Source organism: Pseudomonas sp. B26(2017) (assembly GCF_002113045.1).
Classification (GTDB): domain Bacteria; phylum Pseudomonadota; class Gammaproteobacteria; order Pseudomonadales; family Pseudomonadaceae; genus Aquipseudomonas.
The window spans coordinates 171,290-225,246 of record NZ_NEJJ01000011.1 but is presented as its reverse complement, the minus strand read 5'-3'; the positions used below and the strand labels follow the sequence as shown (position 1 = coordinate 225,246).

Annotated in this window: 62 protein-coding genes and 3 pseudogenes (2 of these 65 running past the window's edge); 31 read left to right on the top strand and 34 right to left on the bottom strand. The window is 60.5% G+C overall.

The window, feature by feature from the left end; genetic code table 11:
- Both CAF79_RS18250 and CAF79_RS18245 read left to right on the top strand, forming a co-directional pair.
- On the top strand, positions 1–640 hold the 3' portion of the coding sequence (locus tag CAF79_RS18250; protein WP_007952956.1) for a response regulator transcription factor. 44 nt of this gene lie to the left of the window's left edge; the window shows 640 of its 684 coding nt (coding positions 45–684); its start codon lies off the left edge, out of view; its stop codon occupies positions 638–640.
- Positions 618–2,012: a HAMP domain-containing sensor histidine kinase gene (locus tag CAF79_RS18245; protein ID WP_085699238.1), complete on the top strand. Its 1,395-nt coding sequence runs from the start codon at positions 618–620 to the stop codon at positions 2,010–2,012. Before CAF79_RS18250 ends, CAF79_RS18245 begins: the two co-directional genes overlap by 23 nt.
- 127 nt (positions 2,013–2,139) lie before the next feature.
- On the opposite strand, the gene CAF79_RS18240 is transcribed toward CAF79_RS18245, so the two are convergent.
- The 4 genes and pseudogenes from CAF79_RS18240 to CAF79_RS28925 all read right to left on the bottom strand — a co-directional run.
- Complete coding sequence (locus CAF79_RS18240) at positions 2,140–2,550, bottom strand: SRPBCC family protein (RefSeq protein WP_085699236.1); 411 nt, start codon at positions 2,548–2,550, stop codon at positions 2,140–2,142.
- A gap of 25 nt (positions 2,551–2,575) precedes the next feature.
- Positions 2,576–3,373, bottom strand: a complete 798-nt coding sequence (locus CAF79_RS18235; protein WP_085699235.1) for an SDR family NAD(P)-dependent oxidoreductase — start codon at positions 3,371–3,373, stop codon at positions 2,576–2,578.
- A gap of 32 nt (positions 3,374–3,405) precedes the next feature.
- Positions 3,406–3,513: pseudogene (locus tag CAF79_RS29495) on the bottom strand (aldo/keto reductase); the annotation flags it as partial.
- A gap of 132 nt (positions 3,514–3,645) precedes the next feature.
- Positions 3,646–3,744, bottom strand: a pseudogene (locus CAF79_RS28925) (pyridoxal-5'-phosphate-dependent protein subunit beta); the annotation flags it as partial.
- A 132-nt stretch (positions 3,745–3,876) separates the two neighbouring features.
- Between CAF79_RS28925 and CAF79_RS18230 the strand changes: the two are divergent.
- Positions 3,877–4,536: an isoprenylcysteine carboxylmethyltransferase family protein gene (locus tag CAF79_RS18230; RefSeq protein WP_085699234.1), complete on the top strand. Its 660-nt coding sequence runs from the start codon at positions 3,877–3,879 to the stop codon at positions 4,534–4,536.
- Here CAF79_RS18230 and CAF79_RS18225 read toward each other — a convergent pair.
- Complete coding sequence (locus tag CAF79_RS18225; RefSeq protein WP_085699233.1) at positions 4,530–5,198, bottom strand: HAD family hydrolase; 669 nt, start codon at positions 5,196–5,198, stop codon at positions 4,530–4,532. The genes CAF79_RS18230 and CAF79_RS18225 overlap by 7 nt on opposite strands.
- 63 nt (positions 5,199–5,261) lie before the next feature.
- Positions 5,262–5,675: a response regulator gene (locus tag CAF79_RS18220; protein ID WP_085699232.1), complete on the bottom strand. Its 414-nt coding sequence runs from the start codon at positions 5,673–5,675 to the stop codon at positions 5,262–5,264.
- Between the two features lie 188 nt (positions 5,676–5,863).
- Here CAF79_RS18220 and CAF79_RS18215 point away from each other — a divergent pair, with 188 nt between their 5' ends.
- On the top strand, positions 5,864–6,805 hold the full coding sequence (locus CAF79_RS18215; RefSeq protein ID WP_085699231.1) for a class I SAM-dependent methyltransferase: 942 nt from the start codon (positions 5,864–5,866) through the stop codon (positions 6,803–6,805).
- 5 nt (positions 6,806–6,810) lie between these two features.
- On the opposite strand, the gene CAF79_RS18210 is transcribed toward CAF79_RS18215, so the two are convergent.
- Complete coding sequence (locus tag CAF79_RS18210; RefSeq protein WP_085699230.1) at positions 6,811–7,584, bottom strand: helix-turn-helix transcriptional regulator; 774 nt, start codon at positions 7,582–7,584, stop codon at positions 6,811–6,813.
- A 112-nt stretch (positions 7,585–7,696) separates the two neighbouring features.
- On the opposite strand from CAF79_RS18210, the gene CAF79_RS18205 reads away from it, so the two are divergent.
- Complete coding sequence (locus CAF79_RS18205) at positions 7,697–8,800, top strand: polyamine ABC transporter substrate-binding protein (protein WP_085699229.1); 1,104 nt, start codon at positions 7,697–7,699, stop codon at positions 8,798–8,800.
- A gap of 40 nt (positions 8,801–8,840) precedes the next feature.
- Complete coding sequence (locus tag CAF79_RS18200; RefSeq protein ID WP_085699228.1) at positions 8,841–9,959, top strand: P1 family peptidase; 1,119 nt, start codon at positions 8,841–8,843, stop codon at positions 9,957–9,959.
- A gap of 250 nt (positions 9,960–10,209) precedes the next feature.
- On the opposite strand, the gene CAF79_RS18195 is transcribed toward CAF79_RS18200, so the two are convergent.
- Positions 10,210–10,836 carry a TetR/AcrR family transcriptional regulator gene (locus tag CAF79_RS18195; protein ID WP_085699227.1) on the bottom strand — a complete coding sequence of 209 codons (627 nt, stop codon included), beginning with the start codon at positions 10,834–10,836 and terminating at the stop codon, positions 10,210–10,212.
- 155 nt (positions 10,837–10,991) lie between these two features.
- Here CAF79_RS18195 and CAF79_RS18190 point away from each other — a divergent pair, with 155 nt between their 5' ends.
- Entirely contained in the window at positions 10,992–11,432 is a 441-nt protein-coding gene (locus CAF79_RS18190) for a hotdog fold domain-containing protein (protein WP_085699226.1), read from the top strand.
- Between the two features lie 67 nt (positions 11,433–11,499).
- On the opposite strand, the gene CAF79_RS18185 is transcribed toward CAF79_RS18190, so the two are convergent.
- The gene (locus tag CAF79_RS18185) at positions 11,500–12,186 is read right to left on the bottom strand and encodes a GNAT family N-acetyltransferase (protein WP_085699225.1); all 687 of its coding nucleotides are present in this window, start codon (positions 12,184–12,186) and stop codon (positions 11,500–11,502) included.
- A 182-nt stretch (positions 12,187–12,368) separates the two neighbouring features.
- On the opposite strand from CAF79_RS18185, the gene CAF79_RS18180 reads away from it, so the two are divergent.
- Positions 12,369–12,596, top strand: a complete 228-nt coding sequence (locus CAF79_RS18180) for a YXWGXW repeat-containing protein (protein WP_085699224.1) — start codon at positions 12,369–12,371, stop codon at positions 12,594–12,596.
- Positions 12,597–12,602: 6 nt separating this feature from the next.
- On the opposite strand, the gene CAF79_RS18175 is transcribed toward CAF79_RS18180, so the two are convergent.
- From CAF79_RS18175 to CAF79_RS18165, 3 genes are all read right to left on the bottom strand, one after another.
- Positions 12,603–13,160: a YceI family protein gene (locus tag CAF79_RS18175; protein WP_085699223.1), complete on the bottom strand. Its 558-nt coding sequence runs from the start codon at positions 13,158–13,160 to the stop codon at positions 12,603–12,605.
- Between the two features lie 161 nt (positions 13,161–13,321).
- On the bottom strand, positions 13,322–14,320 hold the full coding sequence (locus CAF79_RS18170) for an acyltransferase (protein ID WP_085699221.1): 999 nt from the start codon (positions 14,318–14,320) through the stop codon (positions 13,322–13,324).
- An 83-nt stretch (positions 14,321–14,403) separates the two neighbouring features.
- Complete coding sequence (locus tag CAF79_RS18165; RefSeq protein ID WP_085699219.1) at positions 14,404–15,759, bottom strand: MATE family efflux transporter; 1,356 nt, start codon at positions 15,757–15,759, stop codon at positions 14,404–14,406.
- Between the two features lie 148 nt (positions 15,760–15,907).
- Between CAF79_RS18165 and CAF79_RS18160 the strand changes: the two genes are divergently transcribed.
- Together CAF79_RS18160 and CAF79_RS18155 are read left to right on the top strand one after the other, a co-directional pair.
- Complete coding sequence (locus CAF79_RS18160; protein WP_085699217.1) at positions 15,908–16,474, top strand: chorismate mutase; 567 nt, start codon at positions 15,908–15,910, stop codon at positions 16,472–16,474.
- Positions 16,475–16,600: 126 nt separating this feature from the next.
- Positions 16,601–17,119: a phage infection protein gene (locus CAF79_RS18155; protein WP_085699207.1), complete on the top strand. Its 519-nt coding sequence runs from the start codon at positions 16,601–16,603 to the stop codon at positions 17,117–17,119.
- A gap of 138 nt (positions 17,120–17,257) precedes the next feature.
- Here the strand turns inward: CAF79_RS18155 and CAF79_RS18150 are convergent, their stop codons facing one another.
- Together CAF79_RS18150 and CAF79_RS18145 are read right to left on the bottom strand one after the other, a co-directional pair.
- On the bottom strand, positions 17,258–17,644 hold the full coding sequence (locus tag CAF79_RS18150; protein ID WP_085699205.1) for a cytochrome c family protein: 387 nt from the start codon (positions 17,642–17,644) through the stop codon (positions 17,258–17,260).
- Positions 17,645–17,700: 56 nt separating this feature from the next.
- Positions 17,701–19,032 (bottom strand): PLP-dependent aminotransferase family protein, encoded by a 1,332-nt coding sequence (locus CAF79_RS18145; RefSeq protein ID WP_085699203.1) that lies wholly within the window; start codon positions 19,030–19,032, stop codon positions 17,701–17,703.
- 89 nt (positions 19,033–19,121) lie between these two features.
- Here CAF79_RS18145 and CAF79_RS18140 point away from each other — a divergent pair, with 89 nt between their 5' ends.
- Positions 19,122–20,015, top strand: coding sequence for a DMT family transporter (locus tag CAF79_RS18140; protein WP_085699201.1), 894 nt, complete (start codon positions 19,122–19,124; stop codon positions 20,013–20,015).
- Between the two features lie 3 nt (positions 20,016–20,018).
- On the opposite strand, the gene CAF79_RS18135 is transcribed toward CAF79_RS18140, so the two are convergent.
- Positions 20,019–20,840: an AraC family transcriptional regulator gene (locus CAF79_RS18135; RefSeq protein WP_085699199.1), complete on the bottom strand. Its 822-nt coding sequence runs from the start codon at positions 20,838–20,840 to the stop codon at positions 20,019–20,021.
- Positions 20,841–20,974: 134 nt separating this feature from the next.
- On the opposite strand from CAF79_RS18135, the gene CAF79_RS18130 reads away from it, so the two are divergent.
- Positions 20,975–21,499: a carboxymuconolactone decarboxylase family protein gene (locus tag CAF79_RS18130; protein ID WP_085699197.1), complete on the top strand. Its 525-nt coding sequence runs from the start codon at positions 20,975–20,977 to the stop codon at positions 21,497–21,499.
- Positions 21,500–21,625: 126 nt separating this feature from the next.
- Here CAF79_RS18130 and CAF79_RS18125 read toward each other — a convergent pair whose 3' ends face one another.
- Positions 21,626–23,071 carry a SulP family inorganic anion transporter gene (locus CAF79_RS18125; RefSeq protein ID WP_085699195.1) on the bottom strand — a complete coding sequence of 482 codons (1,446 nt, stop codon included), beginning with the start codon at positions 23,069–23,071 and terminating at the stop codon, positions 21,626–21,628.
- 174 nt (positions 23,072–23,245) lie between these two features.
- Between CAF79_RS18125 and CAF79_RS18120 the strand changes: the two genes are divergently transcribed.
- Together CAF79_RS18120 and CAF79_RS18115 are read left to right on the top strand one after the other, a co-directional pair.
- Positions 23,246–23,542: a hypothetical protein gene (locus CAF79_RS18120; RefSeq protein WP_085699193.1), complete on the top strand. Its 297-nt coding sequence runs from the start codon at positions 23,246–23,248 to the stop codon at positions 23,540–23,542.
- Between the two features lie 75 nt (positions 23,543–23,617).
- On the top strand, positions 23,618–24,163 hold the full coding sequence (locus CAF79_RS18115) for a hypothetical protein (protein ID WP_085699191.1): 546 nt from the start codon (positions 23,618–23,620) through the stop codon (positions 24,161–24,163).
- Between the two features lie 51 nt (positions 24,164–24,214).
- Here CAF79_RS18115 and CAF79_RS18110 read toward each other — a convergent pair whose 3' ends face one another.
- Positions 24,215–24,829, bottom strand: coding sequence for a hypothetical protein (locus CAF79_RS18110; protein WP_085699189.1), 615 nt, complete (start codon positions 24,827–24,829; stop codon positions 24,215–24,217).
- Positions 24,830–24,946: 117 nt separating this feature from the next.
- Positions 24,947–25,405, bottom strand: a complete 459-nt coding sequence (locus CAF79_RS18105; protein ID WP_085699187.1) for a GNAT family N-acetyltransferase — start codon at positions 25,403–25,405, stop codon at positions 24,947–24,949.
- A 124-nt stretch (positions 25,406–25,529) separates the two neighbouring features.
- Between CAF79_RS18105 and CAF79_RS18100 the strand changes: the two genes are divergently transcribed.
- Both CAF79_RS18100 and CAF79_RS18095 read left to right on the top strand, forming a co-directional pair.
- Entirely contained in the window at positions 25,530–26,171 is a 642-nt protein-coding gene (locus CAF79_RS18100; protein ID WP_085699278.1) for a TetR/AcrR family transcriptional regulator, read from the top strand.
- 57 nt (positions 26,172–26,228) lie between these two features.
- Positions 26,229–26,501 (top strand): DUF3630 family protein, encoded by a 273-nt coding sequence (locus CAF79_RS18095; protein WP_085699185.1) that lies wholly within the window; start codon positions 26,229–26,231, stop codon positions 26,499–26,501.
- Positions 26,502–26,622: 121 nt separating this feature from the next.
- On the opposite strand, the gene CAF79_RS18090 is transcribed toward CAF79_RS18095, so the two are convergent.
- Entirely contained in the window at positions 26,623–27,156 is a 534-nt protein-coding gene (locus CAF79_RS18090; protein WP_085699183.1) for a cysteine hydrolase family protein, read from the bottom strand.
- A gap of 65 nt (positions 27,157–27,221) precedes the next feature.
- Entirely contained in the window at positions 27,222–28,949 is a 1,728-nt protein-coding gene (gene ggt, locus CAF79_RS18085; RefSeq protein WP_085699181.1) for a gamma-glutamyltransferase, read from the bottom strand.
- A 136-nt stretch (positions 28,950–29,085) separates the two neighbouring features.
- Here ggt and CAF79_RS18080 point away from each other — a divergent pair, with 136 nt between their 5' ends.
- Positions 29,086–29,601 carry a methylated-DNA--[protein]-cysteine S-methyltransferase gene (locus CAF79_RS18080; RefSeq protein WP_085699179.1) on the top strand — a complete coding sequence of 172 codons (516 nt, stop codon included), beginning with the start codon at positions 29,086–29,088 and terminating at the stop codon, positions 29,599–29,601.
- On the opposite strand, the gene CAF79_RS18075 is transcribed toward CAF79_RS18080, so the two are convergent.
- From CAF79_RS18075 to CAF79_RS18060, 4 genes and pseudogenes are all read right to left on the bottom strand, one after another.
- The gene (locus CAF79_RS18075) at positions 29,598–30,188 is read right to left on the bottom strand and encodes an NUDIX domain-containing protein (protein WP_085699177.1); all 591 of its coding nucleotides are present in this window, start codon (positions 30,186–30,188) and stop codon (positions 29,598–29,600) included. The genes CAF79_RS18080 and CAF79_RS18075 overlap by 4 nt on opposite strands.
- Before the next feature lie 143 nt (positions 30,189–30,331).
- Positions 30,332–31,357 (bottom strand): annotated as a pseudogene (locus tag CAF79_RS18070) (chitinase); the annotation flags it as partial.
- 40 nt (positions 31,358–31,397) lie between these two features.
- Positions 31,398–32,033, bottom strand: a complete 636-nt coding sequence (locus CAF79_RS18065) for a lytic polysaccharide monooxygenase auxiliary activity family 9 protein (RefSeq protein WP_007958235.1) — start codon at positions 32,031–32,033, stop codon at positions 31,398–31,400.
- Positions 32,034–32,258: 225 nt separating this feature from the next.
- Positions 32,259–32,696 (bottom strand): hemerythrin domain-containing protein, encoded by a 438-nt coding sequence (locus CAF79_RS18060; protein WP_085699173.1) that lies wholly within the window; start codon positions 32,694–32,696, stop codon positions 32,259–32,261.
- Between the two features lie 137 nt (positions 32,697–32,833).
- On the opposite strand from CAF79_RS18060, the gene CAF79_RS18055 reads away from it, so the two are divergent.
- Positions 32,834–33,259, top strand: coding sequence for an N-acetyltransferase (locus CAF79_RS18055; protein WP_085699171.1), 426 nt, complete (start codon positions 32,834–32,836; stop codon positions 33,257–33,259).
- A gap of 64 nt (positions 33,260–33,323) precedes the next feature.
- On the opposite strand, the gene CAF79_RS18050 is transcribed toward CAF79_RS18055, so the two are convergent.
- Positions 33,324–33,674, bottom strand: coding sequence for a hypothetical protein (locus CAF79_RS18050; RefSeq protein WP_085699169.1), 351 nt, complete (start codon positions 33,672–33,674; stop codon positions 33,324–33,326).
- A 135-nt stretch (positions 33,675–33,809) separates the two neighbouring features.
- On the opposite strand from CAF79_RS18050, the gene CAF79_RS18045 reads away from it, so the two are divergent.
- From CAF79_RS18045 to CAF79_RS18010, 8 genes are all read left to right on the top strand, one after another.
- On the top strand, positions 33,810–34,139 hold the full coding sequence (locus CAF79_RS18045; RefSeq protein ID WP_085699167.1) for a DUF6388 family protein: 330 nt from the start codon (positions 33,810–33,812) through the stop codon (positions 34,137–34,139).
- Positions 34,140–34,163: 24 nt separating this feature from the next.
- The gene (locus CAF79_RS18040; protein WP_085699165.1) at positions 34,164–34,865 is read left to right on the top strand and encodes a YoaK family protein; all 702 of its coding nucleotides are present in this window, start codon (positions 34,164–34,166) and stop codon (positions 34,863–34,865) included.
- 100 nt (positions 34,866–34,965) lie between these two features.
- Positions 34,966–35,358, top strand: coding sequence for a sulfurtransferase complex subunit TusD (tusD, locus tag CAF79_RS18035; RefSeq protein WP_085699276.1), 393 nt, complete (start codon positions 34,966–34,968; stop codon positions 35,356–35,358).
- Position 35,359: 1 nt separating this feature from the next.
- The gene (gene tusC, locus CAF79_RS18030; protein WP_085699163.1) at positions 35,360–35,716 is read left to right on the top strand and encodes a sulfurtransferase complex subunit TusC; all 357 of its coding nucleotides are present in this window, start codon (positions 35,360–35,362) and stop codon (positions 35,714–35,716) included.
- A complete protein-coding gene (gene tusB / locus CAF79_RS18025) occupies positions 35,716–36,009 on the top strand; it encodes a sulfurtransferase complex subunit TusB (protein ID WP_085699161.1) in 294 nt (97 codons plus the stop codon). The genes tusC and tusB overlap by 1 nt, the downstream gene beginning before the upstream one ends.
- Positions 36,006–36,341 carry a TusE/DsrC/DsvC family sulfur relay protein gene (locus tag CAF79_RS18020; protein WP_085699159.1) on the top strand — a complete coding sequence of 112 codons (336 nt, stop codon included), beginning with the start codon at positions 36,006–36,008 and terminating at the stop codon, positions 36,339–36,341. Before tusB ends, CAF79_RS18020 begins: the two co-directional genes overlap by 4 nt.
- Positions 36,338–37,339 carry a glycosyl transferase family protein gene (locus CAF79_RS18015; protein WP_085699157.1) on the top strand — a complete coding sequence of 334 codons (1,002 nt, stop codon included), beginning with the start codon at positions 36,338–36,340 and terminating at the stop codon, positions 37,337–37,339. The genes CAF79_RS18020 and CAF79_RS18015 overlap by 4 nt, the downstream gene beginning before the upstream one ends.
- A 91-nt stretch (positions 37,340–37,430) precedes the next feature.
- Positions 37,431–38,432, top strand: coding sequence for a glutathione S-transferase family protein (locus tag CAF79_RS18010; protein WP_085699155.1), 1,002 nt, complete (start codon positions 37,431–37,433; stop codon positions 38,430–38,432).
- Between the two features lie 45 nt (positions 38,433–38,477).
- Here the strand turns inward: CAF79_RS18010 and cysG are convergent, their stop codons facing one another.
- The 6 genes from cysG to CAF79_RS17980 form a co-directional block, all read right to left on the bottom strand.
- On the bottom strand, positions 38,478–39,872 hold the full coding sequence (gene cysG, locus CAF79_RS18005) for a siroheme synthase CysG (RefSeq protein ID WP_085699152.1): 1,395 nt from the start codon (positions 39,870–39,872) through the stop codon (positions 38,478–38,480).
- Positions 39,873–41,153 (bottom strand): serine--tRNA ligase, encoded by a 1,281-nt coding sequence (serS, locus tag CAF79_RS18000; protein WP_085699150.1) that lies wholly within the window; start codon positions 41,151–41,153, stop codon positions 39,873–39,875.
- Between the two features lie 15 nt (positions 41,154–41,168).
- Positions 41,169–41,543, bottom strand: a complete 375-nt coding sequence (gene crcB / locus CAF79_RS17995; protein ID WP_085699148.1) for a fluoride efflux transporter CrcB — start codon at positions 41,541–41,543, stop codon at positions 41,169–41,171.
- Complete coding sequence (locus tag CAF79_RS17990; RefSeq protein ID WP_064597723.1) at positions 41,543–42,865, bottom strand: replication-associated recombination protein A; 1,323 nt, start codon at positions 42,863–42,865, stop codon at positions 41,543–41,545. The genes crcB and CAF79_RS17990 overlap by 1 nt, the downstream gene beginning before the upstream one ends.
- Before the next feature lie 24 nt (positions 42,866–42,889).
- On the bottom strand, positions 42,890–43,510 hold the full coding sequence (gene lolA / locus CAF79_RS17985; protein ID WP_011334944.1) for an outer membrane lipoprotein chaperone LolA: 621 nt from the start codon (positions 43,508–43,510) through the stop codon (positions 42,890–42,892).
- A gap of 78 nt (positions 43,511–43,588) precedes the next feature.
- Positions 43,589–45,997, bottom strand: coding sequence for a DNA translocase FtsK (locus tag CAF79_RS17980; protein ID WP_085687381.1), 2,409 nt, complete (start codon positions 45,995–45,997; stop codon positions 43,589–43,591).
- 521 nt (positions 45,998–46,518) lie between these two features.
- On the opposite strand from CAF79_RS17980, the gene aat reads away from it, so the two are divergent.
- From aat to infA, 3 genes are all read left to right on the top strand, one after another.
- Positions 46,519–47,199 carry a leucyl/phenylalanyl-tRNA--protein transferase gene (aat, locus tag CAF79_RS17975; protein WP_085699146.1) on the top strand — a complete coding sequence of 227 codons (681 nt, stop codon included), beginning with the start codon at positions 46,519–46,521 and terminating at the stop codon, positions 47,197–47,199.
- 59 nt (positions 47,200–47,258) lie between these two features.
- The gene (locus CAF79_RS17970; RefSeq protein ID WP_085699144.1) at positions 47,259–47,966 is read left to right on the top strand and encodes an arginyltransferase; all 708 of its coding nucleotides are present in this window, start codon (positions 47,259–47,261) and stop codon (positions 47,964–47,966) included.
- 112 nt (positions 47,967–48,078) lie between these two features.
- The gene (infA, locus tag CAF79_RS17965) at positions 48,079–48,297 is read left to right on the top strand and encodes a translation initiation factor IF-1 (protein ID WP_002553999.1); all 219 of its coding nucleotides are present in this window, start codon (positions 48,079–48,081) and stop codon (positions 48,295–48,297) included.
- 164 nt (positions 48,298–48,461) lie between these two features.
- Here the strand turns inward: infA and clpA are convergent, their stop codons facing one another.
- Positions 48,462–50,732: an ATP-dependent Clp protease ATP-binding subunit ClpA gene (gene clpA, locus CAF79_RS17960; RefSeq protein WP_085699141.1), complete on the bottom strand. Its 2,271-nt coding sequence runs from the start codon at positions 50,730–50,732 to the stop codon at positions 48,462–48,464.
- Between the two features lie 30 nt (positions 50,733–50,762).
- Complete coding sequence (gene clpS, locus CAF79_RS17955) at positions 50,763–51,146, bottom strand: ATP-dependent Clp protease adapter ClpS (protein WP_011334948.1); 384 nt, start codon at positions 51,144–51,146, stop codon at positions 50,763–50,765.
- Positions 51,147–51,370: 224 nt separating this feature from the next.
- On the opposite strand from clpS, the gene CAF79_RS17950 reads away from it, so the two are divergent.
- Positions 51,371–51,652, top strand: a complete 282-nt coding sequence (locus CAF79_RS17950; protein WP_085699139.1) for a cold shock domain-containing protein — start codon at positions 51,371–51,373, stop codon at positions 51,650–51,652.
- 78 nt (positions 51,653–51,730) lie between these two features.
- On the opposite strand, the gene icd is transcribed toward CAF79_RS17950, so the two are convergent.
- The gene (gene icd / locus CAF79_RS17945) at positions 51,731–52,987 is read right to left on the bottom strand and encodes an NADP-dependent isocitrate dehydrogenase (RefSeq protein WP_085699137.1); all 1,257 of its coding nucleotides are present in this window, start codon (positions 52,985–52,987) and stop codon (positions 51,731–51,733) included.
- A 481-nt stretch (positions 52,988–53,468) separates the two neighbouring features.
- On the opposite strand from icd, the gene CAF79_RS17935 reads away from it, so the two are divergent.
- Positions 53,469–53,957, top strand: partial view of an NADP-dependent isocitrate dehydrogenase gene (locus CAF79_RS17935; protein ID WP_085699135.1) — the start only. It continues 1,737 nt past the right edge of the window; the window shows 489 of its 2,226 coding nt (coding positions 1–489); it begins with the start codon at positions 53,469–53,471; the stop codon falls past the right edge of the window.

The window sequence follows — 53,957 nt, the reverse complement described above, 5'->3', positions numbered from 1 at the left end:
GGAAATTGTCGCCGAACTGAGCAGCCACGGCCTCGACGTGGACTGGGTCGACAACGGCCGTGAAGGCCTGGACCGCGCCGTCAGCGGCAACTACGACCTGATCACCCTTGACCGCATGCTGCCGGAACTCGATGGCCTGGCCATCGTCACCACCCTGCGCACCATGGGCGTGGCCACACCGATCCTGATGATCAGCGCCCTCTCCGACGTCGACGAGCGCGTGCGCGGCTTGCGCGCCGGTGGCGATGACTACCTGACCAAACCGTTCGCCACCGATGAAATGGCCGCCCGGGTTGAAGTGTTGCTGCGCCGGCAGAACAGCAACGGCGCCCAACCGACCACCTTGCAGGTGGCGGATCTGCAACTCGACCTGATCAGCCACGAAGCCCGTCGCGCCGAGCAGGTGCTGACGCTGCTGCCGACCGAGTACAAACTGCTGGAGTTTCTGATGCGCAACAGCGGCCAGATCCTGTCGCGGATGATGATTTTCGAGGAAGTCTGGGGCTATCACTTCGATCCCGGCACCAACCTGATCGACGTGCACATCGGCCGCCTGCGCAAGAAGATCGACCCGCCGGGCAATGTCCCGCTGATCCGCACAGTGCGAGGCTCGGGTTATGTCATTGCCGAACCCGTCTGACGGTTGGCGCTCCTCCAGCAGCCGCTTGCTGGCGCTGTACAGTTCGTTGTTCGTGGCGTGGAGTGCGATCCTGATGGGGGTCATGTACTTCGAGGTTTCCGGTTATCTCGACAACCTCGCCAAGCATTCGCTGATGCAACGTCAGCATCTGTTTTCGCACTTTCGCGGCGATCAACTGGAAGACGCGCTCGCCGCCAGCATGACCTTCGACATTCGCGGCATCGACGCCTACGGCCTGTTTGACGCCCAGCACCGCTACCTCGGCGGCGCGTTGCAGAAAATCCCCGAGGGGCTGCCGCTGGACGGCAAGATCCACATGCTCAGCGAATGCGCCGACTCCGACGATCCGACCCTGCCCAATGACAGTTGCGACGCGGTCGCCACCCCGACCCGCGACGGCCGCTGGCTGGTGCTGCTGCGGGACAACGGTTCGCTGTTCGCGGTGACGAAAATCATTCTGCATGCGTTGTTCTGGGGCGTATCGCTGACGATTGTGCCGGGGATCATCGGCTGGCATTTGCTGCGTCGGCGGCCGCTGCGGCGGATTCGGGCGATCCAGGCCAGCGCCCAGTCGATTGTCGCCGGCGACCTGACTCACCGTTTGCCGCTGTCCAATCGCCGCGATGAGCTGGACATGCTCGCCGCCATCGTCAACGCCATGCTCGATCGCATCGAGCGCCTGATGAATGAAGTCAAAGGCGTGTGCGACAACATCGCCCATGACCTGCGCACCCCGCTGACCCGTTTGCGGGCGCAGTTGTATCGCATGCAGCAACAGGCCGGCGAAGGCTCGCCGGAAGCGGCGCAACTGGATCTGGTGCTGGCCGAGGCCGATACGCTGATGGCACGGTTTCGCGGGTTGCTGAGAATTTCGGAACTTGAGGATCGTCAGCGGCGCTCGGGGTTTGTCGAGCTTGATCCGGTGTTGTTGTTGCAGGAACTGCACGAATTCTATCTGCCGCTGGCCGAAGACGACGAGCTGCGTTTCGAACTGAACATGCCAGAAACCCTGCCCATGCTGAACGGTGACCGGGCGTTGCTGTTTGAAGCCCTGGCGAACCTGTTGAGCAACTCGATCAAGTTCACCCCGGCCGGTGGCACGGTGGTGTTGCGCGGGGTCAATGATGCGGGGCATACGCGGATCGAAGTGCATGACTCCGGCCCCGGCATTCCCGAATCCGAGCGGGAAGCGGTGTTCCAGCGTTTCTACCGCGCCGAGGGCGGGCAACTGCAAAATGGTTTTGGCCTGGGGCTGTCGATCGTCGCGGCGATCGTCAACCTGCACGGGTTCAGCCTTGAGGTAGGACGCAGCGATCTGGGCGGGGCGAAGCTGGTGCTGGATTGTCGGCAGAGCCTGATTTCACAGGCTTGACCTTCATAGATCGTTCCGACGCTCTGCGTGGGAATGCAGCCCGGGACGCTCCGCGTCCCTTCCAGAGCTGGAACGCGGAGCGTCCCTTGAGGCATTCCCACGCAGAGCGTGGGAACGATCAACAAACTCAGGTGGGGTAGTTGGCGCGCAGGGCCTCAAGCCCGCCCTGATAGACGCCGCTGAACAACGCCACCACCTCCTCATCGCTCACGCCCTTGGCCGTGAAGCGCCCCGACCACGTCACCCGCGCGCCCTGCCCCTGGGCTTCAACACGAATCGTCGCCAGATAATCGGTGGCCGGAAACGGTGCCTGCAGAATCGAATAGCTGTAGGTTTTGCCCGCGTTATCGAACGTCTCCAGACGCTCGACCACCACCGCGCCGTCAGCAGTTTGCAAAGTGCGCACGCGCCCGCCTTCGCTCAGTTCGCTGTTGGGAATGAACGGCAGCCAGTCCGGCAAGGTGTTGAAGCCGCCAATCAATTGCCAGACCTGATCGGCCGAAGCCGGGATGTCGATCGTTGCCGATGCTGTTGCCATAAATGAAAAGTCTCTCTCAATGAATTCAGATAGTCAGGCTGTCGACCACGCCGCCGTCGACCCGCAACGCGGCGCCGGTGGTGGCCGAGGACAGCGGTGAAGCGATGTAGGTGACCAGGTGCGCGACCTCTTCGACATCCGCCACACGCTGGATGATCGAGCTCGGACGGGCCCGGCGAACAAACGCGTCTGCCTCGTCCCGCAGGCTGCGGCCAGACTCGGCGGCGGCATCCTTGAGCATTTCCTCGACTCCGTCGGTCAAGGTCGGCCCGGGCAGGATCGCGTTGACCGTCACCCCGGTGCCCGCCAGGCGTTTGGCCAGGCCATGGGACACCGCGAGGTTGGCGCTTTTGGTCACGCCGTAGTTGATCATGTCGGCCGGGGTAGCCACGCCGGATTCCGAAGACAGGAAAATCACCCGGCCCCAGCCCTGCTCGACCATCGCCGGTACGTAATGGCGCGACAGGCGCACGCCGGAGATCACGTTGATTTCATAAAAGCGCGTCCACTCATCGTCCGGCGCGTCGAAAAAATCCACGGCGTTGTAAATCCCGAGATTGTTCACCAGGATGTCGGCTTTCGGTTCAGCGGCGAATAGTTTCTGCGCGCCTTCGGCCGTGCCCAGATCCGCCGTCAGACCGCGCAGTTGCGCGCCCGGCACCTTGTCGCGAATGCTTGCCAGCGCCTGCTCGACCTTGGCCGCGTCGCGACCGATCACCACCACCGTAGCGCCTGCCTCGGCCAGCGACTGGCAGATGCCCAAACCGATGCCCGCCGTGCTGCCGCTGACAATCGCCAGTTTTCCGCTCAGATCGATCTTCATGCTTTCACCTCATCAATGGGTAATGGTGCACGTCAGGACACCCGTTTCGCATCACGCATGGCCTGCCAGAAACCGGCCGGACCGGCCAGCGAGAATTGTAGTGCAGTCGCCTTGACATCGACGCCATGGATTGCGGCGATGTGGATTTCCAGTGTGGGGAATTGAAGTGGGTGGCGGAGCTGGACGGAGCCGGCGGTCAACGCGCAATCCCTGAGCGCTCAAATCCCCATCCGCGCCCACTCCCCCAACCGTTGCGCACTGATACTCACCCCCGAGCCGCACGTTTGCTGGTTTTCCAGCTTCAGCCAGATACGCCGGGATGCGGTCAACAGACTTGGATGGACGATCAGCGGCGTGCGGATGTACAGCATGGCGGACTCCCGAAGCGGCGAATCGGATGATCGGAAGGTCTCTGTCTGGAGTTTAGCCCACGGCCCTGCCAGCGGTTAAACGCCGGGGATCGTGCCGGGATCTACACTGAACGGAACAGCCGTGAGGTGCCTATGAAAATGTCAGCGCAAATGACCGTGGTCGCAGTGCTCGCCACCCTCGCCTATCTGGGCCTGGCGATGTGGGGCATCGGTGGCGTGGCGGTGTTTTTTTCTCACGGGGCGCTGGTCGTGGTGGCGCTGGCCACGCTGGCCATGGTGGTGGCGTCGCTGTTCACGGAAGTGAACCTGAGCACCGGCGAACGCGAGGATCGGGCCAATCGCTGGGTGATTCCGGCGTTCGCGGTGATCGGTCTCGTTAGTGCCGTTCTGCCGGCTTACTGCGACCGCATCGGTTTCTGGACCATCGGCCGCGAAGGCACCCGCTGGTTGGGAGCGTTGCTGTTCATTGTCGGTGGCGTGTTGCGCTTGTGGCCGGTGTTTGTGCTTGGCAATCGGTTCAGCGGGCTGGTGGCGATTCAGCCGGGGCATCGGCTGGTGACCGAGGGCATTTATCGGCATCTGCGCAACCCCAGTTATCTGGGGCTGGTGATCAATGCGATCGGCTGGGCGCTGGCGTTTCGCTCGGTGGTCGGCCTGTTGCTGGCAGCGCTGACGCTGATCCCGCTGATCGCCCGCATCCACTCCGAAGAGGCCTTGCTGCGCACGCAGTTCGGCGCCGAATACGACGCCTATTGCGCGCGCAGCTGGCGCTTGGTGCCCGGTGTTTATTGAGGTTGCAGGCGCAACTGGCCGTCGCTGTCGATGTTCAGCGTGAGGTCGCGGTAGCTGGCGATGGTCGCGTGGGCGGTTTCAAGCGGATGCTGGTGAGTCGTGGTGATGATCATCAACAGCGCACCGGCGGCTTCAGCGGCTTGAATACCGACGGTGGCGTCTTCGAAGATCAGGCAGTCCGCCGGTTCCAGGCCCATACGCTCGGCCGCCAGCCGATAACCGGCCGGATCAGGTTTGCCAGCGGTCACGTCCTCGGCGGTGACCATCACCATCGGTTCAGGAATCCCTGCCGCCGCCATCCGCCGCAACGCCAGGTCCCGAGGCGCCGAAGTCACCATGGCCCAGCGATCCGCCGGCAACGACTTGAGAAACGCCGCCGCACCGGGGATTTCGACAATGCCTTCGACGTCTTCGATTTCCGCCTCGGTGATGAACGCCGCTTGCGCCTCGGCGTCCACGCCCGGCAGGTTCAAACGCGTGATGGTGTCGATGGCGCGCGCTCCGTGGATGGTCGGCAGGAACGTGTCGACGTCCACCCCGTGGCGCACGGCCCAGGCGGACCAGATTCGCTCGGCAGCGGCAATGGAGTTGAGGACGGTGCCGTCCATGTCGAACAGGAACGCGCCGAACGCGCGATTGAAAACAGCATCGTGAGCAGACAAAAGATCACTTCCTCGCAAGGGGCCGGGCAACGATGCCCGGCAATGTAGCACTTGCGAGACGCTTCAGTGCAGCCGCGGCGCCTTGGATTTGAACGCACCGTCGACGCAATCGAGCAACTGCCCGATGGCCCAGGGCTTCTTGATGAACGCCACCGGATGCTTCACGCCCGAGGTTTCCGGTGTTTCATAGCCGGACATGACCATCACCGGTTTGTCCGGCCAGCGATCACCGACCAGATTGGCCAGGTCGGCGCCGTTAAGCGTGCCGGGCATAGTGATATCGGTCAGCAACAGCGCGACTTCCGGCGCGTGCTCCTCCAGGTATTGCGACGCCGCATCGGCGCTGGTCTGCGGCTCCACCTTGAAACCTTCCTCCTGAAGAATTTCGCACAGAAACTCCAGAATCAACGGATCGTCTTCCACTACCAGAATCAACCCGTCAGGAAGGTGCGCGCTCGACGACGGAACTGGACACATGAACTGGCACTCCCTGAACAACATGAACATTTTCAGCGGATTGAACCCGCTGCTTATCTGGTATGAGCGACACCTTGTACAGAAATTCATTTTAGATACAGGTCTTTTCGATAACGTCGGTCGGCAAGCCCTCGTCACGGCCTGTTTGTGGTTAAAATGCCCGCCCTTTTTCTGGCCGATTCCGATTGATGAACCCTCAAGCCCTCGCCACTCTTCACACCCATCTGCTCACGGCGCTGACGTCGGCACCGACCGAAACCCGGCGCCTGTTCCATGGGCGCGGACGTTGCTGGCCGGGGCTGGAGCAAGTCACCGTGGACTGGCTGCAGGGCGTGGTGCTGGTGTCGCTGTTCAAGGAGCCCGAGGCTTCGCAGCTGGAAGACCTTAAACGTCTGTTGCTGGAGATCACCGATTCAGAGCAATGGCAGCAATCCGGCGCCCATACTTTGTTGATCCAGCACCGTTACTTGCCGCAAAGCACCGCCGAATGGCTGCTGGGGGACGAGATCGACGAAATGACCATCGCCGAGGGCGGGTTGAAATACCGCGTGGACCTGGGCCGCAAGCAGAACGCCGGGCTGTTCCTCGACATGCGTTATGGCCGCAACTGGGTGCGCGAACAAGCGGCGGGCAAACGGGTGCTGAACCTGTTCGCCTACACCTGCGGCTTCTCGGTGGCGGCCATCGAGGGCGGCGCCAGCCATGTAGTCAACCTCGACATGTCCCGCGCCGCCCTGAGCCGGGGCCGCGACAATCACCGGTTGAACGGGCATGACCTGAGCAAGGTGAGTTTCCTGGGCCATGACCTGTTCAAATCCTGGGGCAAGGTGATCAACAGCGGCCCGTACGATTTGGTGATCATCGACCCGCCGTCGTTCCAGAAAGGCAGTTTTCTGCTGACCAAGGATTACCGGCGTGTGCTGCGTCGTCTGCCGGAACTGCTCACCGCGCAAGGCACGGTGCTGGCGTGCATGAACGATCCTTCGTTCGGTTCGAACTTCCTGATCGACGGCGTGACCCAGGAAGCGCCAAGCCTGCGCTTCGAGCAAAGGTTGGAGAATCCGCCGGAGTTTCCCGATGTCGATCCTGAAAGCGGCCTGAAGGCGCTGCTGTTCAAGCAGATCGGCTGACCCCGTCAGCGCGGGCGCAATACCAGCGCAAACAACTCGCCATGCCCGGTGACGTTGAGCTTGTGATAGAGATTGCGCCGGTGCACCTTCACGGTCTCCGGCGAAATGCTCATGTACTGGGCGATGGCCTTGCTGGAAAAGCCCTGGAGAATCAGGCGCGCCGTGTCGATTTCGCGCACAGTCAGGCGGGCGTCGAAGCGGTCGAGCAGCGCCGCAATATCACCGACCGGCGCCTCGACCGCTGCGCCTTGCGGCGGCATCAACTGCACATGCCGGCGCATCGCTGACAGCACCCAGTCCCGCACGCAGAGCAGGCGCCCCTGCTCCTGCAAACTGAACGCCGTCGAGCGGCCCATCGACAAGCCCAGCACGCCGTCATCGAGATTGACCAGAAATTGCAGCTCATCCGCGCCGACCACCGAACGGAAGTAGCTCTGGTAGTACTCGCTGTGCAGAAACTGGTCCGGCGCCACGGCCGCGAGGCTGTGCAGACCGTCGGCGATCCCGGCGACGGCGGCCTGATAGAACGGATCAAGCAGGTACATGCCGGCACAGTAACCGGCCAGTTCTTCCTGCTCGTCGGCGCGCCCCTGGCTGTCGAAGTCGATCAGCAATTGCGGCGGCCGCCCCGCCTGCATCACCGCCACCAGCGCATTGTCCAGCGGCACCAGCAACCGCAGCGTATCCACCAGCGCCCGCCAGAAACCGTCCTGACCGACCGTTGCGAACACCCGCGACAGGCTCTGATGCACCGGCAATTCCTGCAGCAACGCGTCCACGCACTACCCCTTTTGAGTAACCCATGATGGGAATGGGTGCGGTGCGGCCCGCCCGATAGGCTGACCACTCCTGTTCATCACCGGCCTGCCAACAGGCCAGGAGTGCCGCATCATGCGTGGTCATCGTGGGTATATCAACCTGGGGCTGATGGGCGTTTTGTCCGCAGCGCTGAGTGCGCAGGCGGCCGATGCGCCGAGCGTGCATGTCTACAACTGGTACGACTACATCGGCCCGAACACCCTGCATGACTTCAAGCGTGACAGCGGTATCGAACCGGTCTACGACACCTTCGACAGCGCCGAGGTGCTGGAAGGCAAACTGATGACCAGCCGCAGCGGCTACGACGTGGTGGTGGCGAGCAACTTCAGCCTGCCGACCCTGATCAAGGCCGGCGCCCTCGCCCCGTTGCCCCGCGAACAACTGCCGGGCTGGAAGAACCTTGACAACGATCTGCTCGGCAAACTGGCCAACAACGACCCCGGCAACCAGTACGCCGTGCCGTATCTGTGGGGCACCAACGGCATCGGCTACAACGTCGACAAGGTACGTGCCGTGCTGGGCGACAAGGCGCCAGTGGATTCCTGGGATCTGGTGTTCAAGGAAGAAAACCTGGCCAGGCTCGGCGAATGCGGCGTGGCGATGCTTGATTCGCCCTCGGAAATGCTCCCGGTCGCGCTGCACTACCTCGGCCTGCCGCCGAACAGCACCAACGCCGCGGACTATCAGAAAGCCGAAGCGCTGCTGCTGAAACTGCGCCCGCACATCGCCTACTTCAATTCCTCGAAATTCATCAGCGATCTGTCCAACGGCAACATTTGCGTGGCAGTCGGCTGGTCCGGCGCGATGCTCGAAGCCAAGACCAACGCCGAGCAGGCCGGCAACGGCGTGAAAATTCAGTACAGCCTGCCGAAGGAAGGCGCGCCGGTGTGGTTCGACACGCTGGTGTTGCTCAAGGACGCGCCGCATCCGGCTCAGGGTCTCGCGTTCATTGACTATTTGCTGCGGCCCGAAGTGATTGCACCGGTCAGCGATCACCTTTCCTACCCCAATGGCAATCGCGCCGCCACGGCACTGGTTGCCCGGACCACTCGCGACAACCCGGCGGTATACCCGTCCGCCACGGCGATGGCCACGTTGTACACCCTCGAGCCGTTGCCCAAAGCCACCGAGCGAGTGCGCACGCGGGTCTGGAGCAAGATCAAGAATGGCCAGTAACAACTATTCAAATCACTGCCTTCCAATAGAGAGAACATCAATGAAACCACGTGCCCGCGATCTCCATATCCGCATCGGCCAATTGCAGCCCGGCCCGCTCAACGCCATCACCGACGTACCCGGCGTACGGGTCGGCCACAGCAACGTGCGCGGCCGCAGCGCCAGCGGTCGTGACATTTGCACCGGCGTCACCCTGATCGAACCCCGCGTCGGTTCGCCCAACGCGCAACCGTGTTTCGCTGGCGTTCATGTACTCAACGGCAACGGCGATGCCACAGGGCTGGAATGGATTCGTGAGGCCGGCCTGCTGACCAGTCCGATCGCCTTCACCAACACCCACAGCCTGGGTGTGGTGCGCGATGCCTTGATCGAACTGGATCGCGAGCAGCAACCGGACGACGGTCGGCTCTACTGGAACATGCCGGTAGTGCTGGAAACCTTCGATGGTCTGCTCAACGACATCAACGGCTTTCATGTGCAGCCCAGACATGTGGCCGAAGCGCTGAACAATGCCGTTGACGGCCCTGTGCAGGAAGGCGCGGTGGGCGGTGGCAGCGGCATGATCTGCCATGAATTCAAGGGCGGGATCGGCACCGCATCACGCCGATTGAGCAAGGTTCAGGGTGGCTGGACGGTGGGCGCCATCGTCCAGGCCAACCACGGGATTCGCAGCGAGTTGCGGGTCGACGGCTACCCGGTCGGGCGTTACATGGAACAGGTGGATTCGCCGTTCCTGCGCGCTTCGTTGCCGCATCCGGGCATGGGCTCGATCGTCGTGTGCCTGGCCACCGATGCGCCGTTGCTGCCGCATCAATGCACGCGGCTGGCGCAACGGGCGAGCCTCGGTCTGGCGCGCACCGGCGGCGGCAACGAGGATCACAGCGGCGACATTTTCATCGCCTTCGCCACCGGCAACGATCATGTCCCGCCCGCCGCCTATGAAGGCAAAGGTTCACCGACCTGCGACGGCCTGCGCATGGTCAACAACGACCACATCAGCGAGCTGTTTCTGGCGGCGACCGAGGCGGTGGAAGAAGCGATCATCAACGCCTTGCTGGCCAGCGACAGTACCGAAGGCAACGGGCATTCGGTGTCGGGGCTGGATGCTGCCACCCTGCGCGCAGCCCTCGAAAAAGCCGGCTGGCCGGGCGCTCGCTGACACGCTGATGCCCCTGGGGTGGAGGGAGCCGCCCGCGCCTCAAATGCAGGTGACTGACGGTACTTGAGTGCATAACCTCACCTTCCTACGATGGAGTTACGCAGTCGCCTGGGCCACCAGGCTGCTGCGGAGGTGCGGGTGCTCTGAACCCCAATCAAGCCCGCACCTGGCTTCATGCGCATCTTGAGCCTCGCGGGCTCTACTTCCTCCCCATCAAAGAGTCTTGAGGCTCTTTTTTTGTCTCTGAAAATCAGCGTTCGGGTTCGCGGCGGATCGAACGCCATGCGGCCTGGGCCAGCAATTCGCGATACGCCTTCGGACTGCCCTGCACTCGCCCGGACAACCACGCCCGGCAATAGCTGTCGGCCTGACCGACGATCAGCGACGGCAACAGTTCGGCCGGGCACTCGTTGAGTTCAGCGGCGCGTCCGGACTCGGCCAGCCAGTTGCGCAGGCCCAGGTTGCGAGTCTTGTTGCGCTCGGCCAGTTCATCCTTGTGCGGGCCCCGGGTCACGGCATAACGCGCGTGATACTGGAACCGCGCCCATTCAGGCTGGTTCTCGACCCAATCCACGTAGCTGTAGACCAGCGCCTGCACGCCCTCTTCGGTGGTCGTCGCCTCCGCCAGATAGGCGTCACGCAGGCGCGCCTGATCCTCCAGCGCGGTGAAGAACAGCGCGGCCACCAGTCCTTCCTTGTTGCCGAAATGGTGGTAGATCGCTCCGACGCTGGTGTCGCACTCGGCACGGATCATTTCGATGGTGGTGGCCTCGATGCCTTGCTCGTTGAACAGGCGCAAGGCCTTGCGAAAGATGTCGCGCTTGAGTTCGGCGCGGCGGCCGGGGTAGCTGCGTTCGAGTAGATCTGCGGTGTCCATGGGCGTTGAAAATCCGGGTAAAGGGCACATCGGTGCCGGTCATCGAAACGCGCACAGGTTGACAGATTTCCCGCGGACAGAATACCGTTCCGTTACAGAACATTATTCTGTAACGGAACATCATTCTGTAAATCTCTAACCGCGAGGCTTCTTCCATGAGTCAGTTTCTCAGCATGTTCAACAGCGTCGGTTCCCAGGCGTTCAGCCAGATGGCCTGCCAGGTCGCGCCGTACTTCAGCACCATCAACCCGCTGGTGACTGAATTGCGCGCCGGTTCGGCGCAAGTACAAGTGCCGTTTCGCCGCGAGATCACCAACCACCTCGGCACCGTGCATGCCATCGCCCTGTGCAATGCCGCCGAACTGGCGGCCGGGATGATGACCGACGTGTCGATTCCCGCCGGCGCGCGCTGGATTCCCAAAGGCATGACCGTCGAATACCTGGCCAAGGCCAAGACCGACGTGACCGCCGTGGCCAATGGCGACGGGCTGGACTGGCAGACCGAAGGCGACAAGATCGTGCCGGTGGATGTCCATGATGCCGAGGGCAAGAAAGTGTTTACGGCGCGCATCACCATGAACGTGAAACTGTCCTGATATCACCGGCACAAAAAAGCCCTTGCTGCGCTGATCGCAACAAGGGCTTTTGCCGTTTCGAAGAGAATCAGTGAACGGTCAGGCGCTGGCGGACAAATTCTTCAGTGCGCCGAGTGACCTGATCCAGATGCCGGTCGCGCTGTTTCTCCGCATCGAGCATTGCGCGTTTGCCGTGTTTTTGCAGCAGGTAGGTGTGGATTTGCTGCACTTCCAGTGAGCGGTAGATCGGTGTGGTGTCGATGAAACCGCGCAGCCCGTTGCTGCGGTAATGCCGGGTGCTCATCAGCACCTGCGTCTCCAATCGACCCAGCACTTCAAAGCCCAGCGCCTCGAAATACGGCACCTTGCCGACGCTGCAGGTCAACTCGGCATGGGGGTAACGCGCCACCATGTCCGCGATCAACGAACGGCCCACGCCCTGACGCCGATGCCCCTCGCGCACCGCCAGATAGGCCACGTTGCACGCCTCCCAATCGCCCTGCACCGGCAGGTACAACAGGAAGCCGGTCACCTGCTCCGGATCATCGTCGTCGGTGGCCACCAGCAGTTCCACTTCTGTGCCCTTCTCGCCGTTCAATGCCTCCAGATACAGATGCACCTCGTAGCCCACCGCGTACTGATAGACGTTGTACAGCAGGTTGCTCGGGCCGAGGCCGATGGCACTGATGTCGGTCAGGTTATCGACCACCATCTGCAGGATCTGGCTGTTGACACCTTCGGGGCATGGGGATTTGTAGTGGGTGATGCGGGGCATGGCGGGCGGACTCCAACGGTAAAACACAAGTTGCCGCGCAGCTTTAGCGACCGGCGAACCGCGACATCATACCTTGTGCAAGCCTGACAAAAATTTCATCTGCCCGAGAACGGACTTTTCGCCGATTTGGCGTCCAATTTTCAGCTGCTTTGATTTCCCGACGCAGGCCTTGAGGAGCTGTCATGAACGTTCCGCGTTCCCCGAAAACCATGAAACCCTTGCTCGCTGCCACGCTGGTGGCAATCGCTTTGTCAGGCTGTGTCGTCGAACCGGCTCGCCCGCATCGGCCACCCCCGATCGTCGAAGTGGTTCCGGCAATGCCTGCGCCGGGCTATCACTGGGTCGCCGGGCATTACCGCTGGGCCGGCAACCAATGGCGCTGGATGCCGGGGCACTGGCGGGCGTATTGAGGCCGGTCACTGCGCGGGGGTAACGACCTTGAACTTGATGTCGATATCCTTCGACACCACGGTATCGGCCCACTCCCCCGCGCCGAGGCCGAACTCGTCGCGCTTGAGCACCAGTTCGCCGTCGAAGATGCCGATGCTGCTGTCGGGCTTGAGCTGCACCGGCACCTGCACCTCCCGGGTGATGCCTTTGAGGGTGAGGTGGCCGTCGACCAGATAACGGTTGTCCCCGGCCGGGCTGAAGCGGGTCGATTCGAACACTGCCACCGGGAATTTTTCGGTGTCGAACCATGCCGGTTTCACCAGTTCGGTGTTGGCGTCTTCACTGCCGGCGTCGATGCTGGTGAGGTCGATGTGCAGTGTGGTGCGGGCACTGGCGAGGTTGTCGGTGTCGAAATCCAGCGTCGCGTCGAACTTGCCGAACGTGCCGTACATCCGCGAGCCCATCTGGTTGTAAGTGAAACTGATCTGGCTGGCGGTGGTATTGACCCGGGTGTACTCAACCGCCTGCGCGGCAGGGACGACGATCAAGCAACACGCGGCCGCCAACAACAATCGAATCGACATGGAATGCTCCGGCGCCCGATGGGTCTCGAATGACTTAAGCAAACATCCTTCGGTTACGCCACTTCGTCGGCCATACGCGCCTGGCAGCGCAACTTGAAGAAGCGTTGCCGTGGCAACATCGGCGTCCAAAGATCCGGGCTGGCCAACCGGACTGAAGCCATTCAGGCAACCGATTGACTGCCGGGTGCCTGTGCCACGCCCAATCGCACGCCGGCCCGCACTTTGTGACGCAGCTTCAGGGCCGGTCGTTCGACGGCATGGTAGGACACGATGCTCATGACAAAGGACAAGACCATCACGGCTTCGGTGTACCAGCCGATGTAGGCCAGCGGCCAAAGGGCACGCAGCAGGTACATCGCCACGAAATGATTGAGAAACACCCCATAACTGATGTTGCCGAAGAATTCGTCAAGCGGATGCTGGCGCAGTTTCGTCAGCAAAAACACGGCGGGAATGCCCAGCGCGACGCCCAGTGTCACTTCGGCATTGAAGGGGCGCCGCTCGATCCAGCCAGCCATGATTGCGATAAACAGCAAGGCCGCCCCCACCAGGGTGCCTGCCACGATCAACCGGCCCTTGGCTTGCTTGCCGTAAAGATAGCTGCCGCAGAGAAACATGAACAACACGCCCGGCAGCAGTCGGTAGCCATAGACATCGGTGTTGATGTAGCCCAGGCAGGCGACCAGGAACACCGCGACGGACAGCACGAATGCCACCCCGCGAAGTTTGAAGATCAGCAGAAACGGAATCGCGAGGTAGAAACACAGCTCCAGCCCCAGCGACCACGCCGGCGGCATGAGTTCGGTTCCGGCCAGTCCGAACATGTAGAAATCGAGGGGCACGATCGTCAGGTTCGCGACGATGTGCCTGAAGGTCAGCTCGGCAGCCTGAGGCGTACCGGGCAGCAAGAAATAGATCACGGCACAGGACAGGCACAGATAGAACAGGAACTGTGGGTAGAGCCGCAACGCCCGGTCCACGTAAAACAGGCCGACTTTACTCAATGCGTTGTAATTGCGTTCGATGAGCGAGGTCATCACGAAACCGCTGATGATCAGAAACGAGATCACCGCGACCACACCCGGATTCAGCCCCGCGAATTTGATCCCCATATGGGACAAAGCCACCAGCACCGCCAGCAACAATCGATAAACACCCACGAACCCGCTCCAATGTCCTTATCGTTATGGGCGGCTAAGCTACGACGCTTTGCGACAGGAAAACAGTTATTTTTCGTTGATTCCTACACTAGCCGCTCGATCTTCTGATGCTTCCAGACCCGCGTGTAATACAGCGTCTGCAACACCAGCATCCCCAGATACGCGATCGGAAACGCCATCCACACGCCCTGCAGACCGAACTGCCCGTCCAGCCAGTAGGCCGCCGGCAATTGCACGCCGAGTACGCAGATGATCGCCACGCCCACCGGCACCAGCACCGTGCCGCTGGCGCGCATGATGCCGCCGATGATCGCCTGGAAACCGAAGATCAGCAGGCTCCACAACATGATGTGCAACAGGTGTTCGGCCATCGCCCGGGTCGAGTCTTCGGTCAGGAACAGCCCGAGCAACCAGTGCGACAACAGGTAACCCGACAGGATCAGACCACCGGTCAGGCACACGTTGATCCACAGCCCGGTGCGCAGGATCGGGCCCATCCGCTCCAGCCGTCCGGCGCCGATCGCCTGGGCGCCGAGGATCGACGCGGTGATCGCAATCGACAGCGCCGGAAACTGCACGTAGTTGACGATCTGCGTGACCGCGCCATACGCCGCCGTCGCCTGCGAGCCGTGCTGGTTGACCAGCGCCAGAATCACCAGCTCCGACAGCGACAGCACGATCATTTGCACCCCGGTGGGCAGACCGATACGCAGCACTTTGCCGAGAATCGCGCCGTCCAGTCGCAGCGACGCGAAAAACTCGCGATCCGGCGCCAGCGGATGGCCCTTGCGGATCAGGCTCCATGACAGCCACGCCATCGCCGCCAGCGTTCCGGCCAGGCCTGCGAACGCCGCGCTCTGAATGCCCAGTTGCGGCAGGCCGAACCAGCCACGAATGAACGCCGGGGTCAGCGCCAGCCCGACAATGGTCGACAATAACAGCGCCAGCATCGGCGACAGCGTGTCGCTCACCCCACGCAACAACTGGGTGAACAGCACGTACACCAGCACAACCGGCAAGGTCCACATCATCACCCGGGCATAGGCCACCGCATCATCCAGCACATCCGTCGGCGTCCCCAACCCCTGCAAGGCCTGGCGCGCAAACACACTGCCCAGCACCGCCGCCACCAGCCCGATCAATACCCCCAGCAACAGCGTCGCCCCGGCAATCGCCTTGACCATATGCGACTCACGCGCCCCCCACGCCTGACCGATCAGCACCCCTGCCCCGGCGCCCAGTCCGATGACCAGCGCGATGAAGAAAAAGATGATCGGAAACATGCCGGACACCGCCGCCAGCGCCTGCGTGCCGAGCATCTGGCCGATGTAGATGCTGTTGACCGTGCCTGACATCGATTGCAGGAAGTTCGACAGCACCATTGGGGCCAGGAACAGCAAGTAGGTTTTCCAGAGGGGGGAATGAGCGGGGGTTTGCATTGAGGATCCATCTCGGGGCAGGAGCTGATGACAGAGTCTAAGGTATGCAATGCCGTTCAGGTCGTACCCGTTTGCATTAAAACTTCGTAATCTGCACCTCGACCCATCTGCATAGTCTTTCCATCACGACAGGAAGTGAATCCCTCCCATGCGCCGTTCCCCGTTTCTGCTGAGCTGCACTTTATTGACTGTACTGGCGTCGACTGCCCACGCCAGCCCTGCGCCCTCGCCCGAGGTAGTGCAAGGATTGATGAACACCCTGAACGAACGCCTGAACATCGGTGACCTCGTCGCCCTGACCAAATGGGACAGCGGCAAGCCGATCCAGGACAGTCCCCGTGAAGCGCAGGTGCTCGACAACGCGCGCAAGCTCGCCACCGAACGCCAGCTCGACCCGGAAGACGTCGCGCAGTTGATCGCCGCGCAGATTGAGGCCAACAAACTGGTGCAGTACGGTTTGCTCGCACAATGGCAAGCGTCCGGTGCGGCGCCCGATACGCCGCGCCCGGATCTGGGCAAGCAGATTCGCCCGCGTCTGGATGAGTTGCAAACCCGTCTGTTGCAGCAATATGCCGACTTCACACCCTACCGCCACGACCCGAACTGTCCGGCGTGGCTGGCAAAGGCGCGCACCGGTCTGAGTCGTGATGCACTGCATGATCTGGCATTGATCCGCGCCACCGGAGAGCTGTGCATTCGGCCGCTGGCGCCCTAGAACAAGGGTCCTGGCATTCATTGCTGGCGTCGATAGTCAACATCACGTCAATGAAGTTCTCATAAAAAATCCGCGGCGTAACATCCGCTCCATACCCAACAAACAACACCCCTGGAGCACACGATCATGAAACGCCAAATCCTTCTCGGCATCGCTTTCTCGGTTCTTGCAGTCAACGCTTTTGCAGCCAAACCCGCCCACACCATGATCGCCGAAGGCGGTTCGGACCGGTTGATTGAAAGTCGTGTGGCTGAGGGTGGTTCGGATCGTTTGATCGAACGTCGCGTTGCTGAAGGTGGCGCTGATCGTCTGATCGAACGCCGTGTGGCTGAAGGTGGCGCTGATCGACTGATCGAACGTCGTGTGGCTGAAGGTGGCGCTGATCGCCTGATCGAACGTCGCGTTGCTGAAGGTGGCGCTGATCGCCTGATCGAACGTCGTGTGGCTGAAGGTGGCGCTGATCGTCTGATCGAACGCCGCGTTGCTGAAGGTGGCGCTGATCGTCTGATCGAACGTCGTGTGGCTGAAGGTGGCGCTGATCGTTTGATCGAACGCAGTGTTGCTGAAGGTGGCGCTGATCGCCTGATTGAACGTCGCGTTGCTGAAGGTGGCGCTGATCGTCTGATCGAACGTCGCGTCGCCTGAATCTGACGCTCTACTGCTGAACAAACAAAAAGCCCGGCCTGATCAGCCGGGCTTTTTCACGTCCAACCGGTGCTTACTGCACCGTTTCAGTTTGATCACGTCACCGAAGATTCTGGTGTTGTAACCGGTCAGCCGCGACTACTCGGACTGAAATGTCTGCAAATACGCCAACAAATTATCAATCTTCTCCTCGTCACTCAGCCCCCAAAAGATCATCCGAGTCCCCGGCACCACGCCCTTCGGATCCTTCAGATACTTCGTCAACGTTTCACGATCCCAGGTCAGGCCGGAGTTTTTCATGGCGTCGGAGTACACGTAATTCGCCGACGTCCCCGCTTGGCGGCCGATGATGCCGTTGAGTTCCGGGCCGAAGCCCGGGCGGGCGGATTCGCCGACCTGATGGCAACCGCCGCACAGGCGCGGGAAGATTTTTGCGCCGGCCTCGGCGTCACCGGCTGCCAGTGTCGGCGTGCTGAACAGGCCTGCGTTGAGGATCAGGGCGAGAGCGAATGCAGCGTTTTTCATCAGGGGTTTTCCAGATCGTCGGCGGCGCCAAGGGTAATCGGGCGCGGCAAGTTGCGCTACAGGTAGGCGCCCACCACCTGACGGACTTTGAGCAAGGCTTGACGCAGGACAAGCATGTCCACCGACCCCAGCGCCAGACGAATTGCGTGGGGCACATGGGCGGACACAGTGAAGGGTTCTGCGGTGGTGACGGAAACCTGTTCGTGCATCAACTCGACCACGATATGGTCGGCCCGGACATCTTCCGGCAGCGGCAGCCAAAGAAAATACGAAGAGGGATGGCCCACGGTCGGCAGGCCGTCGAGGATCTGCGCGGCCAGGGTTTGCCGGGCCCGAGCATCGCTGCGCTTTTGTGCTTCGAGCAAGGTGACGGTGCCGTCGTCCAGCCAGCCGCAGGCGATGGCGGTCATCACGCCAGGCGTGTTCCAGGTGGTGGCGCGGATGATCCGCTCCAGTGCCGCCACCCGCTCGACCGGCGCGGCGATGAAGCCTACGCGCAGGCCGGTGGCGATGTTTTTCGACAGGCCTGAAACGTAGACGGTGCGTTCCGGTGCCAGAACCGCCAACGGGGGCGGCGGGGTATCGACAAGAAAGGCGTAGGCCGCGTCTTCGATGATCGTCAGATCATGCCGGCGGGCAATCGCGATCAAGTCCTCACGTTGCTCCAGAGGCATCACCCAGCCCAGTGGGTTGTGCAGGGTCGGCATGCTGTACACCGCACGCACCAGGCGCTGGCGGCAGAGCTTGTCGAGGGCCGCCAGATCGGGGCCCTGCTCATTGACGGGAATCGCCACCACTTCAAGGTGCAGCGCTTCGGCCAACACTTTGAATCCGGAATAGGTCAAGGCGTCGGCGGCGATCACATCACCGGGTTTGAGCAAGGCCATCAGCGTCACCGCCAGCCCTTGCTGGGCACCGTTGACGATCAGCACCTGCTCGGCCTCGACATTCAAGTCCCGTGTTTGCAGGTGTCGTGCCACCGAGGCCCGCTCATGCTGGCGACCGGCGTGGGGCTGGTAACGCAGCAGCGCTTCGAGGTCGCCGGACAACGCGAGTTGCCGCAACGCGGTGCGCAGCAGCTCGGCCTGCCCCGGCAATGACGGGTAATTGAAGTTGAGGTCGATCATGCCGACCGCGATATCTTTCTGATCGATGCCCTGCCCCGGCAACAACGAGGTTTCCCGCACGAAGGTGCCGCGCCCGGCTTCGCCGCTGACCAGACCCATGGCCTCAAGCTCGGCATACACCCGCGACGCGGTAACCAGCGCCAGTCCTTCGCTGGCCGCCAGTTGTCGGTGAGTCGGCAAACGCGTGCCGGGCAGCAGGCGACCGGCGCGAATGTCAGCCGCATAGGTGTCGACGAGGGTTTTGTAACGGGAGCGCGGCATGTCGGGCTGTATCCATGACAATTCTTTGATTGTGCTGATTCTCGACCCTAGGATTGTTGCAACGCAACCCACCTCTGAGCGCAACGCGTATGGAACGAACCACCCAACTCGGCACCCCGGCCCTGGAAAAAACCAGCGGCTGGATCAACGGCTTCATCGGCGTTGTGATCTTCAGCGGGTCGTTGCCGGCCACGCGGCTGGCAGTGCTGGAATTCGACCCGGTGTTTCTCACGGTCATCCGCGCAACCATCGCCGGCGTCCTGGCGTTATGTCTGCTGTGGCTGTTTCGCGAACGGCACCCGGCGCGGGACCAGTGGTTGTCATTGCTGATTGTCGCGCTGGGCGTGGTCGTGGGTTTCCCGTTGTTGACGGCCCTGGCGCTGCAATACGTGACGTCGGCGCATTCCATTGTGTTTGTAGGATTGCTGCCGCTGGCGACGGCTATTTTCGGCGTACTGCGCGGCGGTGAACGACCGCGTCCGGTGTTCTGGATTTTTTCGGTATTGGGCAGTTCGCTGGTGACGGGTTTTGCGATCTCGCAAGGACTGACCGCCTCGCCCACCGGCGATCTGCTGATGCTGGCGGCGATTCTCGCCTGCGGCCTCGGTTACGCCGAAGGCGCCAAACTGTCGCGCACCCTCGGCGGCTGGCAGGTGATCTGTTGGGCGCTGGTGCTGTCGTTGCCGGTGATGGCCATGCTGAGTGCGTGGCTGGCGCCCGCCTCGCTCAGCGGTATCAGCCTGTCGGCGTGGGTGAGCCTGGCCTACGTTTCGCTGTTCAGCATGCTGATCGGTTTTGTGTTCTGGTATCGCGGGCTGGCGCAGGGCGGGATTGCGGCGGTCGGACAGCTGCAATTGCTGCAGCCGTTTTTTGGCCTGGCACTGGCCGCGACCTTGCTCCATGAGCATGTCAGCGCGGGCATGCTGGTGGTTACGCTGGGAGTGATCCTGTGCGTGGCCGGGGCAAAGAAATTCGCCAAATAATTTTCAGCTTGCGCCGGATTTCCATTCCCGCGGGCTGAGCCCGGTCTTGCGCCGAAACGCCCGGGCCAGCGCCGAGGGACTTTCATAACCGACCTCTTCGGCGATCAGGGCAATCGGTCGTCCCTCGCGCAGGCGTTTCTGAGCGAGGCTGATCCGCCAGTTCACCAGATAATCCACCGGCGTCTGCCCCACTACCCGCCGGAAGTGTTCGGCGAAACCGGCGCGAGACAGGTTGGCGGCGCTCGCCAGTTCAGCGACGCTCCAGGCCTTGGCCGGTTGGTCGTGCATCAGGTTCAAGGCTCGGGAAATCTTCGGATCCGCCAGTCCCGCCATCATGCCCGGCTGCTGGTGGCGACTGCTGATGAGGTGGCGCAACAACAGAATCACCAGTAATTCGAACAGCCGATCCATCACCGCTTCGCGCCCGCAATGGCCATCGAACGCTTCCTTGAACAGCCACTCCAGAGTGTTGGCCATTTCGGGAAGGTCGGCGAGTTTCAGCACCAGATAATCCGGCAGCGCTGCCGCGAGGGCATTACCCGCGCCGCCGTCGAACGTCAGCGATGCGCACACCAATTGCGTGCCCATGGCTTCGTTGGCGAACAAGCGATGGGCCATGGGGCGGGGGAAAAAGATCAGGGTCGGTTCATTGAGCGAGATTTCAGGATCATTGCCCGGTTTGAGCAGCAGCTCCCCCGCCTGCAACAGATGCACATGCCCGCACACCTGATCGCCGCCGTAGGCGCTCACCCCGCAAAACGTGCCGCTGTGAAAGGTGCCGGCATTGACGCCGAAATGGCTGAGTAACGTAGAAAGGCGATCCATGACTGATTCTCGCAACGACAGGTTTGGACGATCTGTCGCATATCCTCGACGATTTGCACCCAAAGCACCAGCCGCGTTCCGTAGCATTCACTCCATCCCCGGCGCACTTCGCACCGGACTTTTGGAGAATCACCATGAGCCGCATCGCCCCTCTCAGCCTCGAAACCGCCACCGACGCCACTCGCCCGACACTTGAAGGCGTGCAGAAAAAAATCGGCTTCCTGCCCAATATGTTCAAGACCCTGGCCACCGCGCCCGTTGCGCTGGATGCCTACGTACAAATCTCGGCAACCTTGGGCAAAACGTCCCTGAGCGCCAAGGAAAAAGAGGCGGTGTATCTGGCCACCTCGCAAGTCAACGGTTGCGATTATTGCCTGGCGGCGCACACCCTGTTCGCCAGCAAGGCCGGGCTGGCAGCAGAGGAAATCATCGAAGCACGTCACGGTCGATTGAATGCTTTTGCCACCCTCGCCCATCAACTGACCGAAACCCGTGGTCATCTGAGCGATGAACAGATCGCCGCCGCCCGCGCTGCCGGCATCGACGACAAGAAGATCATCGAAGTGATCGCCATCGTCGCCGCGCAGACCCTCACCAACTACCTGAACAACGCGGCGCTGACCGACATCGATTTCCCCGCCATTGAAAATCCAGCGTAATGCAAAAAACTGTGGGAGCGAGCTTGCTCGCGATGGCGGTGGATCAGTCGGCATCTTTGTCGATTGATACTCCGCTATCGCGAGCAAGCTCGCTCCCACATTGAATTTTGTACTGCGTAGGACGCGTCAGTCGTGATCGACCCCGGCGCGTTTCAGCAACTTCTTGCAGCGCTCGGACAGGTGAAACACCTGCAACTGCTTGCCGGCCTTGGCGTAGCGTTCACGCAGGGTTTTCAGCGCCGCGATGGCCGAGTAATCGACGAAGCTCAGGTGCCGGCAATCCAGCGTCACCCGCTGCGGGTCGTTGGCCGGGTCGAACTGATTGAGGAACGGCGTGGTCGAGGCAAAGAACAGCGTGCCGTGCAGGCGATAGAGTTTGCTGCCGTCCGCTTCCAGATGTTCGTCGGCGTACAGCTCGCGCGCTTGCTGCCAGGCAAAATTCAACGCCGCGATAATGATCCCGCACAAGACCGCCGTGGCCAGGTCGGTGAACACGGTGATGGTCGTTACCGCGATGATCACCAGCACATCGTTGAGCGGCACTTTGTTCAGCACCCTCAATGACGCCCAGGCGAAAGTCTGTTGCGACACCACGAACATCACCCCCACCAATGCCGCCAGCGGAATCCGCTCGATCAGCGGCGACAGAAACAGGATGAACAGCAGAATCAACACACCCGCCACTACGCCGGACAAGCGTCCGCGTCCGCCGGAGCTGAGGTTGATCACAGTCTGGCCAATCATTGCGCAACCACCCATGCCGCCGAACGCGCCGGAGACTACGTTTGCCGCGCCCAGCGCCACACACTCGCGATCCGGGTAGCCACGGGTTTCGGTGATTTCGTCGGTGAGGTTGAGGGTCAGCAGGGTTTCCAGCAGGCCGACCAGCGCCATCAGAATCGCGTAAGGCGCGATGATGCGCAGGGTGTCCAGCGTCCACGGGATGTCCGGCAAGGCGAACGTCGGCAAGCCGCCGGCGATGTGCGCCATGTCGCCGAGGGTACGGGTCGGCAGACCGAGCACATAAACCAGCAAACCGACGCCGAGGATCGCCACCAGCGCCGGCGGCACAGCCCGGGTCAGGCGTGGCAAGACATAGACGATGGCCATGGTCAGCAGCACCAGCCCGGTCATCAGGTACAACGGCGTGCCGCTGAGCCACTGCTCACCGCTCTTGAAATGCTCCAGTTGCGCCAACGCAATGATGATCGCCAGACCGTTGACGAACCCGAGCATCACCGGGTGCGGCACCATGCGCACCAGTTTGCCCAGTCGCAACAGACCGAACGCCATCATGATCAAACCGCCGAGCAATACCGTCGCCAGCAGATATTGCACACCGTGCTGAACCACCAGCGCGACGATCACCACCGCCATCGAACCGGCGGCCCCGGAAACCATGCCCGGCCGGCCACCGAACAACGCGGTCAACGTGCAAATGATGAAGGCGCCGTACAGGCCCATCAGCGGATTGAGATGAGCCACCAGCGCAAACGCAATGCATTCGGGCAACAGGGCAAACGAGGTGGTGAGTCCGGCCAGGACATCGGCGCGCAGACGAATCGGTTTCATGGCTTACCTGACAGAGCGGCCGACGGGCGCGGCCGCATGCATTTGCGCAAAAGAGCGCTGCGGAAAAAGAGGGTTGCGGATGTTACGCAAATGCACCGGCGTGGGCCAGTGATCGCTGACATCCGCTGGCGTGCGCTCTATGCTGACGCGCTGTTTCAGGCTATGGAGCCCAGGATGCCGACCGAATTGACCAGCCGCGAAGTGTGCCAGCGATTGCGCGATGCCGCGTTGGGCGTGTGTACCTTGCGGGTGACGAGCGCACGAGCGGATCGGGTGTCGGTCGAAATCGAAGGCTGGCGTTTGCAGCTGGACTTCGACGGCCAGCGCCTGCATCACTGCGCTGATTGTTTTTGCCCGGACGGCCGCCAATGGACCCTCGACACCCGGCAGCGTTTCGGCACCGATCCGGTGAGTCTGTTAAGTACCTGGGAACTGGCGCAGATCGAGGGCTTGTTGCGGCAACGTGAATGAGGCGGCGAAGACAGTTGCCCAATGATGGCACTCTGCCCATAATTCGCCCCCCTCTTCTACGCGCAAGGAACTGCCGTGAAAAAATCGCTGCTGTTGGTCCCGCTGTTTGCTCTGCTCCTGCAAGGCTGTGGCATGACCATGACCCGCTACGAGCCAAGCTTCGAGAACGTTCAAAAGCTCAAGCAAACCCCGCCGCTGCACGCGATCAGCAATCCGCAGGTCACTGCCGAATCGGGCGAAGGCTCGTTGATGGTCCGCGCCAACCCGATCAAGTCGCCGACAGGCAGCATCCCGGCGCATATCCAGGACGCAATCACCGAAGAACTGCGCAAGGCCGGTCTGCTTGATCCGCAGGCGACGCGTCATCTGCAAGTGCTGGTAGTGAAAAACCAGTTGAACGCCGGCATGGGCACAGGTGACGGCACCATCGCTGCGCGCTTCACCCTGCGCAATGGCAACGATGTGGTGTACGACGCCACCAAAGATGTCAGCCATCAGTGGAACAGCAGCTTTTTCGGCTTTATCGCGATCCCCAACGCGACCAACGCCTACAACCCGATGCTGCAGGACTTGCTGAAGAATCTGTACAGCGATCCACAGTTCATCCAGGCCCTGAAGTAAGGGCAAAAAAAGAGCCGCGATTGCGGCTCTTTTTTTTGCTGCTGGCGTGCGTCAGATGCCCGAATATTTCGGACGGTTGCTGTCGGCCCACTCCTTGAGCAACGCATTGACCTGCCGAGTGAACGTATCGGTCACCGCCGCTTTTGGCGTATTGAACGCCAGCGGAAGGAACCAGATGCCCATCCAGGTGCCGACCGCGTCATGGTTGCTGGCGGTGGACAACGGCTGGCCTTGCTGATCGAGAGTTTCCAGGCTCATGGTGTATTGGTCGGTGGCGTAGGCCGGAATGATCGTCATGCTCAGGCCACTGATGAACGCCAGCACCATCTGACCGCCATTCGGTGGATGGTTGTACATCTTCAGACGCAGACTGTAATCACCTGGCTGCTTCTCGAACTGGTCGAAGGTGACACGACCGAACAAACCGGAATCCTTCAGGACGGTTTGCAATTGCGGTTTGAGCATCTCCCGAGCTTGCGGCATTTCCACGGCGGAAGCGCTTTTCGGCTCGCCCTGGTAGAAGTCGAAATCCACATAGACATTTGGCTTGTTGGCATAGCTGGCCATCGATGGCAGCGTGACCGGGGCCACTTCGTCCTTGGTGAAACTGGCACAGCCACCCAGCGCGAGCACCAGACCCAGCGCAAGGATTTTCCCGAATTGCATGATGTCGTCCCTAAAATGATATCAAAGAGCCTCCATTGCGGAGCGCCGGGGGCGGATTCTAGTGATGGTCTACGTTCGGGGAAAGACCTGATTCGGGAAAAACCTGAAAAAGCCGATTCAGCTTTGACGCAAATCGAGGGTGTACGTGTAATAGGCCGTATCACGCACCCAGCCAAGTGATTCGTACAAACCCTGGGCGGTGAAATTGTCGGTGGCGGTTTCCAGCACCAGCCCTTTGGCGCCGGTATTGACGGCAAAGTCGCGGGCGGTGTTCATCAATAGCCGCCCGACTCCACGGCCCCGAGAGGCCGGCGTGGTGAACAGGTCGCTGAGCAGCCAGGTTCGGTGGGCGTCTATCGAAGAGAACGTCGGGTATAGCTGGACGAATCCCAGCGCCTCACCACTTTCATCCTCAACCAGAAAAATCGCCGATTCATTGCCGGTCATGCGCTCGGAGATGAAGGCCCGCGATTGCTCGAGATTTGACGGCTGGCCATAAAAACCACGATAGGCGTCGAACAGCTTCGCCACCGCGTCGAGGTGAATCGTCGTGGCGCGCAGTGCCTGAAGGGGCATTGTCATTTTCCTGAGGTTACCGAAACTGATACCAGCATAGCGCTGAAGAACAAGTTCGCTGGTCCAATCGCTATATAGTTTTGTATATTACGAACCCGCAATGGCCAGACCCTTCATGCCGTCCATGAGCAGCATCCGCGAACGCAACCAGCAACTGATCCTGGCCGCCGCCAGCGAGGAATTCGCCGCCAACGGCTTCGACGCGACCCAGACCCGCGACATCGCCGCTCGCGCCGGTGTACCCAAAGCCAACCTGTATTACTACTTCCAGAGCAAGGAACACCTCTACGGCAAAGTGCTGCTCGGCTTTGTCGAACCGTTGCTGGAAGCCTCGGCGGTACTACGCGAAAGTGACGATCCGCTGATCGGCCTGCGCGCCTACGTCGCCGCCCGCATCCGCATCGCCCGCGAACATCCGGCAATTGCCAAAGTGTTCAGCGGCGAGTTGCTGCTCGGCGGTCGCCAACTGCCCGACGAATGCCGCGACCTGCTGCACGGCGAAGCCCGGCGCAATGTCGAGTGCCTGCGCAGCTGGATAGAGCGCGGTTTGTTGGCCCCGGTAGATCCCGAGCATTTGATGTTGTTCATCTGGTCGGCGACGCGCACCTACACCAACATTGGCTGGCAGATGGGGCGCATCACCGGGCGGGAAGTGCCGCAGGATGAGGACTATGCGTTGGCGGCGGAGACGATTACGCGGTTGGTGCTGAGCGGTGCGGTGTCCGAGCCGGTGAGCGATGTTCGCAGGTTGATGTTTGCGACTTGATTTCAGGCGGTCGCAGTATGCCTTCGCTTATTCCCGACGTCATTCAAGGAGCAACACATGGCCGAGTCAGATATTCACTTGTCGGACAGTTCGGACACAGAATCCTTCAAGCGTATCGCCGATGAGCTCCAGCAGACGCTGAACGGAACCTGGATAACCCGGGCCAGCGGTCTGGATCAGTATTACTGGGACCTGGCAGTCGACGGTCAGGTGATCACCCTTCACCTGGAGCATCACCTGGGGATCATGTTGCTGGTGGAGGACGCAGATCTTCAGTGGGTAGAATCGGAGCGGTTTCAGGCCGTGGTGCGGCGGTTGCAAATGGCGTGATTCATACACGTCGTTGTGGGAGCGAGCTTGCTCGCGATAAGGGCAGCACATTCAACATCATCGGTGACTGAACGAATGCCATCGCGAGCAAGCTCGCTCCCACAATGACTGTGATAACCCATCAGAACGTAATCTGGGCCGCCGGCTTCACATCGATCCGCGCCACGGAACCGCTCAGATGCGCCCAATCCTTGTTGTACTCGGCGGTGATGTCTTCGGCGCTCATGTTGCCGTTGTCGACCGTCGTATGGGCGTCGGCCGCCAGTTCCACGTCGTACCCCAGCTGGTGGGCCTGACGCACGGTGGCGTTGACGCAGTAATCGGTTTGCATGCCGCAGATCACCAGGCGGTCGAAGTCCTCCCGGGGGATCAGTTTCTGCAGGTTGGTCTGGTAGAACGAGTCGTTGGCAGTCTTGTCGACGCGCAAATCGCCGGGTGCGGTTTCCAGTCCTTCAGCCAGTTGCCAGCCTTCGGCACCGTGAGCGAACGGACTGTCCTTTTCGTTGTGCTGGATCAGCACCACTGGAATGCCCGACTTGCGGGCGCGGGCGCTGAGGCCGTTGATGGTGTCGATTACCCGCTTGGCGTCGTGGCACTCGTACTCGCCTGCGCACAGGGCGCGCTGGACATCGATGATCAGCAATGCGGTGGTCATGGTGAGCCTTCCTTGATCGGTCCTTGAGACAGGGGCGGACGTGTGCCCGCCCCTTTTTACTCCGCTCAGTAACCCAATGACAACCCGGTGTTGCGCCGTGGATCGTTGGCGCCGTAGAAGCGGTTCTTGCCGACCGGTTTGCCACCCAGCGACGGTGCACCGACCAGAATCGCGGCGATATGGTTGGCGTCCTGCGGCCCGGCGAACTTGTGGCCCCAGCTCTCGAGGATCTTCTTCGTGTCGGGGCTGGCGGCGAAGTCTTCGAGGTTGGTTTCCTCCGGCATCCACTGCTGGTGGAAGCGCGGCGCGTCGACCGCCTCCTGCAGGCTCATGCCGTAGTCGATGACGTTGAGCATGGTCAGCAACGTCGCGGTGATGATGCGACTGCCGCCCGGCGTACCGACCACCATCACCACCTTGCCGTCCTTGGTGACGATGGTCGGGCTCATCGATGACAGCGGCGCCTTGCCCGGGGCGATAGCGTTGGCTTCACCCTGCACCAGGCCGTACATGTTCGGCACGCCGACCTTGGAAGTGAAGTCGTCCATTTCATCGTTGAGGATCACCCCGGTCTTGCTCGCCATCACGCCCGCGCCGAACCAGTCGTTGAGGGTGTAGGTGACCGAGACTGCGTTGCCCCATTTGTCGACGATTGAGTAGTGCGTGGTGTTGCTGCCTTCATGAGGTGCGACACCGGGTTTGAGCTCCGCCGACACGCCGGCCTTCTGCGGCTGGATCGCGTTACGCAGTTTGGTTGCGTAGTTCTTGTCCAGCAGGTGCTCGATCGGGTTTTTCACAAAGTCCGGGTCGCCCAGGTAGCTGTTGCGATCCACGTACGCGTGGCGCATCGCCTCGATCTGGTAGTGCATGCCCTGGGCAGAATGGAAGCCCAGATCTTTCATCGGGTAGCCTTCGAGAATGTTCATGATCTGGCAGATCACCACCCCGCCGGAGCTCGGTGGTGGTGCCGACACAACGTGGTAGCCACGATAGTCGCACTCCACCGGGGCCAGTTCGCGGGTCTTGTATTTGTCGAGGTCGGCCTGGGTGATGATGCCCTTGTTGGCCTGGCTGGACGTCACAATGGCGTCGGCCACCCAGCCTTTGTAGAAGCCATCGGCGCCTTTTTCGGAAATGGTGCGCAGGGTTTTGCCCAGATCCTTCTGCACCAGTTTCTGCCCGACCTGCATCGGCTCGCCGTTGCTCAGGAAGATCGCGCCGGAATCCTTGATGTCCTTCTTGAACACGTCGGTAGCGTACTCCAGCAGTTCGACGTCGCCCTGTTGCAGCTCGAAACCTTCTTCCGCCAGCTTGATCGCCGGGGCAATCATGTCCTTGCGCGGTTTGGTGCCGTACTTGCTCAGCGCCAGCTCCATGCCGGACACGGTGCCCGGAACGCCCACCGCGAGGTGGCCACGGGTACTCAGGTCCGGAATGACGTTGCCGTCCTTGTCCAGGTACATGTTGGCCGTTGCGGCCAGCGGGGCTTTTTCCCGGAAGTCGAGGAAGGTCTTGCGTCCGTCCGCCAGTTGAATGGTCATGAAACCACCGCCACCGAGGTTACCCGCCGCCGGGTAAACCACCGCCAGTGCATAACCCACGGCGACCGCCGCATCCACCGCGTTGCCACCACTTTTCAAGACGTCGACGCCCACGTGAGTGGCCAGGTGCTGGGCGGTGACCACCATGCCGTTTTCGGCGGCAACCGGGGCAACCGAAGCGGCGTGGGCCATCAGGCAGCTCAGCGCCAATGAGGTCGCAATCAGCGATTTGGCAAAAGGTTCGTACTTCATGAGTCGGTCTCTTCTTTTTATAAGGTAGGAAAGCGCTTCAAGAGCATCAGCCAGTATGGTCGCGTTTACGGTTTGCGCCTCCCCGATCCGGCAGTATGCTGGGCGCAGTTTTCGCCCCCGTACCGGAGTTTTTTCCATGGCCTACACGTTCATCACCCTGCCCTCGCCCGTCGGTGAGTTGAAGCTGGTCGCGAACGGTTCACGTCTGGCCGCCATCCTCTGGGAAAACGACAAACCGAACCGGGTGCGCCTCGGACCGATGAGCGAGGCACCGGACAACCCGGTGTTGATGAAAACCGCGCGACAGCTGGAAGAATATTTTGCAGGCACGCGAAACGCGTTCGATCTGGAGCTGGACTTTGCCGGCACCGAGTTCCAGAAAAAAGTCTGGGCCGCACTACTCACCATTCCGTTTGGCGAAACCCGCACCTACCGCCAGATCGCCGAACAGATCGGCCATCCGAGCGCGGTGCGTGCGGTCGGCGCGGCAAACGGGCGCAATCCGATTTCGATCATCGCGCCGTGCCATCGAGTCATCGGCGCATCAGGAAAACTGACCGGGTTTGCCGGAGGCCTGGAAGCCAAGGAGCGCTTGCTGACCCTTGAGGGTGGCCAGTGGTCGGACATTGGCAAAACCGGTGATCTGTTTTAACCGCCAAACAGGTTATTCATCGCCGCATATTGCAGCAGCATGATGGTCTTGGCATCGCAGATCTCACCACGCTGGAACGCCGCCAGCGCGTCGTCGAAACGCCACTCCAGCACTTCAAGTTCTTCGGTCTCCTCTTCCAGACCGCCCCCTTCACTGACCTTTGACGAGGCATCGTACTCGGCGACAAAAAAGTGCAACTTCTCGGTCACCGAGCCGGGACTCATGTAGGCCTCGAACACCTTCTTCACGTCATGCACGCGGTAGCCGGTTTCTTCCTCGGCTTCGTCACGGATGCGCTGCTCAGGCGCCGCACCTTCAAGCAACCCGGCCGCCACTTCAATCAGCAAACCGTCGTGACCGTTGACGAACACCGGCAGGCGGAATTGTCGGGTCAGCACCACGGTGCGTTGCTCGCGGTTGAACAGCAGAATCGCCGCGCCATTGCCACGGTCGTAGACTTCGCGCGTCTGACGCTGCCAGTTACCGTTGTTGCGGCGATAGTCGAAGGTGATTTTCTTCAGCAGATACCAGTCGTGGGACAACACCTGGGTATCGACGATGTTGACCCGCTCGGTTGTGTTGGACATGACGCCTGATCCTTTTTGTCATTAGGAAGATGGCCATGGTAGGTGAAATGATGCGAACCGCCGACGAAAAAAAGCCCGGCAGCGCTACCGGGCTTTTACTTCATTGACTACTGATGAGCCACGTTCATGGTTGCTGCATCATTGCCCTGCGCCGCAGACGGCGCCCCGTGAATCAGCGGTGCATAACGCCGACTGAACTCCCAGTTGTACGGCACGCGATCCTTGCTGGTGCCGTTATCCCAGTTCACCGACCAGGTCATCAGCCCCTTGATCGGATGCCCTTTGACCGCCAGGCGTTTCATCGCGTTACCGACCACGGTCTTGTCGATCACGTAACCGGTGGCAGCGGCATCGACGTTGGCCGGCAGGCCGATGACGAATTTGTCCGCCGGGATCTTCGTGAAACCGCGAGTGCCGGTCACCAGGCTCTCGGTCAGGTAATAGAGGAAGTCCTCTTTCATCGCATCGTTGTTCTGGGCGATCCACGCTCCATTGCCGTTATTGGCTTCCGGCACCCAGACCCCGTCGCCACCCTGGTTATAGAACTGCGGAGCGATGAAGTCGTAATAACCTTCCAGCGCCTGCAAGTAACCGACGTATTTGCCGGAGGTGGTCAGGTACGGAAACTCCGGCGCCATGCTGATGATGAAATGCTTGCCTTGGCCGGCGTAATGATCCTTGACCAGTTTCAGTGCGGCGGGCAGGACGGTCTTGTTGGCAGCGAAATCAATCGCGCTCTGTTCAAGATCGATGTCCAGGCCGTCGAAGCCGTAGGTTTCCACCAGACGGATGATTTCATTGGCCAGCGGTTGCTCCTGGCCGGGGCGCAAGTCGATGTGCGCATCGGCACCGCCCAGGGAAATCAGCACGGCCCGCCCCTGACTGTTGAGCACGCCAACCTGACGGCGGAACTCGGCATCGGAGACGTTGAACGGCTTGAAGGTCGGAATCCCGCTGCCCTTCATGAAGGCCACCGCGACCACGTTGTATTCCTTCGGCACGTTTTCCAGAGCGATGTTGGCGAACTGGCCGCGCTGGTAACCATCGCTCGGTCCGGCTGGCCAGTTGTGCCAGAAGCCCATGAGGATCTTCTTGCTGGCAAGTGTCGGCATCAGCGACGCCGCGTCGCTGGCCTGGTTTTTCAATAGGGTGAAGTCGATGTTTGACATGTTCTAATCCTTCAGAACCTGTGGGTTTGATGTTGCGGGCTTATTTGAAGTCCACATCGAAGGCCTGATAGAAGGCGTTGCCGGTGTTGGCGACGATCCACATCAGGACAATGACGTGATGCCCCTGCTTGTTGCCGGGAAGTTTCACGGCGTGGTTGACCTTGGCTTTCAATTCCGCCGAGTGACTGTAATAAGGCACTTGCGGATAGAAATCCTCGGCGAACGGCTGCGCCTCCAGTTGCGCTCGCGTGATGCGTTGTTTCGGGTCCCAGCCATCCTTGGTGATCAGCCAGCGGTAACCGCGGGTGGTGTGCGGCGCGGTGTACTCCCACTTGACCTCAAGGGTCTGGCCGGGGGTGACATTGAGCAGCGGCCAGGAGAACGGACGTCCGAGTTTCTTGCTCATTTCTTCTGCGGTGAAGTTCACGCAATCACGTGCGTCGTTTTTGCCGCCACTGAGAATATAGCCGTCAGCGGGCGGCACGACGCTCGGATTGTCGCTTTCGAATGGCGCGGGAAACGGGCCGGCCGCGAGTGCCGGGAAGTTCTTGCCGCCTTCCATTTCATTGACCTGCCAGCCGCCGAGCAATCCTTGCTCGATGGCCACCGCACCGCGGCTTGCAGGGGAAATGACGCGACCGTGTCGCAGTTGAGTTTGAGCTTGTGGTTGATTCATGTTTTTCACTCCGTTGATTTAAGAACTCTCCTGTCCAAGGAGAGGCCTTCAAGCTAACGGAGGGGGATTTTTTGTCCATCGGCGGTTTTGTCGCAGTCTGCCTCGACGAAATCCGAAAAACGCCGAAAATACTGTATATAAACACAGTTCATTGCGATGAAGCTCACTCAACGCATGGCAAAAGGACTACACCGCGTTATTGCAAAAAAACCTGCATTCAGCGGTTCAGGAAAGCTGTGCCCTGAACTCCTTTTCATATTGCCCGGCGAGCTGTTCCTTTTGCTTGTCGTCGAGCAGCTTGCCGGCCATCTGGAAGAACTTCTGCTCTTCTTCCTGCAAGTGATGATGGACCTTCTCCGAAAGCTTTTTCGCCATGGCCAGCCAGGCCGGACTGGACATCTCGATCTCGTCGAGTTCTTCCATCATCTCGTCCATTTCATGGTGTTCGGCAATGGCATGGCGGCTGAGGTCGACACCGTTGTCGAACTCCATCAGCGGGATATAGAAGTGGCGCTCTTCGGCCGTTTCGTGGGCCTGCAGCTCAGCCTTCAACTGCTTGTAGGCCTCGACCCTTTCCGGGGTGTCGCCGCTGGTCTCGATCAACGATTTCGCGTAGGTCCGCTGACGGTCGTGGCTTTCACGAAGGGCTTCGAAAATGTTCATGGAATCTCCCAGGCAAACGCGTTCCGGATGGACGCCCTAAAGTGCTAGACCCCGGCACAACAGCGACGGTTCCAAGCGTTTGCCTGAATCGGCTGCGGCGCGATAGGCTGCCGATTCATTACTACAAGGAAGACAACATGACGTTGCGGATCGAGCTGTCACAAGCCCCCACCGAAGAACAGCGCGCAGCCATCCTGGCGCCCCTGCGTGCCCATAACATCGCCAAGGCCGGGCCTTCGCTGTACGAACCGGTCGCTCTGCTGGTGCGCGACGATAACGACGCGATCCTCGGTGGCCTTTATGGGCACACGTTCTATCGGTGGCTGTTTATCGAGTTGCTGGCGGTGCCGGAGGAAGGTCGGGGACAGGGAATCGGCTCGAAGCTGATGCAGATGGTCGAGCAATTCGCCCGGGAAAAAGACTGCGTAGGGATCTGGCTCGATACCTTTGATTTTCAGGCGCCCGGGTTCTACAAAAAACTGGGGTATACCGAGTGTGGCGAGATTGCGGATTACCCGCTGGGGCACAAGCGGCATTTCTTCCAGAAGCGCTTGATTGATTGAATTCAGCGCCCCTCGCCCGCAGGCTGGCGCGGGGCGCGTAACGTCAATGCATCCAGTTGCCCCGTTACAGACAGGTCGCCAGTGCCGCCAAGCGGCGCTTGGCCACAAAATCATCCTTCTGCGCGTAGTAATTCAGCACGGTGCCGGACGCCTCAGTGGTCAAGTCGACAAACGACTCCGCCGAGCGCGTATAGACCGTCGAACCGCCCTTCTTGCCCGGTTGCAGATACGCCGCCGCGTCAACACCGAACACCGCTTCGTCCTGCCAGGCGAATTGCACGCACCGGGCCACGTCTTTTTCGGGCTTGTCCGAATTCAGGGTCTTGTAAGGGGTTTGCGTGCGGGCGTCTTCCATCGCCGAACCCGCGCAACCGGCCAGCAGGGTTGCCGCCAGTGCCACCATCAGCATTCGCATTGCATTCGCTCATTCGGAAAAAAGCGGACTGTATCACCGCAACGCCAAAAAACGTTCTGCTTTACTGCATTTAGAGCGCGACACAGGCGGGCCGCTGCGGCACATTAACGGTCATCCGCCTTACAAGGAAAGCCCATGGCGCCTACTGAACAGCGACACGAACAGGCCCTGAAACTGTTTCTCGAAGCGCATGCGGAACTGCGCGAAACCCTCGACCACCTCAACCCGCTACTGGCCCAGGCCAAGGGCGAAACCCAGGCGCAGTACCGCGAAGAACGGCTGCACGAAGCTTTCGAAGCCGAGGCCGAAAGCCAAGGGTTGTTTGCCTGGGAACTGACGTTGCAGCTCACCGCCGCGACGCCCGAGGAGTACCAGGCGCAACGCCTGGAAGTGCATCGCGAAGTAGCGGAAATGGCCGGGATGGACTGGCTGGAATATTGCGATCTGTATGGCATAGAACCGTAACCCCTGCACGAGGATGCTGCCTCGATGCTGCCTTCCACCTCGACCCACCGCGCCAGCCCCGGACATCTTCACATACAGAAATGGCGCGGCCGTGTTGGCCTGGCGCTGGTTGCCTGTCTGTCGGTATTGGCCGGCATGACCGACGCCATCGGCTTCATGGCCAGCGGCGATTTCGTTTCCTTCATGAGCGGCAACACAACGCGGCTGGCAGTGGCGATCAGCGAGGGTGACAGCGGACTGACATTGAGGCTGATCCTGCTGGTGGCGACGTTCATTGTCGGCAATGCCCTGGGTGTCGTGGTCAGCCGACTGGGTGGACGACGGGCGCTGCCATTGCTGCTGTCCATCGCCGCTCTGCTCTGTTTGGCAGCCTGGCCCTTTGACACGCAACTGCCGGCCCTGCTGGCGGCGATTATTGCGATGGGCATGCTCAACGCGGCGGTGGAAGAAGTGAACGGTCTGCCGGTCGGGCTGACGTATGTCACCGGCGCACTGTCACGATTCGGCCGGGGATTGGGGCGGTGGGTGCTAGGCGAACGGCGAAGTGGCTGGCGGGTGCAACTGGTGCCGTGGAGCGGGATGCTGGTCGGGGCCATTCTGGGGGCGGTGCTGGAACATCATCTGGGGCTCAAGGCGATGTTGGTCAGCGGACTGTTTGCTGGCGTTCTGGGGCTGCTGACCCTGAAAATTCCGCGGCGCTGGCAGTTGGGCTACATGCCGCGCTGACAGCCTCCTGTTCGCATCGAGACGGGCGCGGGAAACATCGACTTCGCCGCCCCGCCGAGAAAGCTTTATCATGGCCGCAGTTTTGCTGATCGAGTCCGTCATGAAGTTCGCCATTGCGCTGTTTTCCGCCGCCCATGCGCCGTCCTCGCGCCGCGCCCTGCTGTTCGCCCAGGCTGCGCTGGCCGGCGGGCATGAGATTGTCCGGCTGTTTTTCTATCAGGACGGGGTCCACAACGCGTCCGACGCCGTGGTCACGCCGCAGGACGAACTGGACCTGCCCAAGCAGTGGCGAACCTTCATCACCGAACAAAACCTCGACGGCGTGGTGTGCATCGCCGCGGCCCTGCGCCGTGGCGTGTTGAATGCCGAGGAAGCCGGACGTTATCAGCGTGACGCCGTGGCAGTCAGCGCACCGTGGGAATTGTCCGGCCTCGGTCAGTTGCATGACGCGGTGCAGGATGCCGACCGCCTGATCTGTTTCGGAGGCGCATGACATGGCCAAGTCCCTTCTGATTATCAGCCGTCAATCGCCGTGGTCCGGCCCCGGCGCCCGCGAAGCGCTGGACATCGTGCTGGCCGGTGGCGCGTTCGATCTGCCGATCGGCCTGCTGTTTCTCGACGACGGCGTGTTGCAACTCGCCGCCGGGCAGAATGCCAAGGCCCTGCAACAGAAAGACCTGAGCGCCAACCTGCAAGCATTGCCGATGTTCGGTGTCGAAGAGCTGTTCTACTGCGCCGACAGCGCCAGTGCTCGCGGCCTCGTCAATCGTTCGCTGGACGAGGCGCAGCCTTTGACCGCCGAGCAAATCACCGCCCTCATTGACCGTTACGACCAGGTGATCACCCTCTGATGTCGACTCTGCATGTGTTGTCCCATTCCCCGTTCGGCGACGAACGCCTGACCAGTTGCCTGCGTCTGCTGGGTGCCAGCGATGCGTTGTTGCTGTGTGGCGATGCCGCTTATGCGCTACAACCCGGCACTGCGCCGTTCAGTGCGCTGGAATTCCGCAAGGTGAAATTGTTCGTGCTGGCCGAAGATGCGCAAGCCCGCGCCGTGCAGGTTCCGGACTGGGCCGAAGCCATCGATTACCCGGCCTTCGTCGAACTGTCGATCCACCACGCCAAGGTCAACAGCTGGCTATGAGTGCGCTGACCGTCGGCGCTCGCGCCATTGAACTGGACAAGGACGGCTTTCTGGTCGACCTCAACGACTGGTCGGCCGAAGTCGCCAGCGCCCTCGCCGCTGCCGAAGACATCGAACTGAGCCCGGAACACTGGGAAGTCCTCGAGCTGCTGCGCAGCTTCTATGCCGAATTCCAGCTCTCCCCGGCCACCCGGCCGCTGATCAAGTACACCGCGCTCAAACTCGGCGCGGAGAAAGGCAACAGCCTGCACCTGAACCGACTGTTTAAAGGCACCCCTGCCAAACTCGCCGCGAAACTGGCGGGCCTGCCCAAACCGACGAATTGCCTATGACCGACTATCCAGCGCTGACCCTCGAAACGCCCGCCGAGCATCCGTTCGCCCAGTTCGTGCGTATCCTCGGCAAGGGCAAGCGCGGCGCCCGAGACCTGACCCGCGAGGAAGCCCGGCAAGCCATGGGCATGGTGCTCGATGAAGCGGTTGAGGAAACCCAGCTCGGCGCGTTCCTGATGTTGCTGCGGCACAAGGAAGAAAGCGCCGAGGAAATGGCCGGCTTCACCGAAGCTCTGCGTGAACGCTTGCAGGCACCGGCACTGGACGTCGATCTGGACTGGCCGACCTACGCAGGCAAGAAGCGTCACCTGCCGTGGTATCTGCTGGCTGCCAAGTGCCTGGCGCAGAACGGCGTGCGCATCTTCATGCACGGGGGTGGCGCCCACACCGCCGGGCGTTTGTATTCCGAACAGTTGCTCGGTGAGCTGAACATTCCGCTGTGCCGCAACTGGCAGCAAGTCGGTGCGGCGCTGGATAACGGTGGCCTGGCGTTCATGCCACTGGTGGACTGGGCGCCGCAGCTGCAAAGGATGATCGACCTGCGCAATACCCTAGGTCTGCGCTCGCCGATCCATTCGCTGGCGCGAATCCTCAATCCACTGGGCGCGCGTTGCGGCCTGCAGAGTATTTTCCACCCCGGCTACCAAGCGGTGCATCGCGATGCCAGCGGCCTGCTCGGTGACACGGCGATCGTGATCAAGGGTGACGGCGGCGAAATCGAGATCAACCCGGATGCCGACAGTCACTTGTACGGCACCACCGGCGGCGAGAGCTGGGACGAGGAATGGCCGCAACTGTCGACGCAGCGTCATGTCAAACCGGCGTCGCTGGATGTCGAGCATCTGAAGGCGGTCTGGCGCGGCGATGTGGTCGACAGCTACCCGCAAATGGCGCTGATTTCGACCATGGCGCTGGCACTTCGTGGCCTTGGCCACTCCCGTGAACAGGCTTTCGAAACCGCCGAGAAATACTGGGCTGCGCGGGACAAATCGATTTAACCGATCATTAACGCCCGATCTTTGCGCTTTTTGTTCGAACTCATCGGAATAGACTCGGCTCCAACGAATATTGGTTTATGGAGTCTTGATCATGGGTTTACTCGTCGACGGCCGCTGGCAGGACAAGTGGTACGAAAGCAGCAAGGACGGCGCGTTCCAGCGTGAACAGGCGCAACGCCGCAATTGGGTCACTCGCAACGGCGAGCCGGGCCCCAGCGGTGAAGGCGGTTTTGCCGCCGAAGCCGGGCGTTATCACCTTTACGTCTCCCTGGCGTGTCCATGGGCTCATCGCACGCTGATCCTGCGCAAGCTCAAGGGCCTGGAAAGCCTGATCGACGTGTCAGTCGTCAGCTGGCTGATGCTGGAAAACGGCTGGACCTTCGACCAGAACCTCGGTTCGACCGGCGACAAACTCGACCACTTCGATTTCATGCATCAGCGCTACACCGCCGACACCGCCGACTACACCGGCCGCGTCACCGTACCGGTGCTATGGGACAAGAAACTGAAACGTATCGTCAGCAACGAATCGGCGGAGATCATCCGCATGTTCAACAGTGCCTTCGATGACTTGACCGGCAACGATCTGGACTTCTATCCGGCGCCATTGCGCGGCGAGATCGATGCGCTGAACGAGCGGATCTACCCTGCCGTGAACAACGGCGTGTATCGCGCCGGGTTCGCCACCTCGCAAAAAGCCTATGAAGAAGCGTTCGATGATGTGTTTGCCGAACTGGATCATCTGGAGCAGGTTCTGGGTGCCAACCGTTATCTGACGGGCGAATACCTGACTGAGGCGGACGTGCGTCTGTTCACCACGGTGATTCGTTTCGACGCGGTGTACCACGGGCACTTCAAATGCAATCTGCGGCGGATCAGCGATTATCCGAACCTGTCGAACTGGCTGCGGGAGATGTACCAGTGGCCGGGCATTGCCGAGACCGTGGATTTCCAGCACATCAAGAATCATTACTACGGCAGCCACAAGACCATCAACCCGACCGGAGTTGTGCCGAAGGGGCCGAAGCAGGATTTCACTGTTGCCCATGACCGGAACCGGTTGAGCGGGAAAGGGATCTGGCGCAGAGGTTGAAAGCAGGATTGTTCCCACAGCGTGGGAACAATCCCTTCAGAGTCGTCAGATTTGACCCTGAGCGCCCTCGAACCAGGCCAGTTTCTCGCGCAGTTGCACCACTTCGCCGACGATCACCAGCGTCGGCGCATGCACTTCATGCTCCGCCACCAGACGCGGCAGGTCGGCCAACGTGCCGGTGAAGACTCGCTGATTGACCGTGGTGCCCTGCTGGATCAGCGCGGCCGGCGTTTCGGCTGCACGACCATGCTTGATCAACTGCTCGCAAATGATCGGCAACCCCACCAGGCCCATGTAGAACACCAGCGTCTGCGCCGGCGCGACGAGGTCGGCCCATGGCAGATCGCTGGAACCGTCCTTCAGGTGGCCGGTGACGAAACGCACCGACTGCGCGTAATCGCGATGAGTCAGCGGAATCCCGGCATACGCCGCGCAACCGCTGGCCGCCGTGATGCCCGGCACCACCTGGAACGGGATGCCATGGGCCGCCAGTTCCTCGATCTCTTCGCCGCCACGGCCGAAGATGAACGGATCCCCGCCCTTCAACCGCACCACGCGCTTGCCGGCCTTGGCCAGATTCACCAGTTGCTGGTTGATCTGATCCTGCGGCACGGCGTGATCGGCGCGTCGCTTGCCGACGTAGACCCGCTCGGCATCGCGGCGGCAAAGCTCAAGAATCGCCGGAGCCACCAAGCGGTCGTACAGCACCACATCGGCTTGCTGCATCAGACGCAAGGCGCGGAAGGTCAGCAGATCCGGATCGCCCGGCCCTGCGCCCACCAGATAAACCTCGCCGGTGGTTACGCTCGCTTCGCCGTCGATTTTCGCCTGCAACAGACGCTCGGCCTCGGCGCCCTGCCCAGCCAGCTGGCGATCGGCAATCGGCCCCTGGAACACGTCCTCCCAAAAACCGCGACGTTGCTGCACATCGGGAAACAGGCCTTTGACCTGATCGCGAAACCGTGCGGCCAGACCGGCCAGATGGCCGTAGGTCGAAGGAATCCAGGTTTCGATCTTGGCGCGGATCAACCGGGCCAGCACCGGCGCATCGCCGCCACTGGAGACCGCGATGATCAGCGGCGAACGATCGACAATTGCCGGGAAGATCACGCTGCACAACGCTGGCGCATCCACCACATTGACCGGTACGCAACGCCGATGAGCATCGGCGGAGACCTGCGCGTTCAACGCTTCGTCATCGGTGGCGGCAATGATCAGCCCGCAACCGTCCAGATCCGTTTCGGCGTAGCCACGCAGCAGGCATTCGCCACCGCTGGCGGCAACCAGTTCGCGCAGTTGCGCTTCGATTTCAGGTGCAACCACCCGCAGCAGCGCACCGGCATCGGCCAGCAGGCGGGACTTGCGCAAGGCAATCTCCCCCCCACCGACAACCAACACACGACTGCCGCGCAGGTTGTGAAACAGCGGCAGATATTTCATTTAGCCGATGACCTCAAGGCCACCCATGTACGGCTTCAGCACGTCCGGCACACGGATCGAACCGTCGGCCTGCTGGTAGTTTTCCAGCACGGCCACCAGAGTACGACCGACCGCCAGGCCGGAACCGTTCAGGGTGTGCACCAGCTCAGGCTTGCCGGTTTCCGGGTTGCGGAAACGCGCCTGCATGCGGCGGGCCTGGAAGTCGCCGCAGTTGGAGCACGACGAGATTTCGCGGTATTTGTCCTGGCTCGGAATCCACACTTCCAGGTCGTAAGTCTTGACCGCGCTGAAGCCCATGTCGCCGGTGCACAGCGCCAGGGTACGGTATGGCAGACCCAGCAGTTGCAAGACCTTCTCGGCGTTGGCGGTCAGGCCTTCCAGCGCTTCCATCGACTTCGACGGCTCGACGATCTGGACCATCTCGACCTTGTCGAACTGGTGCTGACGGATCATGCCGCGGGTGTCACGACCCGACGCGCCGGCTTCGCTGCGGAAGCACGGAGTGTGGGCGACGAATTTGATCGGCAGCTGTTTCGAATCGACGATTTCACCGGCGACGATGTTGGTCAGAGACACTTCGGCGGTCGGGATCAGATACAGATCGGCTTCGCCTTCACGACCGATCTTGAACAGGTCTTCCTCGAACTTCGGCAGTTGACCGGTACCTTGCAGCGCCGGGGCCTGAACCAGATAAGGCGTGTAGGCCTCTTCATAGCCGTGCTCGGTGACGTGCAGGTTGATCATGAACTGCGCCAGCGCGCGATGCAGACGGGCAATCGGGCCGCGCAGCAGGGCGAAACGGGCGCCAGACAGCTTGGCGGCGGTTTCGAAATCGAGCCAGCCGAACTTCTCGCCCAGGGCGACGTGGTCCTGAACCGGGAAATCGAAAGCGATCGGAGTGCCCCAGCGACGGACTTCGACGTTGCCGTCTTCGTCCTCGCCGACCGGTACCGATTCGTGCGGCAGGTTCGGGATGCCCAGCAGGATCGAATCCAGTTCGGTCTGGATCGCGTCCAGTTCGACTTTACCGGCGCTCAGTTCGCCCGCCATGCGCTCGACGTCCGCCATCAGCGGCGCAATGTCTTCGCCGCGCTGCTTGGCCTGACCGATGGATTTGGAACGCGCGTTACGCTCAGCCTGCAGTGCTTCGGTGCGGGTCTGGACGGTCTTGCGCTGTTCTTCCAGCGCTTCGATGCGCGCGACATCCAGGGCAAAGCCACGGGAAGCCAGGCGGTCCGCTACGTCCTGAAGGTTGCTACGTAACAGTTTGGGATCGAGCATGTCGGTTTCTCGTTATCAAAGTTTGGTCAGGGACAGGCCGGCCCAGGTCGCGAGCAGCCCGCCGAATACGCTGATGGCCGCATAGCCCAGGGCCAGCGGCACCTGCCCGCTTTCCAGCAGGCGCACCGTATCCAGTGAAAAGGATGAAAAAGTCGTCAGCCCCCCGAGGAAGCCGACCAGCAACCCGGCACGTACCTCGATCGGCACTTCCGGGCGTATCAAAAACAGGCCGTACAACACGCCAATCAGCAGGCAGCCCACGATATTAACGGCCAGCGTCGCGGTATAGAAGTGCCGCGGCCAATTGGCGTTGACCCAATTGCCGGTGGCGAAGCGCAACAAGGTGCCGGCCATCCCGCCGACGGAGACTGCAACGATCAATGGAACCACTATTTTCTCCGCTGCCGGGGGCTTAAACGATCAAGTTGGGCGAGATGATTGAGCTTTTCGCCGATCTTCAACTCCAGGCCACGGGGCACCGGTTGGTAGAACGGAATCGGGTCGAGTTCTTCCGGGAAATAGTCTTCGCCGGCCGCGTAAGCATCCGGTTCGTCGTGGGCGTAACGATATTCGTCGCCGTAGCCCAATTGCTTCATCAATTTGGTCGGCGCATTGCGCAGGTGCAGCGGCACTTCCAGTGAACCATGCTCGGCGGCGGCGCGCAGCGCGGTCTTGAAGCCCATGTACACCGCGTTGCTTTTCGGCGCACACGCCAGATAGGTGATGGCCTGGGCCACTGCCAACTCACCTTCCGGGCTGCCAAGACGTTCCTGCACTTCCCACGCGGCCAGGCACAGGCTCAGGGCGCGAGGATCGGCGTTGCCGATATCTTCACTGGCCATGCGCACTACGCGCCGGGCCAGGTAAAGCGGATCGCAGCCGCCATCGATCATTCGCGCAAACCAGTACAACGCGCCGTCAGGATTGGAACCGCGCACTGACTTGTGCAGCGCGGAAATCTGGTCGTAGAACGCTTCGCCGCCCTTGTCGAAACGCCGGCGAGTGTCGCCGAGCAGGCTCTGCAGCAACTCGGTGCCCATTTCGCTGTGGTCTTCGGCCAGGTCCGAGGCATTTTCCAGCAGGTTCAGCAGGCGCCGGCCATCGCCATCGGCGGCGGACAGCAACATCTGAAAGCCTTCATCGCTGAGGGTCAGATGACGCTTGCCCAGACCACGCTCTTCAGTCAGCGCGCGATGCACCAGTTTGCGCAACGCCGCTTCGTCGAGGCTCTTGAGCACGTAGACCCGCGCCCGCGACAGCAATGCATTGTTCAGTTCGAAAGAAGGGTTTTCGGTGGTGGCGCCAATGAAGATCAGCGTGCCGTCTTCAACGTACGGCAGGAAGGCGTCCTGTTGAGACTTGTTGAAACGGTGCACTTCATCGACAAACAGAATCGTGCGCTTGCCGTACTGGCCGGCCTGCTGCTTGGCGATTTCCACCGCCTGACGGATCTCCTTGACCCCGGCCAGGACTGCCGAGACCGTTTCGAAGTGCGCATCCGAAACTTCCGCCAGCAACCGCGCCAGCGTGGTTTTGCCCACGCCCGGCGGGCCCCAGAAGATCATCGAATGCAGGGCACCCTGCTCCAGTGCTTCGCGTAAAGGCTTGCCGCGAGCGAGCACGTGTTCCTGACCGACGTACTCATCCAGATTGGTCGCCCGTAAACGGGCGGCCAGTGGCTGGGCAATCGGTGCACTGCGAAACAGATCCATCACGAACCGTTGAAACCTCTGTGTTTATTCCTGGATCACATCGGCACCCTTCGGGATGTCGAACTTGAACTTCGATGCCGGGACCGCTTCGTTGGCCTTCACACCGGTAAACAGGATGTTGGTGCGCTGGCCGACGCTGTCGATCAGTTGCATGTCATTGACCAGACCGTTGCGGAACGACAGGCGCAGGCTGTCGAACAGGGTGTCCTTGGTTTTCGGCTTCAGGGTGAAGTCGATCACGCCACCGGCCTCTTTGGCGGTGATGTCGAAGCTCTGGCTGATCTTCGATACGTCGCCGGACAGCAACAGGGCTGGAGTCTGAGTCAGGCGCTCATCGAGCTTCTTGATGGTGGCCTGTTCCAGATCCGGGTCCCACAGGGTGACTTTCTTGCCGTCGGACACCATGGTCTGCTCGGCTGGCGCATTGGTGTGCCAGTAGAACAGGCCCGGGCGCTGCAGGGTCATGTCGCCGGTGGTTTCCTGCAACTGGGTGCCACTGCCGTCGAGGGTCAGTTGGGAAAAGTTGGCAGTCAGAGTCTTGGATGTTTCGAGCAATTGGGTCAGGCGAGCCACATCCTTGTCATCGGCGTGAGCCGTGAGGGTGGTCAGAGCCAGTACCGGCAGCAACATGCGGATAAGACGCATGGGAGTCCTCTTGAATACTCGTGGGAAAGTGGACGGCGCTTCATGCACCGTCCATTGCATTTGGATCAGGGTATCGAATCAGTCGCGTACCGGGCCAGGGGCCAGAACTTCGCGGGAACCGTTGGTGTTCATGGACGTCACGACCCCGGCCATTTCCATGGCTTCGATCATGCGCGCGGCACGGTTGTAACCGATCTTCAGCTTGCGCTGCACAGCGGAGATGGAGGCGCGGCGACTTTCCAGTACGAACTGCACGGCTTCGTCGTACAGCGCGTCGGCTTCCGGATCGTCGCCGTCTCCGCCGCCGCTGCTGCCTTCGAAACCACTGCCCGCCTCCTCGACACCGTTGAGGATGTCGTCGTTGTATTCCGGTGCGCCGCGCAGTTTCCAGGCTTCCACCACCCGGTGAACTTCATCGTCGGACACGAATGCGCCGTGAACCCGGATCGGCAGACTGGTGCCCGGCGGCATGTAGAGCATGTCACCGTGACCAAGCAATTGTTCGGCGCCGCCCTGGTCGATGATGGTTCGGGAGTCGATCTTGCTCGATACCTGGAACGCCATCCGCGTCGGGATGTTGGCCTTGATCAGACCCGTGATCACGTCCACCGACGGCCGCTGGGTCGCGAGGATCAGGTGGATACCGGCCGCACGCGCTTTCTGGGCGATACGGGCGATCAGTTCTTCTACCTTCTTGCCGACGATCATCATCATGTCGGCAAACTCGTCCACGACCACAACGATGGTCGGCAGCTTCTGCAACAGCGGCGCTTCGTCGTGGATGCTTTCGCGTTTGTACAGCGGATCGCTCAGCGGTTCGCCGGCGTCCTGGGCTTCCTTGACCTTGGCGTTGAAGCCGGACAGGTTTCGCACGCCCATCTTCGCCATCAGCTTGTAGCGACGCTCCATCTCGGCAACGCTCCAGCGCAGGGCGTTGGCGGCGTCCTTCATGTCGGTCACGACCGGGCACAGCAGGTGCGGAATGCCTTCGTAGATCGACAGTTCAAGCATTTTCGGGTCGATCATGATCAGCTTGGCGTCGTCCGGGCCGGACTTGAACAGGATCGACAGAATCATCGCGTTCACGCCCACCGACTTACCGGAACCGGTGGTACCGGCTACCAGCAAGTGCGGCATCTTCGCCAGGTCGGTGATGACCGGCTTGCCGCCGATGTCGTGGCCCAGGGCCAGAGTGACCGGCGACTTGAAGTTGTCGTATTCGGATGTCGACAGCACTTCTGAGAAGCGCACGATCTGTCGGTCTTCGTTGGGAATTTCGATACCGACCGTGGTCTTGCCAGGAATCACTTCCACCACCCGGACGCTGGTCACGGCCAGCGAACGTGCAAGGTCTTTCGCCAGGTTGGCGATACGGCTGACCTTCACGCCTGCAGCAGGCTGGATTTCGTAACGGGTAATGACCGGGCCGGGATGGATGGAATCCACGGTGACTTCGACGCCGAATTCCTTGAGCTTGATCTCCAGCAAGTGGCCGACCGCCGCCAGGGATTCGGGCGAATAATTGAGTTGTTTCTTTTCCGCAGGGTCGAGAATCGAGATCGGTGGCAAGGTGCCTTCGACGGCGCTGTCGACAAACAACGGCACCTGTTTCTCTTTCTGCACGCGCTTGCTCGGCTCCGGCGCCTTGACCGGGGCCGGGGCGATGACCGGCGGCACCTGTTTCTCGCGCTCGGACATGTGCTTGCTCAGGGCCTGCTCGCGCTCGATCAGACGCTCCTTGACCTTGGCCTGCTCGCGCTTGTCGGTGACGGTCGGTGCAACCACGTCATGCACTCGATCATCGACTTCACGCAATTGCGCGACCAGTTGCTTGCGCTCGGTACGCGCCGACCACCAGCGGTTGACCGCGCCCTGGAACAGTTCGAACAGGTCGAGGGTGATCTTGCCGGTGATGTCCATCACCTTGAACCACGACAGGTCAGTGAACACCGTCAGCCCGAACAGGAACAGCGCGATGAACAGCAAAGTGCTGCCCTGTATGTTCAGAGCATTGCGGGCCAGGTCACCGAGGCTTTCACCCAGCGCACCGCCGGCGCCAGCGGGCAAACCAGTGGCCGCGTGGAAGTGGATGTGCGCCAGCGCGGCGCCGGACAACACCAGGAACACCAGGCCAATCAGGCGCCAGGAAAACAGCCAGCCGCTCCACTGCCATGGCTCGTGACGCTGACGGAAGATCTGATACGCCTTGATCGCCAGCAGCAACGGGAAGATATACGCGAAGTAACCCAGCACCATGAACAGGATGTCGGCGCTGTAGGAGCCGGCCGGACCGCCGAAGTTCTGCACATCGTCGATCTTGCTGTTGTGGCTCCAGCCTGGATCGTCCTTGCCGTAAGTCAGCAACGCCATCATCAGGAACAGGCACAAGGCGCCGATGGCGATCAATGCACCTTCCTTGAGCCGGTAGTGCAACTGTTGACGCCAGAGCGGAACGACTGTTTTTGGTGCTTCCGTGGATTTCTTCAAAACGCTTCTTTTCCTGCGCCAGAGGCGCGTCCATCTATTGAATGACGATAAAAAACTGCCCGATCCAGGCAGGTAAAAAAATGACGGGCGCAACGGAGACTACTTTTAACACTGCGCCCCGCCTTTTATAAACACGGTACGCGGCGAATATTCTGTAACAGCCCGGCATTGTACGGGTTTGCGCGTTCGACGCCATGCTTCGCGGCCCCTGGTTCAAGCATAGCCAAAGGCACAAGGCCCGGCGTTCAATTTGAGCATGCATTGTCTTTTGTGACAAAGGCTTATGAGGTGTATTTGATGAACGTAGCGAAGCATTCGCGCCTCATCCCCCCTGAGCGCCGCACATTGGCATCGGTCACCTTGCCCGCAGCGGTGTTGCGCCCGATTACGACCGCATCCGGATGCTCAAGTTGCAGCAGCCCAATCATCCCACTGCAACGGAGGACATTCGCGTCATTTCCCGGCACACTTTACCGCGGGCCCAGCGCCCACCGCCCTCCCCTTCTGCAAGCCCGGACGCCATGCTGACTTGGTTACAACGCAATTCACTGACTTTCCCGCCACTGGATAAGGCCATGCGCGATCCCAACGGATTGCTGGCGGCCGGTGGCGACCTGTCCGCCGATCGCCTGATCCAGGCGTATCGCCACGGCTGCTTTCCATGGTTTTCCGAAGGTCAGCCGATTCTCTGGTGGTCGCCGGATCCGCGCACCGTACTTTTTCCCGACGAACTGCACGTCTCGCGCAGCCTCGGAAAATTGATGCGCAAACAGCGTTATCAAGTGACCTTCGATCAGGATTTCGAAGCGGTAATCCGTGCCTGTGCCGCTCCCCGGGATTACGCCGACGGCACCTGGATCACCGAAGCGATGCAGGACGCTTATGTCGAATTGCATCGACGCGGCTTTGCTCATTCAGTGGAAGTCTGGGATGAGGGCGAACTGGTCGGCGGCCTGTACGGTCTGGCGATGGGGCAACTGTTCTTCGGTGAGTCGATGTTCAGCCGCGCGGACAATGCCTCCAAGTACGGTTTTGCGACGCTGGTGCAACATCTGAAAGAAGCGGGTTTCGTATTGATTGACTGCCAGATGCCTACCGATCACCTGCACAGCCTCGGCGCCCGGGCCATTTCACGGCAGACATTCGCCGAATACCTGGCCCGGCACCTCGACCAACCCAATCATGCAACCTGGGTTTGCTGAGCGACTTTTGCGCGCGTGGCTTACACTTAATTTCACCAGCTTACCCTTGAGGGTTGATCATGACCGAGTTGGCGCGGTTGAAGTTTTATGCCACTCAGCCTCACTCTTGCAGTTATCTGCCCGAGGAACAGGCGACGACCCTGTTTCTCGACCCGAGCCAGCCCATGGATGTGCATGTCTACGCAGACCTGTCAGAAATGGGCTTTCGTCGCAGCGGCGACCATCTGTACCGCCCGCATTGCCAGAATTGCAATGCTTGCGTGCCGGCGCGCATCCCGGTGGCGCAGTTCACCCCCAACCGTCAGCAAAAACGCATTTTCAAACGCAACATCGATTTGCAGGTGCGCCCGGTCAAGCCGGCATTCAGCGAAGAATACTTCGACCTCTATCAGCGCTACATCGAACAGCGCCACGCCGACGGCGACATGTACCCGCCGAGCCGGGATCAATTCTCGACTTTTCTGGTACGCGACCTGCCCTTCTCACGCTTTTACGAATTCCGGCTCGACGGACGGTTACTGGCGGTCGCCGTGACCGATCTGCTGCCCAACGGACTGTCGGCGGTCTATACCTTCTACGAACCGCAGGAAGAACGCCGCAGCCTGGGGCGCTACGCGATCCTCTGGCAAATCGCCGAAGCCCGGCGCCTGGGGCTTGAGGCGGTGTACCTTGGCTACTGGATCAAAAACTGCAAAAAGATGAACTACAAGACCCAATATCGGCCTATCGAACTGCTGATCAACCAGCGCTGGGTCATCCTGAACTAAACGCAAACCCTAAACCCCTTGGCGTAAACCCCATTTTTCGGGCACAATGCACGCCGCTTTTGCCTGGCGCAGTTGCACCGGGCCATTCACTGGACACCGAGGGCTTTACTGCATGTCGAAAGAAGACAGCTTCGAAATGGAAGGCACTGTCGTCGACACCCTGCCAAACACCATGTTTCGCGTGGAATTGGAAAATGGGCACGTCGTAACCGCGCATATCTCCGGCAAGATGCGCAAGAACTACATTCGTATTCTTACCGGTGACAAAGTGCGCGTCGAGCTGACGCCCTATGACTTGAGCAAAGGGCGTATTACTTACCGCGCTCGCTAATCAAGTCAATACAGAACGCCCGGCTTAATGCCGGGCGTTTTTGTCTGTGCGTTTTTTGAGTTTGGGTGTATATCCGTTGCTGCGGTAACGGCTATACACCCAAAACCGCAGACAGCAAAAAGGCACCAAAAGGCGCCTTTCGCTTTACAACAGACCAACAACCATCAGGCCATTTCCGCAGTAGTCTCGAAGTCAAACGTCAGCTCACCATCCTTGATGTCGATGTGAACCACACCGCCATGCTCGGCCAGTTCGCCAAACAAAATCTCCTCCGCCAGCGGACGTTTGATCTTGTCCTGGATCAGACGCGCCATCGGACGAGCGCCCATGGCCGAATCGTAACCACCGGCCGCCAGCCAGCTGCGCGCCGCATCGGTAACTTCCAGAAGCACACGCTTGTCTTCCAGCTGCGCCTGAAGCTCGGTGAGGAACTTGTCCACCACGCTTTTGATGACCTCATGACTGAGGCGACCAAACTGAATGATGGTATCCAGACGGTTGCGGAATTCCGGCGTGAAGCTCTTCTTGATCACTTCCATCGCATCGGACGAGTGGTCCTGATGGGTGAAACCGATCGAAGCACGCGCCGCCGTTTCAGCACCGGCGTTGGTGGTCATGATCACGATCACGTTGCGGAAATCCGCCTTGCGCCCGTTGTTGTCGGTCAGCGTACCGTGGTCCATCACCTGCAGCAGCAGGTTGAAGACTTCCGGATGCGCCTTCTCGATTTCATCGAGCAGCAATACGCAATGCGGTTGCTTGGTGATCGCCTCGGTCAACAGACCGCCCTGGTCGAAACCGACATAACCCGGAGGTGCACCGATCAGACGCGATACGGTGTGGCGCTCCATGTACTCGGACATGTCGAAGCGAACCAGCTCAATGCCCAAGGCCTTGGCCAGTTGACGCGCGGCTTCGGTTTTACCGACACCGGTCGGACCTGCAAACAGGAACGAACCGACAGGCTTGTCAGGCGACTTGAGACCGGCACGGGACAGTTTGATCGCGGTCGACAGCGAATCGATCGCCGCGTCCTGGCCGAACACCGTCAGTTTCAGGTCACGCTCGAGGTTGCGCAGCAGTTCCTTGTCGGAGCTGGTGACATGCTTCGGCGGAATCCGCGCGATTTTCGCCACGATGTCCTCGACCTCAGACACTTCGATGCGCTTCACACGCTTCTCGACCGGTTGCAGACGCTGGAAAGCGCCAGCCTCGTCGATCACATCGATGGCCTTGTCCGGCATGTGCCGGTCATTGATGTAGCGCGAAGCCAGTTCCGCAGCGGCGCGCAGCGACTCATCGCTGTATTCGATGTTGTGGTGCTGTTCGAAACGACCTTTCAGGCCGCGCAGGATACCGATGGTGTCTTCCACCGACGGCTCGACGACGTCGACCTTCTGGAAGCGCCGTGCCAGAGCACGGTCTTTTTCGAAAATGCCACGGAATTCCTGGAACGTGGTCGAGCCGATGCAGCGAATGTCGCCAGACGACAGCAGCGGCTTGAGCAGGTTCGAGGCATCCATCACGCCACCGGACGCAGCACCCGCACCGATAATGGTGTGGATTTCGTCGATGAACAGGATCGCCTGCGGACGTTTTTTCAGTTCGCTGAGCAACGCCTTGAAGCGCTTCTCGAAATCACCGCGATACTTGGTGCCCGCGAGCAAAGCACCCAGATCAAGGGAATAAACGACGCTGTTGGCCAGCAGGTCCGGCACCTGATTGTCGACGATGCGCTTGGCCAGGCCTTCGGCAATCGCGGTTTTACCCACGCCCGCCTCGCCTACCAGCAGCGGATTGTTCTTGCGACGGCGCGCGAGAATCTGCGCCACACGCTCGACTTCCGTTTCACGCCCAACCAGCGGATCGATCCGGCCCTGGCGCGCGAGTTCGTTGAGATTGCTGGCATACGCATCCAGCGGATTGCCTGAAGAAGAAGACTCACCGCCCTCGTCGTCCTGCATATCTTGTTCACCTTCAGAGTGATCGCCATGCCCCGGCACTTTGGAAATGCCGTGAGCGATGTAATTGACGACATCAATGCGTGCAACGCTCTGCTGTTTCAGCAGGAACACCGCCTGACTCTCTTGCTCACTGAAGATTGCAACCAGCACGTTGGCGCCGGTCACTTCGCGCTTGCCCGAGCTCTGCACATGAAAGACAGCACGTTGCAGCACACGCTGGAAGCCCAGGGTTGGCTGGGTTTCGCGATCCTCGTCGTGGACGGGGATCAGTGGCGTGGTGGAGTCGATGAACTCCTGCAGGTCGTGCTTGAGTTTGTCGAGGTTTGCGCCGCAGGCACGCAATACAGTGGCGGCAGCCTCATTGTCCAATAGGGCCAGCAGCAGGTGTTCGACGGTCATGAATTCATGACGCTTCGAACGAGCCTCCTTGAAGGCAAGATTGAGGGTGACTTCGAGCTCGCGGTTTAACATAGCTTCACCTCATACCCAAGTGGTCGGCGATTAACCGTCCTTCTCGATTTCACAGAGTAGCGGATGCTGGCTTTCCCTGGCGTACTGGTTGACCTGCATGGCCTTTGTCTCGGCGATGTCGCGGGTAAACACTCCACATACTGCCCGCCCTTCTGTGTGGACGGCCAGCATGACCTTGGTCGCCAGCTCGCGATTCAGGTTAAAAAACACCTCGAGCACTTCGACGACGAAATCCATCGGTGTGTAGTCATCATTGAACAAAACCACCTTGTACATCGGCGGCGCCTGTAACGCGGGCTTTGCTTCCTGAACAGCAACGCCTGCCGAATCGTCGTCGTGCTCCTGTGGAAGATCCTTTTGGAGAAGCGGGCGATCCTGATTGAATGTTAGTCGAATCTGGCTGATTGCATGCATGGAAAGAAAGGTTCGTCAGTTGTGCAAATACAGTGGTGGGGGCGGCTTGACACGTTTTCAACTCCGACTGCCCGGTCACCTTGACTATCGGGAAAACGGTGTTACAACCAATAGAACCCACAGTGGGGAAAAAAGATCCGCGGAGTCAATCTTTTTAACGGATTCGACTGCGGATGAATTGGATGATACTCCAGCGATGGAGACTGTTGCAGAGGGATTTGAGCATGGCTGTCGGCAAGGTGAAATGGTTCAACAATGCCAAGGGGTTCGGTTTCATCAACACCGACTCCCGCGAGGGGAAGGACGAGGACGGCAAAGAGATCGATTTCTTTGCCCACTACTCCGCCATTGAAATGGACGGATACAAAACCCTCAAAGCCGGGCAAATCGTCAAATTCGAGATCGTGCAAGGGCCCAAAGGCCTGCATGCCACAAAAATTCAGAATGCCGACGCTGCAAAAGATGCCGCCTCGACCGCTGTTCAGCATCAGTCAGTGACCAGTTGAAGCAACACGGACACCTGCCAGAAAGCAAACCGCCCGGCTCGATCACTCGAGCCGGGCGGTTTCGTTGCAGCTGCCTTTTTACATGTGCTTGACGATCGCCTCACCGAAGCCCGAAGAAGATACCAGCGTGGCGCCTTCCATCAGACGTTCGAAGTCGTAGGTCACGGTTTTGGCCTTGATGGCGCCGTTGGTGCCCTTGATGATCAGGTCGGCCGCCTCGGTCCAGCCCAGGTGGCGCAGCATCATCTCCGCCGACAGAATCACCGAGCCCGGGTTGACCTGGTCCTTGCCGGCATATTTCGGCGCAGTACCGTGGGTCGCCTCGAACATGGCCACGGTGTCGGACAGGTTGGCACCCGGCGCGATACCGATACCGCCCACTTCCGCCGCCAGGGCGTCGGACAGGTAGTCACCGTTGAGATTGAGGGTGGCGATCACGTCGTATTCGGCCGGACGCAGCAGGATCTGCTGAAGCATGGCGTCGGCAATGGCGTCCTTGACGACGACTTCGCGGCCGGTTTTCGGGTTCTTGAACTTCATCCATGGGCCGCCATCCAGCAGCTCGGCGCCGAATTCTTCCTTCGCCACCTCGTAACCCCAGTCCTTGAAGGCACCTTCGGTGAATTTCATGATGTTGCCCTTGTGCACGATGGTCAGCGACTTGCGGTCGTTGTCCACCACGTACTGCAGGGCCTTGCGCACCAGACGCTTGGTGCCTTCCTTGGAAACAGGCTTGATGCCGATACCGCAATCCTGGTCGAAACGGATCTTGGTGACACCCATTTCTTCTTTCAGGAACTTGATGACCTTGGTGGCCTCAGGAGAGCCGGCCTTCCATTCGATACCGGCATAAATGTCTTCGGAGTTCTCGCGGAAAATCACCATGTCGACGTCGCCAGGCTTTTTCACCGGGCTTGGCACGCCGTCGAACCACACCACCGGGCGCAGGCAGACATAGAGATCGAGCTGTTGACGCAGGGCAACGTTAAGGGAGCGGATACCACCACCGACCGGAGTGGTCAGCGGGCCTTTGATGGAAACCACGTAATCCTTGACGGCGTCCAGGGTTTCCTGGGGCAGCCAGGTGTCCTGGTCATAAACCTGAGTTGCTTTTTCGCCAGCATAAACCTCCATCCAGGAAATCTTGCGCTTGCCCCCGTAGGCTTTTTCTACGGCAGCATCAACCACTTTGATCATCACAGGGCTGACGTCGACGCCAATGCCGTCACCTTCGATGAAGGGAATGATCGGGTTATCAGGGACATTGAGAGAATGGTCTGCGTTGACGGTGATTTTGTCGCCGACGGCTGGAACCTGAATCTTCTTGTAACCCATGCTGAACTCCATTGTTTGGATTGAACATCTGGCTTGGTTCGAGCGTAACCCAGTTGAATCAACACGCAAACCCTCTGTTCCGGGCCTGACCACATCTCGTTTCGTACAAGCCTGAAAGCAAAGGGAAAAGCGCCAATCTCAAGCATTCACGGCGACTCTACGCCCCACCCCGCCCTGCGACCTTTAGACCAATGGACGAGAATCGTTGCATATGAACCATCGGCAGATTGCCAGCTACCTATGTATAATGCCGCCCGCTGACCAAAGGGTCACGACGGCTGGCCTCTCTAGCACGAGACTTTCCGCCTGATTGGTCGGGTTGTTACCGCAGTCCGACTGCTTGACGCTCTACTGATGCACCCAACATCACCGCGAAGATTCTCGACATTCGGTTCATGGATGACTTTGAACGAACGCGCTTACCCGGCGCCCCTCGAGTTTCTGCGCACGCTTTAGCAAAGAAGAGAGAGTTAATCCGAATATGCCCACCCGCTCGAAGATCATCTATACCTTCACCGACGAAGCTCCAGCCCTCGCCACCTATTCCCTGCTGCCGATCATCGAGGCTTACACCGCCTCGGCCGATATCGCCGTGGAAACCCGCGATATCTCTCTTGCAGCACGCATTCTGGCCAGCTTCCCCGAGCAACTGGGCGACAAAGCCGTAGCCGACCACCTCGCCGAACTGGGCGACCTGGCCGTTACGCCTGAAGCCAACATCATCAAGCTGCCGAACATCAGCGCCTCGGTTCCACAGCTGCAAGCCGCGATCAAAGAACTGCAAGCCCAGGGCTACAACCTGCCGGACTACCCGGAAACCGTGACCAACGACGCCGAAAAAGAAGCCAAGGCGCGCTACGACAAGGTCAAGGGCAGCGCCGTGAACCCGGTTCTGCGTGAAGGCAACTCCGACCGTCGCGCTCCGCTGTCGGTCAAGAACTACGCTCGCAAGCACCCGCACAAAATGGGC

Coding starts and splice junctions, on each gene's coding strand:
- CAF79_RS18150 (WP_085699205.1), bottom strand. CDS start 17,644: ATGAAAAACGCTGCATTCGCTCTCGCCCTGATCCTCAACGCAGGCCTG.
- CAF79_RS17970 (WP_085699144.1), top strand. CDS start 47,259: ATGACCGAGTTGGCGCGGTTGAAGTTTTATGCCACTCAGCCTCACTCT.
- CAF79_RS18045 (WP_085699167.1), top strand. CDS start 33,810: ATGGCGCCTACTGAACAGCGACACGAACAGGCCCTGAAACTGTTTCTC.
- cysG (WP_085699152.1), bottom strand. CDS start 39,872: ATGAAATATCTGCCGCTGTTTCACAACCTGCGCGGCAGTCGTGTGTTG.
- CAF79_RS18050 (WP_085699169.1), bottom strand. CDS start 33,674: ATGCGAATGCTGATGGTGGCACTGGCGGCAACCCTGCTGGCCGGTTGC.
- CAF79_RS18140 (WP_085699201.1), top strand. CDS start 19,122: ATGGAACGAACCACCCAACTCGGCACCCCGGCCCTGGAAAAAACCAGC.
- CAF79_RS18125 (WP_085699195.1), bottom strand. CDS start 23,071: ATGAAACCGATTCGTCTGCGCGCCGATGTCCTGGCCGGACTCACCACC.
- clpA (WP_085699141.1), bottom strand. CDS start 50,732: ATGTTAAACCGCGAGCTCGAAGTCACCCTCAATCTTGCCTTCAAGGAG.
- CAF79_RS18190 (WP_085699226.1), top strand. CDS start 10,992: ATGAGTCAGTTTCTCAGCATGTTCAACAGCGTCGGTTCCCAGGCGTTC.
- CAF79_RS17990 (WP_064597723.1), bottom strand. CDS start 42,865: ATGGATCTGTTTCGCAGTGCACCGATTGCCCAGCCACTGGCCGCCCGT.
- tusD (WP_085699276.1), top strand. CDS start 34,966: ATGAAGTTCGCCATTGCGCTGTTTTCCGCCGCCCATGCGCCGTCCTCG.
- CAF79_RS18205 (WP_085699229.1), top strand. CDS start 7,697: ATGCGTGGTCATCGTGGGTATATCAACCTGGGGCTGATGGGCGTTTTG.
- CAF79_RS18095 (WP_085699185.1), top strand. CDS start 26,229: ATGGCCGAGTCAGATATTCACTTGTCGGACAGTTCGGACACAGAATCC.
- CAF79_RS18075 (WP_085699177.1), bottom strand. CDS start 30,188: ATGTCCAACACAACCGAGCGGGTCAACATCGTCGATACCCAGGTGTTG.
- CAF79_RS18245 (WP_085699238.1), top strand. CDS start 618: ATGTCATTGCCGAACCCGTCTGACGGTTGGCGCTCCTCCAGCAGCCGC.
- lolA (WP_011334944.1), bottom strand. CDS start 43,510: ATGCGTCTTATCCGCATGTTGCTGCCGGTACTGGCTCTGACCACCCTC.
- CAF79_RS18145 (WP_085699203.1), bottom strand. CDS start 19,032: ATGCCGCGCTCCCGTTACAAAACCCTCGTCGACACCTATGCGGCTGAC.
- CAF79_RS18120 (WP_085699193.1), top strand. CDS start 23,246: ATGCCGACCGAATTGACCAGCCGCGAAGTGTGCCAGCGATTGCGCGAT.
- CAF79_RS18165 (WP_085699219.1), bottom strand. CDS start 15,759: ATGCAAACCCCCGCTCATTCCCCCCTCTGGAAAACCTACTTGCTGTTC.
- CAF79_RS17950 (WP_085699139.1), top strand. CDS start 51,371: ATGGCTGTCGGCAAGGTGAAATGGTTCAACAATGCCAAGGGGTTCGGT.
- CAF79_RS18090 (WP_085699183.1), bottom strand. CDS start 27,156: ATGACCACCGCATTGCTGATCATCGATGTCCAGCGCGCCCTGTGCGCA.
- CAF79_RS18155 (WP_085699207.1), top strand. CDS start 16,601: ATGAAACGCCAAATCCTTCTCGGCATCGCTTTCTCGGTTCTTGCAGTC.
- CAF79_RS18180 (WP_085699224.1), top strand. CDS start 12,369: ATGAACGTTCCGCGTTCCCCGAAAACCATGAAACCCTTGCTCGCTGCC.
- CAF79_RS18235 (WP_085699235.1), bottom strand. CDS start 3,373: ATGAAGATCGATCTGAGCGGAAAACTGGCGATTGTCAGCGGCAGCACG.
- CAF79_RS18010 (WP_085699155.1), top strand. CDS start 37,431: ATGGGTTTACTCGTCGACGGCCGCTGGCAGGACAAGTGGTACGAAAGC.
- CAF79_RS18130 (WP_085699197.1), top strand. CDS start 20,975: ATGAGCCGCATCGCCCCTCTCAGCCTCGAAACCGCCACCGACGCCACT.
- CAF79_RS18185 (WP_085699225.1), bottom strand. CDS start 12,186: ATGCCCCGCATCACCCACTACAAATCCCCATGCCCCGAAGGTGTCAAC.
- CAF79_RS18020 (WP_085699159.1), top strand. CDS start 36,006: ATGAGTGCGCTGACCGTCGGCGCTCGCGCCATTGAACTGGACAAGGAC.
- CAF79_RS18220 (WP_085699232.1), bottom strand. CDS start 5,675: ATGTGTCCAGTTCCGTCGTCGAGCGCGCACCTTCCTGACGGGTTGATT.
- CAF79_RS18055 (WP_085699171.1), top strand. CDS start 32,834: ATGACGTTGCGGATCGAGCTGTCACAAGCCCCCACCGAAGAACAGCGC.
- CAF79_RS18065 (WP_007958235.1), bottom strand. CDS start 32,033: ATGAATCAACCACAAGCTCAAACTCAACTGCGACACGGTCGCGTCATT.
- serS (WP_085699150.1), bottom strand. CDS start 41,153: ATGCTCGATCCCAAACTGTTACGTAGCAACCTTCAGGACGTAGCGGAC.
- infA (WP_002553999.1), top strand. CDS start 48,079: ATGTCGAAAGAAGACAGCTTCGAAATGGAAGGCACTGTCGTCGACACC.
- CAF79_RS18105 (WP_085699187.1), bottom strand. CDS start 25,405: ATGCCCCTTCAGGCACTGCGCGCCACGACGATTCACCTCGACGCGGTG.
- CAF79_RS18175 (WP_085699223.1), bottom strand. CDS start 13,160: ATGTCGATTCGATTGTTGTTGGCGGCCGCGTGTTGCTTGATCGTCGTC.
- CAF79_RS18040 (WP_085699165.1), top strand. CDS start 34,164: ATGCTGCCTTCCACCTCGACCCACCGCGCCAGCCCCGGACATCTTCAC.
- aat (WP_085699146.1), top strand. CDS start 46,519: ATGCTGACTTGGTTACAACGCAATTCACTGACTTTCCCGCCACTGGAT.
- CAF79_RS18060 (WP_085699173.1), bottom strand. CDS start 32,696: ATGAACATTTTCGAAGCCCTTCGTGAAAGCCACGACCGTCAGCGGACC.
- CAF79_RS18080 (WP_085699179.1), top strand. CDS start 29,086: ATGGCCTACACGTTCATCACCCTGCCCTCGCCCGTCGGTGAGTTGAAG.
- CAF79_RS18230 (WP_085699234.1), top strand. CDS start 3,877: ATGAAAATGTCAGCGCAAATGACCGTGGTCGCAGTGCTCGCCACCCTC.
- CAF79_RS18160 (WP_085699217.1), top strand. CDS start 15,908: ATGCGCCGTTCCCCGTTTCTGCTGAGCTGCACTTTATTGACTGTACTG.
- tusC (WP_085699163.1), top strand. CDS start 35,360: ATGGCCAAGTCCCTTCTGATTATCAGCCGTCAATCGCCGTGGTCCGGC.
- icd (WP_085699137.1), bottom strand. CDS start 52,987: ATGGGTTACAAGAAGATTCAGGTTCCAGCCGTCGGCGACAAAATCACC.
- CAF79_RS18135 (WP_085699199.1), bottom strand. CDS start 20,840: ATGGATCGCCTTTCTACGTTACTCAGCCATTTCGGCGTCAATGCCGGC.
- CAF79_RS18240 (WP_085699236.1), bottom strand. CDS start 2,550: ATGGCAACAGCATCGGCAACGATCGACATCCCGGCTTCGGCCGATCAG.
- CAF79_RS18015 (WP_085699157.1), top strand. CDS start 36,338: ATGACCGACTATCCAGCGCTGACCCTCGAAACGCCCGCCGAGCATCCG.
- clpS (WP_011334948.1), bottom strand. CDS start 51,146: ATGCATGCAATCAGCCAGATTCGACTAACATTCAATCAGGATCGCCCG.
- CAF79_RS18100 (WP_085699278.1), top strand. CDS start 25,530: ATGAGCAGCATCCGCGAACGCAACCAGCAACTGATCCTGGCCGCCGCC.
- CAF79_RS18215 (WP_085699231.1), top strand. CDS start 5,864: ATGAACCCTCAAGCCCTCGCCACTCTTCACACCCATCTGCTCACGGCG.
- tusB (WP_085699161.1), top strand. CDS start 35,716: ATGTCGACTCTGCATGTGTTGTCCCATTCCCCGTTCGGCGACGAACGC.
- ggt (WP_085699181.1), bottom strand. CDS start 28,949: ATGAAGTACGAACCTTTTGCCAAATCGCTGATTGCGACCTCATTGGCG.
- CAF79_RS18110 (WP_085699189.1), bottom strand. CDS start 24,829: ATGCAATTCGGGAAAATCCTTGCGCTGGGTCTGGTGCTCGCGCTGGGT.
- CAF79_RS18200 (WP_085699228.1), top strand. CDS start 8,841: ATGAAACCACGTGCCCGCGATCTCCATATCCGCATCGGCCAATTGCAG.
- CAF79_RS18195 (WP_085699227.1), bottom strand. CDS start 10,836: ATGGACACCGCAGATCTACTCGAACGCAGCTACCCCGGCCGCCGCGCC.